The sequence below is a fragment of the Ideonella sp. genome (assembly GCF_036277275.1).
Taxonomy (GTDB): domain Bacteria; phylum Pseudomonadota; class Gammaproteobacteria; order Burkholderiales; family Burkholderiaceae_C; genus Ideonella.
Map to the genome: position 1 here is coordinate 1 of NZ_DASUNH010000141.1, position 57671 is coordinate 57671.

Annotated in this window: 48 protein-coding genes (1 of these 48 running past the window's edge); 16 read left to right on the top strand and 32 right to left on the bottom strand. The window is 67.7% G+C overall.

Annotated features, from left to right (window positions below):
- From cysC to VFY73_RS24510, 8 genes are all read left to right on the top strand, one after another.
- Positions 1 to 1320 (top strand): adenylyl-sulfate kinase (cysC, locus tag VFY73_RS24475; RefSeq protein ID WP_329723768.1); only part of this gene is annotated, 1320 nt, incomplete at its 5' end.
- A gap of 149 nt (positions 1321 to 1469) precedes the next feature.
- Positions 1470 to 3353: a DUF1800 domain-containing protein gene (locus VFY73_RS24480; protein WP_329723770.1), complete on the top strand. Its 1884-nt coding sequence runs from the start codon at positions 1470 to 1472 to the stop codon at positions 3351 to 3353.
- A 26-nt stretch (positions 3354 to 3379) separates the two neighbouring features.
- Positions 3380 to 4915, top strand: coding sequence for a DUF1501 domain-containing protein (locus VFY73_RS24485; RefSeq protein WP_329723771.1), 1536 nt, complete (start codon positions 3380 to 3382; stop codon positions 4913 to 4915).
- A gap of 75 nt (positions 4916 to 4990) precedes the next feature.
- Positions 4991 to 7915 carry a glycosyltransferase 61 family protein gene (locus VFY73_RS24490; RefSeq protein ID WP_329723773.1) on the top strand — a complete coding sequence of 975 codons (2925 nt, stop codon included), beginning with the start codon at positions 4991 to 4993 and terminating at the stop codon, positions 7913 to 7915.
- On the top strand, positions 7912 to 10809 hold the full coding sequence (locus VFY73_RS24495) for a glycosyltransferase family 61 protein (RefSeq protein WP_329723775.1): 2898 nt from the start codon (positions 7912 to 7914) through the stop codon (positions 10807 to 10809). The genes VFY73_RS24490 and VFY73_RS24495 overlap by 4 nt, the downstream gene beginning before the upstream one ends.
- Complete coding sequence (locus VFY73_RS24500) at positions 10806 to 11921, top strand: DegT/DnrJ/EryC1/StrS family aminotransferase (RefSeq protein WP_329723777.1); 1116 nt, start codon at positions 10806 to 10808, stop codon at positions 11919 to 11921. Before VFY73_RS24495 ends, VFY73_RS24500 begins: the two co-directional genes overlap by 4 nt.
- Complete coding sequence (locus VFY73_RS24505; protein WP_329723779.1) at positions 11918 to 12712, top strand: class I SAM-dependent methyltransferase; 795 nt, start codon at positions 11918 to 11920, stop codon at positions 12710 to 12712. The genes VFY73_RS24500 and VFY73_RS24505 overlap by 4 nt, the downstream gene beginning before the upstream one ends.
- Complete coding sequence (locus tag VFY73_RS24510) at positions 12709 to 13365, top strand: HAD family hydrolase (protein ID WP_329723781.1); 657 nt, start codon at positions 12709 to 12711, stop codon at positions 13363 to 13365. The genes VFY73_RS24505 and VFY73_RS24510 overlap by 4 nt, the downstream gene beginning before the upstream one ends.
- On the opposite strand, the gene VFY73_RS24515 is transcribed toward VFY73_RS24510, so the two are convergent.
- Together VFY73_RS24515 and VFY73_RS24520 are read right to left on the bottom strand one after the other, a co-directional pair.
- Positions 13366 to 14817, bottom strand: coding sequence for a PLP-dependent aminotransferase family protein (locus tag VFY73_RS24515; RefSeq protein ID WP_329723783.1), 1452 nt, complete (start codon positions 14815 to 14817; stop codon positions 13366 to 13368). It lies immediately after the preceding gene.
- A 13-nt stretch (positions 14818 to 14830) separates the two neighbouring features.
- Positions 14831 to 15415 carry a LysE family translocator gene (locus tag VFY73_RS24520; RefSeq protein ID WP_329723785.1) on the bottom strand — a complete coding sequence of 195 codons (585 nt, stop codon included), beginning with the start codon at positions 15413 to 15415 and terminating at the stop codon, positions 14831 to 14833.
- Between the two features lie 143 nt (positions 15416 to 15558).
- Here VFY73_RS24520 and VFY73_RS24525 point away from each other — a divergent pair, with 143 nt between their 5' ends.
- Complete coding sequence (locus VFY73_RS24525) at positions 15559 to 16524, top strand: threo-3-hydroxy-L-aspartate ammonia-lyase (RefSeq protein WP_329723787.1); 966 nt, start codon at positions 15559 to 15561, stop codon at positions 16522 to 16524.
- A gap of 417 nt (positions 16525 to 16941) precedes the next feature.
- On the opposite strand, the gene VFY73_RS24530 is transcribed toward VFY73_RS24525, so the two are convergent.
- From VFY73_RS24530 to rfbC, 8 genes are all read right to left on the bottom strand, one after another.
- Positions 16942 to 17361, bottom strand: a complete 420-nt coding sequence (locus VFY73_RS24530; RefSeq protein ID WP_329723789.1) for an FdtA/QdtA family cupin domain-containing protein — start codon at positions 17359 to 17361, stop codon at positions 16942 to 16944.
- A 30-nt stretch (positions 17362 to 17391) separates the two neighbouring features.
- Positions 17392 to 18363, bottom strand: a complete 972-nt coding sequence (locus VFY73_RS24535; protein WP_329723791.1) for a GNAT family N-acetyltransferase — start codon at positions 18361 to 18363, stop codon at positions 17392 to 17394.
- A gap of 20 nt (positions 18364 to 18383) precedes the next feature.
- Positions 18384 to 19169 carry an acyl-ACP--UDP-N-acetylglucosamine O-acyltransferase gene (lpxA, locus tag VFY73_RS24540; RefSeq protein WP_329723793.1) on the bottom strand — a complete coding sequence of 262 codons (786 nt, stop codon included), beginning with the start codon at positions 19167 to 19169 and terminating at the stop codon, positions 18384 to 18386.
- 23 nt (positions 19170 to 19192) lie between these two features.
- A complete protein-coding gene (locus VFY73_RS24545; RefSeq protein WP_329723795.1) occupies positions 19193 to 20455 on the bottom strand; it encodes a hypothetical protein in 1263 nt (420 codons plus the stop codon).
- Positions 20456 to 20578: 123 nt separating this feature from the next.
- Positions 20579 to 21973: an undecaprenyl-phosphate glucose phosphotransferase gene (locus tag VFY73_RS24550; protein ID WP_329723797.1), complete on the bottom strand. Its 1395-nt coding sequence runs from the start codon at positions 21971 to 21973 to the stop codon at positions 20579 to 20581.
- A 117-nt stretch (positions 21974 to 22090) separates the two neighbouring features.
- Positions 22091 to 23545 carry a mannose-1-phosphate guanylyltransferase/mannose-6-phosphate isomerase gene (locus tag VFY73_RS24555; protein WP_329723799.1) on the bottom strand — a complete coding sequence of 485 codons (1455 nt, stop codon included), beginning with the start codon at positions 23543 to 23545 and terminating at the stop codon, positions 22091 to 22093.
- A gap of 171 nt (positions 23546 to 23716) precedes the next feature.
- Complete coding sequence (locus tag VFY73_RS24560) at positions 23717 to 25060, bottom strand: UDP-glucose/GDP-mannose dehydrogenase family protein (protein WP_329723801.1); 1344 nt, start codon at positions 25058 to 25060, stop codon at positions 23717 to 23719.
- 16 nt (positions 25061 to 25076) lie between these two features.
- On the bottom strand, positions 25077 to 25622 hold the full coding sequence (rfbC, locus tag VFY73_RS24565; protein WP_329723803.1) for a dTDP-4-dehydrorhamnose 3,5-epimerase: 546 nt from the start codon (positions 25620 to 25622) through the stop codon (positions 25077 to 25079).
- 124 nt (positions 25623 to 25746) lie between these two features.
- On the opposite strand from rfbC, the gene VFY73_RS24570 reads away from it, so the two are divergent.
- Positions 25747 to 26454 carry a helix-turn-helix transcriptional regulator gene (locus VFY73_RS24570; RefSeq protein WP_329723805.1) on the top strand — a complete coding sequence of 236 codons (708 nt, stop codon included), beginning with the start codon at positions 25747 to 25749 and terminating at the stop codon, positions 26452 to 26454.
- Between the two features lie 28 nt (positions 26455 to 26482).
- Here VFY73_RS24570 and rfbA read toward each other — a convergent pair whose 3' ends face one another.
- The 7 genes from rfbA to VFY73_RS24605 form a co-directional block, all read right to left on the bottom strand.
- Positions 26483 to 27379 (bottom strand): glucose-1-phosphate thymidylyltransferase RfbA, encoded by an 897-nt coding sequence (rfbA, locus tag VFY73_RS24575; protein ID WP_329723807.1) that lies wholly within the window; start codon positions 27377 to 27379, stop codon positions 26483 to 26485.
- On the bottom strand, positions 27376 to 28257 hold the full coding sequence (locus tag VFY73_RS24580) for a WecB/TagA/CpsF family glycosyltransferase (protein WP_329723809.1): 882 nt from the start codon (positions 28255 to 28257) through the stop codon (positions 27376 to 27378). Before VFY73_RS24580 ends, rfbA begins: the two co-directional genes overlap by 4 nt.
- 24 nt (positions 28258 to 28281) lie before the next feature.
- The gene (locus VFY73_RS24585; protein WP_329723811.1) at positions 28282 to 29466 is read right to left on the bottom strand and encodes a glycosyltransferase family 2 protein; all 1185 of its coding nucleotides are present in this window, start codon (positions 29464 to 29466) and stop codon (positions 28282 to 28284) included.
- The gene (locus VFY73_RS24590) at positions 29463 to 30683 is read right to left on the bottom strand and encodes a glycosyltransferase (RefSeq protein WP_329723813.1); all 1221 of its coding nucleotides are present in this window, start codon (positions 30681 to 30683) and stop codon (positions 29463 to 29465) included. The genes VFY73_RS24585 and VFY73_RS24590 overlap by 4 nt, the downstream gene beginning before the upstream one ends.
- Positions 30684 to 30696: 13 nt before the next feature.
- On the bottom strand, positions 30697 to 32820 hold the full coding sequence (locus VFY73_RS24595; RefSeq protein ID WP_329723815.1) for an NAD-dependent epimerase/dehydratase family protein: 2124 nt from the start codon (positions 32818 to 32820) through the stop codon (positions 30697 to 30699).
- A 21-nt stretch (positions 32821 to 32841) separates the two neighbouring features.
- Positions 32842 to 33855, bottom strand: coding sequence for a glycosyltransferase family A protein (locus VFY73_RS24600; RefSeq protein ID WP_329723817.1), 1014 nt, complete (start codon positions 33853 to 33855; stop codon positions 32842 to 32844).
- A 117-nt stretch (positions 33856 to 33972) separates the two neighbouring features.
- Entirely contained in the window at positions 33973 to 35505 is a 1533-nt protein-coding gene (locus VFY73_RS24605; RefSeq protein ID WP_329723819.1) for an O-antigen ligase family protein, read from the bottom strand.
- A 216-nt stretch (positions 35506 to 35721) separates the two neighbouring features.
- Here VFY73_RS24605 and VFY73_RS24610 point away from each other — a divergent pair, with 216 nt between their 5' ends.
- Together VFY73_RS24610 and VFY73_RS24615 are read left to right on the top strand one after the other, a co-directional pair.
- Positions 35722 to 37086: an oligosaccharide flippase family protein gene (locus VFY73_RS24610; RefSeq protein WP_329723821.1), complete on the top strand. Its 1365-nt coding sequence runs from the start codon at positions 35722 to 35724 to the stop codon at positions 37084 to 37086.
- A 13-nt stretch (positions 37087 to 37099) separates the two neighbouring features.
- Entirely contained in the window at positions 37100 to 38047 is a 948-nt protein-coding gene (locus VFY73_RS24615; protein WP_329723823.1) for a glycosyltransferase family 2 protein, read from the top strand.
- Positions 38048 to 38083: 36 nt separating this feature from the next.
- Here the strand turns inward: VFY73_RS24615 and VFY73_RS24620 are convergent, their stop codons facing one another.
- Positions 38084 to 39337: a glycosyltransferase family 4 protein gene (locus tag VFY73_RS24620; RefSeq protein ID WP_329723825.1), complete on the bottom strand. Its 1254-nt coding sequence runs from the start codon at positions 39335 to 39337 to the stop codon at positions 38084 to 38086.
- Positions 39338 to 39523: 186 nt separating this feature from the next.
- Complete coding sequence (locus tag VFY73_RS24625; RefSeq protein WP_329723827.1) at positions 39524 to 41359, bottom strand: hypothetical protein; 1836 nt, start codon at positions 41357 to 41359, stop codon at positions 39524 to 39526.
- Here VFY73_RS24625 and VFY73_RS24630 point away from each other — a divergent pair.
- Positions 41358 to 41633 (top strand): hypothetical protein, encoded by a 276-nt coding sequence (locus VFY73_RS24630; protein WP_329723829.1) that lies wholly within the window; start codon positions 41358 to 41360, stop codon positions 41631 to 41633. The genes VFY73_RS24625 and VFY73_RS24630 overlap by 2 nt on opposite strands.
- Before the next feature lie 48 nt (positions 41634 to 41681).
- Here the strand turns inward: VFY73_RS24630 and VFY73_RS24635 are convergent, their stop codons facing one another.
- The 8 genes from VFY73_RS24635 to VFY73_RS24670 all read right to left on the bottom strand — a co-directional run bounded on the left by VFY73_RS24635 (position 41682) and on the right by VFY73_RS24670 (position 50609).
- Positions 41682 to 43496, bottom strand: a complete 1815-nt coding sequence (locus tag VFY73_RS24635) for a hypothetical protein (RefSeq protein ID WP_329723831.1) — start codon at positions 43494 to 43496, stop codon at positions 41682 to 41684.
- A 284-nt stretch (positions 43497 to 43780) separates the two neighbouring features.
- Positions 43781 to 44482, bottom strand: a complete 702-nt coding sequence (gene epsI, locus VFY73_RS24640; RefSeq protein ID WP_329723833.1) for an exosortase-associated protein EpsI, B-type — start codon at positions 44480 to 44482, stop codon at positions 43781 to 43783.
- Positions 44483 to 44484: 2 nt separating this feature from the next.
- Positions 44485 to 45372, bottom strand: coding sequence for an exosortase B (xrtB, locus tag VFY73_RS24645; RefSeq protein ID WP_329723835.1), 888 nt, complete (start codon positions 45370 to 45372; stop codon positions 44485 to 44487).
- An 18-nt stretch (positions 45373 to 45390) separates the two neighbouring features.
- Positions 45391 to 46302 (bottom strand): polysaccharide biosynthesis tyrosine autokinase, encoded by a 912-nt coding sequence (locus VFY73_RS24650; RefSeq protein WP_329723837.1) that lies wholly within the window; start codon positions 46300 to 46302, stop codon positions 45391 to 45393.
- Positions 46299 to 47723, bottom strand: coding sequence for a chain length determinant protein EpsF (gene epsF, locus VFY73_RS24655; protein ID WP_329723839.1), 1425 nt, complete (start codon positions 47721 to 47723; stop codon positions 46299 to 46301). The genes VFY73_RS24650 and epsF overlap by 4 nt, the downstream gene beginning before the upstream one ends.
- 21 nt (positions 47724 to 47744) lie before the next feature.
- Positions 47745 to 48608, bottom strand: coding sequence for a polysaccharide export protein EpsE (gene epsE / locus VFY73_RS24660; protein WP_329723841.1), 864 nt, complete (start codon positions 48606 to 48608; stop codon positions 47745 to 47747).
- Between the two features lie 8 nt (positions 48609 to 48616).
- Entirely contained in the window at positions 48617 to 49654 is a 1038-nt protein-coding gene (locus tag VFY73_RS24665) for an EpsD family peptidyl-prolyl cis-trans isomerase (RefSeq protein WP_329723843.1), read from the bottom strand.
- 121 nt (positions 49655 to 49775) lie between these two features.
- Positions 49776 to 50609 carry a hypothetical protein gene (locus VFY73_RS24670; RefSeq protein WP_329723845.1) on the bottom strand — a complete coding sequence of 278 codons (834 nt, stop codon included), beginning with the start codon at positions 50607 to 50609 and terminating at the stop codon, positions 49776 to 49778.
- Positions 50610 to 50891: 282 nt separating this feature from the next.
- On the opposite strand from VFY73_RS24670, the gene VFY73_RS24675 reads away from it, so the two are divergent.
- Positions 50892 to 51881 (top strand): hypothetical protein, encoded by a 990-nt coding sequence (locus VFY73_RS24675; protein ID WP_329723847.1) that lies wholly within the window; start codon positions 50892 to 50894, stop codon positions 51879 to 51881.
- Between the two features lie 96 nt (positions 51882 to 51977).
- Here VFY73_RS24675 and VFY73_RS24680 read toward each other — a convergent pair whose 3' ends face one another.
- Complete coding sequence (locus tag VFY73_RS24680) at positions 51978 to 52556, bottom strand: sulfotransferase family 2 domain-containing protein (RefSeq protein WP_329723849.1); 579 nt, start codon at positions 52554 to 52556, stop codon at positions 51978 to 51980.
- A gap of 3 nt (positions 52557 to 52559) precedes the next feature.
- Between VFY73_RS24680 and VFY73_RS24685 the strand changes: the two genes are divergently transcribed.
- Positions 52560 to 53888 carry a hypothetical protein gene (locus tag VFY73_RS24685; RefSeq protein WP_329723851.1) on the top strand — a complete coding sequence of 443 codons (1329 nt, stop codon included), beginning with the start codon at positions 52560 to 52562 and terminating at the stop codon, positions 53886 to 53888.
- A 78-nt stretch (positions 53889 to 53966) separates the two neighbouring features.
- On the opposite strand, the gene VFY73_RS24690 is transcribed toward VFY73_RS24685, so the two are convergent.
- Together VFY73_RS24690 and VFY73_RS24695 are read right to left on the bottom strand one after the other, a co-directional pair.
- The gene (locus tag VFY73_RS24690) at positions 53967 to 54896 is read right to left on the bottom strand and encodes a sulfotransferase (protein ID WP_329723853.1); all 930 of its coding nucleotides are present in this window, start codon (positions 54894 to 54896) and stop codon (positions 53967 to 53969) included.
- Positions 54897 to 55008: 112 nt separating this feature from the next.
- Positions 55009 to 55701, bottom strand: a complete 693-nt coding sequence (locus VFY73_RS24695) for a sulfotransferase family 2 domain-containing protein (RefSeq protein ID WP_329723855.1) — start codon at positions 55699 to 55701, stop codon at positions 55009 to 55011.
- Between the two features lie 74 nt (positions 55702 to 55775).
- On the opposite strand from VFY73_RS24695, the gene VFY73_RS24700 reads away from it, so the two are divergent.
- Complete coding sequence (locus tag VFY73_RS24700; protein WP_329723857.1) at positions 55776 to 56486, top strand: sulfotransferase family 2 domain-containing protein; 711 nt, start codon at positions 55776 to 55778, stop codon at positions 56484 to 56486.
- Positions 56487 to 56649: 163 nt separating this feature from the next.
- On the opposite strand, the gene VFY73_RS24705 is transcribed toward VFY73_RS24700, so the two are convergent.
- Both VFY73_RS24705 and VFY73_RS24710 read right to left on the bottom strand, forming a co-directional pair.
- On the bottom strand, positions 56650 to 57387 hold the full coding sequence (locus VFY73_RS24705; protein ID WP_329723859.1) for a sulfotransferase domain-containing protein: 738 nt from the start codon (positions 57385 to 57387) through the stop codon (positions 56650 to 56652).
- Between the two features lie 96 nt (positions 57388 to 57483).
- Positions 57484 to 57671, bottom strand: the 3' end of a protein-coding gene (locus tag VFY73_RS24710; protein ID WP_329723861.1) for a hypothetical protein. The gene runs 622 nt beyond the window's last position; 188 of the gene's 810 nt are visible here — the last part of the coding sequence; the start codon falls outside the window, past its right edge; its stop codon occupies positions 57484 to 57486.

Sequence of the window (57671 nt, forward strand, 5' to 3'; positions counted from 1 at the left end):
GACGTCACCAGCATCCCGCTGTCGGGCCTGAAGGGCGACAACATGCTGACGGCCAGCGAGAAGACGCCCTGGTACCACGGCCCGACACTGATGGGCTTCCTGGAAACCTGCGAGATCGACGAAGCCCGCCTGCAGAAGGAAGCCTTCCGCATGCCGGTGCAGTGGGTCAACCGCCCCAACCTCGACTTCCGCGGTTTCTGCGGTGTCATCACCGCCGGCATGATCAAGCCGGGCGATCGCATCCGCGCCCAGCCGTCGGGCCGCGAAAGCAAGGTCGCGCGCATCGTCACGCTGAACGGCGACCTGCCGCTGGCCGTGGCCGGGCAGTCGGTCACCATCACGCTCGAAGACGAGATCGACATCTCGCGCGGCGACGTGATCTCGGCTGCTGAATCGCCGGCCGAAGTGGCCGACCAGTTCGAAGCTGCGCTGGTCTGGATGCACGACGAGCCGATGATGCCGGGCCGCTCATTCCTGATGAAGGTCGGCACCCAGACCGTCACCGCCTCGATCACCGAGCCGAAATACAAGGTCAACGTCAACACGATGGAGCACCTGGCTGCCAAGCAGCTGGGCCTGAACGAAATCGGTGTCGTGAACCTGGCGCTGGACCGCCCGATCGCGTTCGACCCGTACACGGTCAACCGCGACACCGGTGGCTTCATCCTGATCAACCGCCTGACCAACAACACGGTCGGCGCGGGCATGCTGCACTTCGCGTTGCGCCGCTCGCACAACATCCACATGCAGCATGTGGACGTGGACAAGGCTGCCCGCGCCAAGGCCAAGGGCCAGCGCCCCGGCGTGCTGTGGTTCACCGGCCTGTCGGGCGCCGGCAAGTCGACGATCGCCAACCTGGTCGAGAAGAAGCTGCATGCGATGGGCCGCCACACCTACTTGCTGGACGGCGACAACATCCGCCATGGCCTGAACAAGGACCTGGGCTTCACCGAAGCCGACCGAGTGGAAAACATCCGCCGTGTCTCGGAAGTGGCACGCCTGATGGTCGACAGCGGCTTGATCGTGCTGACCGCGTTCATCTCGCCGTTCCGCTCGGAGCGCGCGATGGCTCGCGGCCTGCTCGGTGCGGGCGAGTTCGTCGAGATCCACGTCGACACGCCGCTGAACGTGGCCGAAGACCGTGACATCAAGGGCCTGTACAAGAAGGCCCGTCGCGGCGAGATCGCCAACTTCACCGGCATCTCCAGCCCCTACGAGGCACCGGAGGCACCTGAGTTGCGTTTGGATACCACTTCCATCAGCGCCGAACAGGCGGCCGACCAGGTCATCGCTCGCATCCGCGAGCTGGGCATGATCTGACGGGTAAACGGCAGGTAAAGGAGGGCCTTTTCGGCCCCTGCGGTAGCAGTTTGGCACGGCCCCCGGCTTAACCAGCCTCGGGGCCTGCCGATATCTCGCAACACAAGGGTGCATTCCTGCACCTTTTTGTTTGTCAAGTCGAGATACGCATGCCCGCATTCATCGCCCCGGTCCTGCCCCGGCGCACCCACATTGCTGCCCTGCTCGCGTCGTTGTGCCTTGCGGCCTGCGGCGGCGGTGGTGGCACCGAAACGGCAGCCTCTGAAACCACCGGCACCTCGGCGGACACCCCGCAGGGTGGCCAATCCGACCAGTCGAGCCCCGCTGGCGGCGGCACTCAGGCAGGCACGGACGGCACGCAAGCCGGCACCGAGACCGCCCAGGGTGTCAACGTCCCGACCGGCACCACCCGCGCCGATGCCTTTCGCCTGTTGACCCAAGCCAGCTTCGGCCCGACCGAGGCCGAGGTCAGCCGCACGATGACGCTGGGCGCGGCCGGCTGGGTCGACGAGCAACTGGCCAAGCCGGCCCGGGCCGTGCACCTGGCCCGCTGGAACAACGACGACGCAGCCGCAAAGCTGAAGGATCCGAAGGCCACGGCCGGCGCGCCGAGCGTCGTGTCGTCCTTCTACCAGCAGGCGCTGCAGGCCGACGACCAGTTGCGCCAGCGCGCGGTGTTCGCGCTGTCGGAAATCTTCGTCGTCTCGACCTACGACCTGGCCAGCGAGCGCGGCCAAGCCGTGGCCTCGTGGGTCGACATGCTGGGCCGCAACGCCTTCGGCAACTTCCGCACGCTGCTGCAGGACGTGGCCATGCATCCGGCGATGGGGCTGTACCTGTCGCACCTGAAGAACAAGAAGGAAGATCTGATTCTCGGCCGTGTGCCCGACCAGAACTTCGCACGCGAAATCATGCAGCTGTTCACCATCGGTCTGGTGCAGCTGAACAACGACGGCACGCCCAAGCGCGACGGCAACGGTGCGTTGATCGACACCTACGGCGCCGCCGACATCGAAGGCCTGTCGTCGGTCTTTACCGGCTTCTCGTGGGGCGGCCCGGACCAGTTGAACAGCCGCTTTGCCGGCTCGACCCAAGACCCGCAGCGCCTGGTGATCCCGATGCAAGGCTACCCGCAGTACCACTCGGTGCTGCCCAAGAGCTTCCTCGGCGCCACCGTGGCACCGCAAAGCCCGGCCGATCCGGCGGCCAGCCTGAAGATGGCGCTGGACACGCTGTTTGCGCATCCGAACGTCGGTCCGTTCATCAGCCGCCAGCTGATCCAGCGCCTGGTCACCAGTGCGCCGAGCCCGGCCTACGTGGCACGTGTGACGGCGGTGTTCAACAACAACGGCCTGGGCGTGCGCGGTGACATGAAGGCCGTCTTCCGCGCGATCCTGATGGACAACGAGGCCCGCTCGGCCACGCTGGCCGCTGGCCCGCAATACGGCAAGGTCAAGGAGCCGGTGCTGCGACTGACCGCCTTCCTGCGCGCCTTCGGCGCCAAGAGCGACAGCGGCAAGGTGCTGATGAACTTGACCGACGACGCTGGCCTGCAACTGGCGCAGACGCCGCTGCGTTCACCCAGCGTCTTCAACTTCTATCGCCCGGGCTACATCCCATCGGGTGGCGAAGCGGCATCGCTCGGCATGACGCTGCCCGAAATGCAGATCACCGACGAGAGCAGCGTCGCCGGCTACGCCAACTACATGATCATCGCGGTCAAGGCCGGCGTCGGCCCACGCGGCATCGACAACACCGGTCCGCGGCCCGACCTGCAGCCGAACTACACCGCCCTGCAACCGTTGGCGCTGGACCCAGCCGGGCTGGTCGACAAGGTCAACGCGCGCTACTTCGGCGCGCCGGTCGGCAGCGCGCTGCGCACCGAGCAGATCAATGCAGTGACGTCGATCTTCGTGCCAGCGCTGAAACCCGACGGCAGCAACAAGGCCTGGGTCGACAAGGCCAAAGCGAACCGTGTCTGGACCGCCGTGGCCATGCCGCTGGTGACCCCTGAATTCATCGTCCAGAAGTGACGCCTGACCGACCGAGCCCGATAGCCATGAACCGTCCGCTTTCAAACCCCACCCGCCGTGAACTGCTGCGTCGCGGCGCCGCCCTGGGCCTGGCCCAGCCGGCGATATCCGGCCTCGGCGGCCTGGGCCTGAGCCTGGCCGCGATGGGCCCGGCCGCTGCCGCCAACACCAGCGGCTACAAGGCCCTGGTCTGCATCTTCCTGACCGGCGGCAACGACGCCTACAACACCCTGCTGGCCACCGACAGCGCGTCCTGGTCGGCCTACAACGCCGCCCGCGAAACCAGCGTCGAAGGCATCGCGCTGGCCGCGCCCGGTACGCCGGCGCAGCAAAGCGGTTCGCTGCACGCCCGTCTGGGTGGCGTGTTGCCGATCAGCCCGATCAACTCACAAGGCCGCACGCTGGCGTTGCACCCGACGCTCGGCGCCGTGCGCGACCTGTTCGCGTCGCAACGCCTGGCCTGCATCAGCAATGTCGGCCCCTTGTGCGGCCCGACGACCAAGACTGCGTTCCTTGCCGGCACCGCGCCGAAGCCGCCGAAGCTGTTCTCGCACAACGACCAGCAGTCGGTCTGGCAATCGTTCTCGGCCGAAGGCACGACGCGCGGCTGGGGCGGCCTGATGGCCGACCATGTGTTGTCGGCCAACAGCAAGTCGATGTTCACATCGGTCAGCACCGGCGGCAACGCGGTCTGGCTGTCCGGCCAGGGCTCGCGTCCGTACCAGATGGCGCCCACCGGCGCGATCCACATCGGCGGCAGCGACGGCACCGTCTACGGCTCGGCCGCGGTGCGCCAGCGCATGGTCGCGCTGATGCGCACGACCCGCATGAACAGCGTCCTGCAACGTGAGCACAGCTCGGTGGTCAGCCGGTCGGTCGACGCCGATCTGCTGCTCTCGGGCGCTCTGCCGGGCGCCGGCGCCGGCCCCTGGGGCACCGGCGGCCTGGCCGTGGGTCAGCCGGATCCGATGCTGCAGTTCCGCGATCCGGAAACCAACACGCTGATGCCCAACCCGCTGGCGGCGCAGTTGCAGGCAGTCGCTCGCATGGTCGCCGCCCGCACGGCACTGGGCATGGCTCGCCAGACCTTTTTCGTCACGCTGAACGGCTTCGACACGCACGACCTGCAACCCTCACGCCACACCCGTCTGATGGCCCAGCTGGCGCATGGTCTGAAGTACTTCGACAGCGTGACCACCGCCATGGGTGTCGACGACCTCGTCACCACCTTCACCGCCAGCGATTTCGGCCGCACGCTGGCCGCCAACGGCGACGGCTCCGACCACGGTTGGGGCGGTCACCATTTCGTGATGGGCGGCGCGGTGCGGGGCGGCGACATCTACGGCAAGCTGCCGGCCTACGGCGTGTCCGACGGCAAAGGCGGCTTCAACAGCGCCGACCAGGTCCAAGGCGGCTCGATGCTGCCGACGACCAGCGTCGAGGCCTACGCCGCGACCTTGGGCAAGTGGTTCGGCCTGAGCGACAGCGAATTGCTGAGCGTGTTGCCGGGCCTGGCCGCGTGGAACTACGGCCAACGCAACCTGGGCTTCATGGCCGCTTGACCGACGGCGTGAATCGCGGGGCGAACGGCCACCGCCCTCCCCACGAGATGACGCCGCCTGTGGTGTACTTCGCGCGTGTCCCCGCACGCGCAAGAACATCCCCTCGACAACCCGCCGACGCCTGAGGCGCTGCTCGCGCGTCTGCGTGCGCTGGCGCAGGCGCCCGGCCGTTCGTGGCCGGGCGGCGACGCGCTGGCCAGCAAACTCGCCAAGCCAGCGGCACCGGCCGCGGCCTGGTCGCGCCTGGCCCATGCGATCCACACCGACTGGCTCAAGGGCCAGGAGCAGCCCGAACCTGAGCTGCAAGAGCTCTTCATCGACAGCGTCGCGCTGGCCTGGGAGGGCTTGGCAGAGGCGGATCGGTTGCGCAGCGGCCTGTATCCAGCCCTGATCCGCGCGCTCGGTGCACGCGGCCACCTCGATGCCTTGGCCACGCTGGCGGGCCGCCTGGCGCCTTTCGCCGCCGAAGACGACGCCGAGCCGGCCATCGCGGCGCTGCTGCGCCAGCTGCGACAACACCATCTGTTCGCCCCCTTGCACGCGCTGCTCGATGGGCTGCGCCCTGCGGCGCTGCCGAGCCGCGCGTGGAGCGCACCGCTGCTGGCCGGCGTGCTCGCACTGGCCCGCGAGGCCGATGATTTCGATGCGCTGCGCAGCGCCGCCACCTGGCTGCCCGAGCTGCTCGACGCCGCCGAGGCGCAAGCCCCGGTCGACGCCGGCCATTGGCGTGAACTCGGCAAGCTTGCGCTTCGCACCCTGCAGGTGCCGGCGATGCAGCGCGTGGTGCAGGCGCTGTTGAACGACGACGGCATGCAGCAGTCCGAGACCCAGCCGCTGCTGGTCCAGTTGCTGGGTTTGCTGGCCAGCTTCGCACCCGATGCGACGACGCGGGCCCAGCTGGTGCAGGCCGCCACGCAACAGCCCCGCCACCCGGCGATCCAGCTCGCCCGCGCCCGTATCGCCCACGGCGAAGGCGCCAGCCTGGCCGAGGTCGGCACCCTGCTCGACGGGCTCGACCCGGCGCAGCCGGCCTGGCCCCTTGCGATGAGCTGGTTGGCCGGCACCCGCTTCCATGGTGGCGATGACGCCGGCGCACTGATGATCTACCGCGAGCTGGCCGGGCGCCACCTGCTGAGCGCGGCCGACCGGCTGCGCATGAACCACCTGTCGGCGCGCGACGACCCGGCCGAACCCGGCGGCGCGCCAGACGCCAGCGCCAGCGCACCCACCACCGAGCCACCCGCCTGGTCGCCCGAGACGCTGGGGCCTTTCGCCGCAGCGCTGGCGCCGCTGATCGCGCTGCTGGACGAAGCACCGAACCACGACGCATCACGCAGTGTCGCGTCGCTGCAGGCCGCGGCCGACGCCGCCTGCGACTATTGGCGCAGCCAACTGCCGCAGTTGCCGGACATCAGCATGCAGGCCTGCCTACAACTGGCCCGCCACCTGGCCCAGCTCGAAGCCGGAGCCTTCGCCAGCCACAGCCAATGGTTGACCGCATTCCCGTTCGCGCTTGGCCCCGCTTACGGTCGTGTCGACGCCCGACGCTGCCGCGTGTTCGGTCGCGCGCTGCAGCAGCACGTGGTCGCGCTGTGCGACTTCGCGCTCGCGCGGCCACGTGCGCTGCAAGGCGCGCCGGGCCAGGCCAGCCTGCGCCAGGTGCTGGACCTGGCCGAGCAGCGCTGCGAAGCCCAGTGGGCGCTGGCGCAGGCGGACGAAGCCGCCGCCGCCTTGGCCCGGCTGCAGACACAGCTCGGCACGATGGGGGCGGCGCCCTTGCGTGAGCTGCGGGCCCGCGCCGCGTTGACGTTGGGCCGGCTGACGGAAGCCGCAGAGCTGATGGCTGGGGCGGCCGAGCCGCTGGCCCCGAACGACGTGCTGCCGCTGGCCGACTGGGACGACTGGCTCGCTGCCGAGCAGGTGCACCCGCAAACGCTGGTCGACGACCCGGCGCTGACCGGCTATTTCGACGCCGCGCAGCCTGACGGCGAAGTTCAGCGGCATGCACATCAGCTCGCACCGACCCGATTGACGGTGCTGCACCACACCGACCTGCGGGTACGCAACTCGCACCTGCTGATCGGCCCACGTGCCGGCATCCTGCGGCCCGGTGCCTGGCACCTCAGCATGGGCGACTACCCGTACGAGCACCGCCATGTGCGACTGCGCGGCGGCGGCCCGCGCGCCGGTGGAGCGGTGCTGCGGCCCGCGCACTGGCAGCGCATCGACACGCCGGTGCTGGTGCTCGCCAACATGGACGCCACCTACCACCGTAACTTCTATCACTGGATGTTGCTGCTGCTGGCGCGCATCGACGCGCTGCGTGCGCGTGGCCTGCTGCTGGGCGGGCGCAAGCTGTTGATGCCACGTGAACTGTCGGGCTGGATGCGATCTTCGCTGGCCGACATCGGCCTCACCGAGGAACAGATGCTGCTTTACGGCGGCGATGACGACCTGCTGCTCGGCGACGCCCTGCTCGTCTCGCCGATCGACTTCGCCAGCCCATCGCTGGTCGAGGGCTTGCGCCAGACCATGTGGCGCCACGCCGGGCTGGATCCGTCTTCGCCGCCGGAGGCCACGCGACTGCTCTACATTTCACGCCGTGGCGAAGGCCGTCGCCCGCTGGTCGAAGAGGCGCGCATCCAGCGCGCCGCCGAAGCGATGGGATTCGAGGCCGTCGCGCCCGAGACCCTGACGCTGGCCGAACAGGTACGCCTGTTCGCCACCGCGCGCGGCATCGCCGGCCCCCCCGGGGCCGCCTACACCAACCTGATCTGGGCTCAGCCCGGCACACGCGTGCTGTCGATATTCAAAGAGGAAGCCAATTTGCCGACCTTCATCGATCTGTCCATCATCCGCGGCCAATCGCACCGCTGGCTGCTGGGCCGCAACTTGGGCGGCTATGCGCTGATGTCCATCGTCAACGCACCGTTCAGCGTCGACCTTGCCCTGGCCGAGCGCGAGCTGGCCTGGGTGGCCGGCGGGAGTGAACAGGCATGAGCAGTACCCACGCGGTGGTGCCGGCGCTGGGCCGGCTGTGGTTCAACGAGCTGAGCGAACGCTGCGCCAAGGAAGGCGTCCCGCTGCCCGGGCCCGAGAACCTGCACCAGAAATTCAACCAACCCGAGGTGCCACCGGCCGCGCGCGGCAAGCTGGCCCAGGTCATGCACGTCGAGTGGGTCAAGGGCCGCGCCGACGTGCCCGCCTGGCAGCTGCAGGCCCTGGTCGAAGCGATCGAGGCCTGGTGGCACCTGCTGCCCGAGGGCAGCACGCCGCTGACCGCCGGCCTCGCACCGGCCTGGGTACGTGCCCAGGGCAGCCTCGGCCACATCGAGCCGCTGGCCGAAGCCGCGCTGCGCTGGCAAGAGCAACTCGCGTCGCCCGACCACGAAGCCGTCGCGCTGGGCCTGTTGCGCCAACTGCGCCGGCTCAAGGGCGAAGCCAGCATCGGGCCCAGCCTGGCGCTGATCGACGCGCTGGGCCAGCGCTGGCAGCCCGAGGCGAGCTGGACCCAGGAAATGGTCGGCACGCTGGCGATGGTCGCCCGGGCCGCTGAAACCCTGCCGCCGCTGCAGCGCGTGGCGGCCTGGCTGGACCGCCTGGCGCCGCACGCCAGCCGGCCCGACGCACGCGGCTGGCTGGCGCCGCTGACGGCGGCCGCGGTGCGCTGCGCCGCACTGCCGGTGCTGCGCCAGCTGGCCGAGACGATGCTCGACGACGAGGAGCCCGATCCGGGCGGCGGCTTCTCGCTCGCCGCCGCGTTGGAAACGCTCGGCGAGCTGGCGCCCAGCCCGTCGGTGCACGCCTTGGTCACGCGCGCGGCCAAACTGTGGCCCAAGCAGCCGTCGGTCCAGGTCGAGCTGGCCAAGCTCAAACGCGCCGAAGGCGCCACCGTGCAGCAACTGGCGGCACCGCTGCTGGCACTGGAAGCCACCCACCCGGCCACGCCGGCCGCCTGGCAACTGCTGGCCGAATACGCCTTCCACGACGGCGACATCGCGTTGGCCAAAGAGACCTATCAACGCCTGGCCGAGCTGGGCCAACTCGATGAACAGTCGCAGCTGCGGCTGGATCACCTGAGCCTGCACCAGGGCGGCACCGCCGCCGCTGCCAGCGCCGCCGGCACGCTGCCCGAAACCGGCACGCCGGTGCTGGACCCGGCGCAACTGGGCCCGCTGGCCGAGCCGCTGGCCGCGCTGGGGCTGGTGCTGGCGCAAGCGCCGCGCCACGACAGCCCCGTCAGCCTGGCCGATACCGAAGCGCGCTGCCGCCAGACGCTGGCCGCCTTCGAACACATGCTGCCCGCGCTGGACGGCCTGACGCTGGCCGAAGCCGGCCAAGCCGCCAGCCACCTGTGGGCCCTGGCCAACAGCGGGGCACTGGACCTGGCGCATTGGGAAGGCGTGTTCCCGTTCGAGATCGGCCCTGCCTTCGGCACGCTGGACGGCCACCGCTGCCGTGCCCAATGCCAGGGCGTGCTGCAACACCTCGTCGCCTTGTGCCGCCACGCGGTGCGGCGCGAACGCCCGCTGCTCGGCGCCCCCGGCGATGCCAGCCTCGCGATGCTGCTGGACCTGCTGCGCCAGCAGCTCGACGCCCAGTTGGCGATGAAACAGGCGGACGAAGCGCTGGCCGACCTGGACGACGCGGCTGCGCGACTCGGCGGCCTCGGCCACACCGCGCTGGCGGCGTTGCGTGAACGCGCGCTGCTGGCCGCCGGCCGGATCGACACGCTGCGCGCCGAGCTCGACGCCGCGCACAGCGGCGCCGACACCCAACGCGGCGCCGAAGCCTGGCCGATGCGCGAATGGGACGACTGGCTGCGCGCCGAAGGCCTCACCGCCCACCCGTTACTGCACGACGAGCCGCTGGTGGGCCAGTTCGATGTGGTCGACACGACCGGCCGCGTGCGCAGCCATGCCCACGAAATGGTCGGCACCACGCTGAGCCTGGCCCGCACGACCGACCTGCGGGTGCGCAACGTGCACCTGCTGATCGGCACGCAAGGCGGCGTGCTGAAACCGCACCCCTGGCATTTGCAGATGGGCGAATTCCCGTACCCGCACCCCAACGTTCTGGCGCGAGGCGCCGGCGGGACCGTGCTGCGCGGTGCCGGACTGTGGAAGCGGCTGGACGAGCCGCTGGTGGTGCTGGCCAACATGGACGCACCGTTCCACCGCAACTACTACCACTGGATGGTGCTGACGCTGGCGCGCATCCAGGCGCTGCTGTCGCGCGGCATCCTGAAGACCCGCAAGCTGCTGCTGCCGCGCGAGCTGACCGGCTGGATGCTCAGCTCGCTGCACGACATCGGCCTCGACGAGACCCGTGTGCGCTGGTACTCGGCCGAGGACGACCTTCGGCTGACCGATGCGGTGATCGCATCGCCATCCGAATTCGCCAGCGCGACAATGGTCGAGGGCCTGCGCCGCAGGCTGACGCAAGCCGCCGGGCTGGACCCGGACGCGGAGACCCCGGGTGACCGGCTGATCTACCTGGCCCGCCGCGGCGAGACGCGTCGGCCGATGGTCGAGGCCGAGCAGGTCATCAACATTGCCGAGGCGCTGGGCTTCGAGATCGTCGCCGCCGAGACCCTGAGCCTGCTCGACCAGGTGCGCCTGTTCGCCAGTGCACGCGGCATCGCCGGCCCGCCGGGCGCGGCCTTCACCAACCTGATGTGGGCGCCGCCCGGCGCGCGGGTGCTGACGATCTTCAAGCAGGACATCAACGGCCCGACCTTCTTCGACCTGTCGTTCCTGCGCGGCCAGCAGCACCGCTGGCTGCAGGCGCGCAGCATCGCCGGCTTCGAGTCGGTGTCGATCGTCACGTCACCGTTCTCGGTCGACGTGGACCTCGCCCGGCGCGAGCTGCAGTGGGTGCGGGACGGCGAATGAACGACGGCATCAAGTTCCTGGACCTGCAGGCGATCTACCGGCAGGATCAAACCGCCTACGACGCCGCCTACCGGCGCGTGATGGACAGCGGGCGCTGGATCCTCGGCCCCGAGCTGGAGGCCTTCGAGGCCGAATTCGCCGCGTACGGCGGCAGGCGTCACGCGATCGGTGTCGGCAACGGGCTGGATGCGCTGGCGCTGGCGCTGCAGGTGGCCGGCATCGGCCCGGGCGACGAGGTCATCGTGCCGGCGCACACCTTCATCGCGACCTGGCTGGCGGTGCGCCAGTGCGGCGCGGCACCGCGCGCGGTGGAACCAGCCGCGGGCTCGTACAACATCGACGCCGCAGGCGTCGCCGCAGCCCTCACGCCGGCCACCCGCGCGGTGATGCCGGTGCACCTGTACGGCGCGCCAGCCGACCCGGCGGCGATGCAGGCCCTGTGCGAATCGAAAGGCCTGCTGCTGCTCGAAGATGCCGCACAGGCCCACGGAGCGCGCCACCACGGTGTGCCGGTCGGTGGCTTCGGCCGCATGGCCGCCTACAGCTTCTACCCGGGCAAGAACCTCGGCGCGTTCGGCGATGCCGGCGCGCTGGTGACCGACGACGACGCGCTGGCCAGTGCGCTGCGCACACGCCGCAACTACGGCAGCGCCGTGCGTTACCAGCACGACAGCGAGGGCGTGAACAGCCGGCTCGACGAGCTGCAGGCCGCGTTCCTGCGCGTGCGGCTGGCGCGGCTGGACGAGCACAACGCTCAGCGACGCATGCAGGCAGCACGTTATGCCGCCCTGCTGGTCGATGCGCCGGGCCTGTCGCTGCCCACGGTGCCGGCCGGCGACGAACCGGTCTGGCACCTGTTCGTCATCCGCCACGCCCAGCGCGACGCGTTGCAGGCGGTGCTGAAAGACCAGGGCATCGAGACCTTGATCCACTATCCGAAGCCGGTCTATCGGTTCCCACCGTTCGCGGCGCATGCACCGGCCGGCCGCAGCGCCGGCGACGCGGTCTGCGACGAGTGCTTGAGCCTGCCGATCGGTCCGCACCTGACGTTGGACCAGATCGACCAGGTCGCCGACGCCGTGGCGGCGTTCTGCAAGGGGCGAGGCGCATGAAGACGTCAAGCCTGCCACCCATCGGCAAGCCGCTGGACGCCGACGAGTACGCGGCGCGCCACGATGCCGAGCTGGACTTCGAAACCGTCTGCCTGGCAGCGCGCCAACAACACAACCTGGCCCAGGTGCAGGCGCTGCAGCCGGCCATCGTGCTCGAGGTGGGCTGCGGCCCCGAGCTGCTGAGCCTGCAGGCCTTCGCGCAGCCGAACCGCATCACACGCTGGATCGCCGTCGAGCCGGCCCAGCGCTGGGCCGATGCTGCACGTGAGGTGGCCGCGTGCGAGACGCGGTTGGCGGTGGTGCATGACTACATCGAGCGCGCCGATGCCACGCTGGCCGCGCTGTGGCCGCAGGGCCCGGCGGTGGACCTGGTCATCGTCTCCGGCGTGATCCACGAGACCGCCGAGCCCGAGGCGCTGCTGCGCGCCGGCCTGCGCTGGCTCAGGCCCGGTGGCCATTTGCTGGTCAGCGTGCCAAACGCGCTGTCGTTCCACCGTCTGCTTGCCGTGCAGATGGGGCTGATGGATGCCCCCGAGGTCTTGAGCGAACGCAACCGCCTGCTCGGCCAGCCGCGCGTGTACCGCCCGCAAGACCTGCGCGACACGGTCACCGCACTCGGCCTGACCGAGGTCGCGTTCGATGGTTATCTGTTCAAGCCCTTCACCCATGCGCAGATGGCGCTGCTGTTGCCGTCGCTCGGCGAGCGCGGTGTGCAAGGGCTGATCGAACTGGGTCGCCAGTTCCCACAGCAGGCGGCCGAGATCGCGCTGCTGGCGCGGCGACCGGCATGAGCACACGAGAGATTCGGGGTCTGCTGCTCGACCTCGACGACACGTTGTTCGACGAGCGCTCGACGGCGCAGCGTGCCTTTGCCGCTTGGCAGCCGGTGCATGCCGGTCATCGCCTCGATGAAGACCTGGAACAGGCCTTCACTCGCTGGCGTCTCGTCACTGACAAGCACTGGAAGCGCCACAGCGCCGGCGAGATTTCGTTCCTGGACCAGCGCCGTGAGCGCCTGCGCGAGTTCGTGGGCCAGGCGCTGACCGATGCCCAGGCCGACACCTTGTTCGAGCCCTACATGCAGGCTTACCAAAGCAGCTGGTCGCTGGTGGACGATGCGGTCGAGTTCCTGCAGCGTTGTGCCCACCTGCCCAAGGTCATCGTGACCAACGGCCCGCGCCTGATGCAGGAGCGCAAGTTGTCGAGCTTGGGCTTGACTGGTCACTTCGTCGGCATGGTGACACCCGACGATTGCGGCCACGCCAAGCCGCGGCCCGAGATCTTCCACCGCGCGCTCGGCCTGATCGGCCTGCCCGCGGCGGCCTGCCTGATGGTCGGCGACGACCATGCCTGCGACATCGAGCCCGCGCATGCGCTGGGCATGGCGGCCTTCCACGTGCAACCGGGCGTCAACGAGCTTCTCGGCGCTTTGGCACTGCTGTAGTCAGCGGCTGCGTTCGGCGGCGCGGCGAATCAGTTGCTGCGCCTGGCTCGAAGCCTGCCAACGCTGCGACAGGAACTCAGCCAGCCGCGGGTGCTGGGCATGGACCACGTTGAAGCGCAGGTGCCGCTGGTCGGCATTGGCCACATCGAAGGCCGCGCCGGCCAACAGGATGTGCTGGCGGTAGGCGTCCTTGACCAGCGTGTCGGCGTCAACGCCGGCCGGCAGCTCACCCCAGAGGAACAGACCCCCTTCGGCCGGCCGGTCCAGCAGCAGGCCGGCCCCGCGCAGCGCGCGCGTGCTGACCTGGCGCGCGGCGGCGAGCTTTTGTTGCAGCCGATCCAGATGCTTGCGAAAGCGCCCGCTGGCCAACAGCTCCAGCAGCACGTTCTCGTTCAACGTCGCGGTCGTCAGCACCGATTGGATCTTGGCCCGCAGCAATGCCTTCAGCAGCGTCGGCTCGGCCGCCATGTAGCCCACCCGCAGCGCAGGGCTGAGCGCCTTGCAGAAGCTCGAGTAGTAGACGACCCCGCGCAGCTCGGCCAGCTGCGCCAGCCGCGTCACGCTACCGGCGTGTGGGCCGCCAAGAAAGTGCCCATGCACGTCGTCTTCGGCCAGCAGCAGGTGATGGCGCTCGGCCAGCATCAGCACCCGGTGCAGGTTGGCGGCGCTGCTGCCCCAGCCGGTCGGGTTGTGCAGCACGCTCTGGATGAACAGCAGGCGCGGGCGATGCTCGATGCACGCGGCTTCGAGCTGGTCGAGGTCGATGCCGTCATGGCGGCGCGCGATGCCGATCATCTTGACGCCCGCCTCGCGCAAGCGGTCGAACAGCAGGTGATAGCCCGGTGTCTCGACCAGCACCGCGTCACCGGGTTTCAGGAACGCACGGCAGATCAGGTCGATCGCGTGGGTGCCGCCGTAGCAGCTGAGCACGCGGCTCGCATCCACCGCGATGCCCTGGCCGCGCATCAGCATGGCGATGCGCTCACGCAATTCGGGCATGCCTTGCGGGGGGCAACGCGCCGCCATGCCGCCGACACTGCGCGCCAGGCCACGTTGCACGACGGCGGCAGGGATCGCATCCTCCAGCCAGCTCACCGGCAGCGCGCCGCTGCTGGCCGGCAACAGGCTGGCGCGCTGGTCATGGGCTTGCTGCGCCAGCCAGACGGCGTCATGCGCCTCGCCCGCCTCGAGCTGGCTGGGCAAGGCCTCGGGCGCGTTCGATTCGGCCACGAAGAAGCCGGCGGTGCCACGGGTCTCGACCAGGCCCCGCGCGACCAGCCGGTCGTAGGCGGTGACCACGGTGTTCGGACTGACCGACAGCTGCGACGCCAGCGCACGTATCGACGACAGCCTGGCGCCCGTCGGCAGCTGGCCCGACGCGATCAACGCGGCCAGGCGCGACTCGATCTGGTCGGCCAGCGGCACGTCGGATGAGCGGTCGAGCGGGGCCATCGTCACAGCGGTGTCAAAAAAGCAAGCCAATCGCCAGCACCACCAGCGAAGCCGCCATGATGGCATTGAAGGCGCGCTGCCGCCGCGGATCGGTCAGCAGGCGGCGGATCGCGACGCCGAACAGGGCCCACATCGACACGCACGGCACGCCGATCGCGACCGCAATCACGCTGACCAACGTCGCCGCGGGCAACACCGCCATGTCGGGCGGCATGAAGACAGTGGCCACGGTGATGGCCTTGACCCAGCTCTTCGGGTTGACGAGCTGAAAGGCTGCCGCCTGCCAGAAGCTCAACGGCCGCTGCATGTCTTTTTGGCCGATCGCGGAGCCGGCCAGGCGCCAGGCCAGGTAGACGAGGTACCCCGCACCCACCAGGCGCAGCAGCTGGTGCAGCACCGGAAAGGCCTGGAACAACGAGCCCAGGCCGAGACAAGTCACGAAGATCTGTGGCCCGTGGCCGGCGGCGATGCCCAGGATGTGCGGCACGGTACGCCGGTAGCCGAAGTTGGCGCCCGACGCGGTCAGCATCAGGTTGTTCGGACCGGGGGTGCTCGACATCACGAACGAGTAGGTCAGCAGGGGCAGCAGTTCGGTCATGGTGCGGTGGTGGTGGAGTGCTGCAAGCCTAGGGGCCGGTGCCCGGCCGGTGAAGCCACAACACACCCCGCCACGGCACGCACTGTGTCAGCGCAACCGGCCACACAGTTTCAAGCGCTGCACCGCGTGATAGCTTGTGGGCCATGACTTCACTGGCCATCTCCTACGACGACGTCGCGCAGGCCCATGAGCGCCTGGCCGGCATTGCCCACCGCACCCCCGTGATGCGCTCGGCAACCGCCGATGCCCGCACCGGCGCGACACTGTTCTTCAAGTGCGAGAACCTGCAGCGCATCGGTGCCTTCAAGATCCGCGGCGCCTACAACGCCGTCGCCCAGTTCACGCCGACCCAGCGGGCCGGCGGCGTGGTGACCTTCTCGTCCGGCAACCACGGCCAGGCGATTGCCCGCGCGGCCCAGTTGCTGGGCATTCGCGCCCTGGTGGTGATGCCCAAGGACGCGCCGGCGATGAAGGTTGCGGCGACCGAAGGTTACGGCGGCGAGGTGGTCCGCTACGACCGCTACGCCGAAGACCCGTCGCTGATCGTCGAGCGCATCGTCGCCGAACGGGGCATGACCTTCATCCCGCCGTTCGACCATCCGCACGTGATGGCCGGCCAAGGCACCGCGGCGAAGGAGTTGTTCGAAGAGGTCGGTGAACTCGACATGATCGTCACGCCGCTGGGTGGTGGGGGCTTGTTGTCCGGCACCGCGACGGTGGCGCGTCACCTCTCACCGCACTGCGAGATCGTCGGTGTCGAGCCCGAGGCCGGCAACGACGGCCAGCAAAGCCTGGCCCAGGGCAAGATCGTGCGAATCGAGACGCCGAAGACGATCGCCGACGCGGCGCAGAGCCGCTCGCTCGGCCAGCACACCTTTCCAGTGCTGCAGCAGCTGGGTGCGCGGGTGGTCACGGCCACCGACGATCAACTGGTCGAGACGATGAAGTTCTTCGCGGTGCGGATGAAGCTCATCGTCGAGCCGACCGGTTGCCTGGGTGCGGCGGCGGTCTTCAACGGCCAGTTCGATGTGCGCGGCAAGCGGGTTGGTGTTGTGCTCTCTGGCGGCAATATCGACCTGGCGCGGTTTGCGGCGCTGGTGGGGGCTTAGGTCGGAGGGGTTGCCTGCCTAGGTCGAGCTTGGGCAGGCGACTCGGGGCACGTTTTCCGGCCTGGCTCGCGGGGAACCGGGGTGCGCTGGCCAAGGTGTCTCGATCGGCTGCGTTTTCATGGGACGTCGGTTGGGGCGACCGCGAATGAAGGCCTGTAAACGCACCCCGAGTCCCCTGCCTCACCACCGACCGTGGCATGCCACGCCGTGCCCTGCCACGGTCGGTGCCACAGGGTGGCGGTGGTGCCCCCGGGCGCCGGCCTTCATTCGCGGTCGCCCCAACGTGTCTAGGGCACGACGGCATTGATGGGCAGCCCGCCGATCACCTCACACAGTGGCCCGCGAGCGGGCCGGAGACCGCGGGCACCGCCGCCGCCCTGCGCGCAAACCGGTGCAGTACGCGAGCCGAACGAAGACCTATGCCTTCGACGACTGCACCCACTTCATGAAGTTCGCATGCTCGCGGATGTAGTCGGCCTCATCGAACAGCTCGGACGCCAGCACCAGCAGGCAGGCGTTGGACGAGAAGCCATGCAGTTCGCGCCAGATGCCCGGCACCATCAGCAGCCCTTCGCTGGGGTGGCTCAGCGTGACGACACGCTGGTTCACACCATCGTCCATGTGGACCTGGAACGAGCCCGAGATCGCAACGTACAGCTGGCGCAGCGCCAAGTGCGCATGACCTGCACGCGACGCGCGCGAGGGCACGTCGTAGGTCCAGTAGGCGCGCTTGATCGGGAACTCGAAATCGACCCCCGATTCGACGAAGGAAATGGAGCCGCGGTGGTCGTAGACCGAGCGCAGCTCGACGGGGCGGCAATCGTCAACGTGGGCCAAGGCAGGAATCCTTTCGCGTTCGCAGTCTGGTTAGCAGGGCAGCAGGTAATGGTCATGCACGACCGTGCTGGCGCCGAAGCTTTCCTTGTAGAAGGCCAGGCCGGCGTTCAGCGCCCGGCCGTGGTCTTCGTTCGAGTGGCCGAAGTCGAACCACTTCGCTTGCGCTTGAGCACCGGCAATGGCCCGCTCCAGCAGCAGATCCAGCGCGGCACAGCGGCGGCCCTGCTCGTCCGCGGCCATGTACTGCAGGTGGCAGACGGTGGGCGTGTCGAACAGCACCAGGCCGGCCACGATGCGGCCGGACCAGCGCGCAAGCCGCAGGCTGATTTGATCTGGGAACCGGTTGGCCAGCAGCTGGATCTCGTCAAGGTCATGGACCGGCCGGCTGTCATGCCGGGCTTGCAGTTCACGGTCGAGCAGTTGCCAGAACACGGCCCAGTCTTCGGCAGCTTCGGGCGCGGCACCGGCGCGAACCGACAGGCCCAGTTCTTCGCGCTGGCGGGTGGCCAGGGTGATCGCACGGCGGCGCTTCTTTGGCCAGTGCGCCGGTGTCGGGCCGATGACCGAGAGCGCATCTCGCCGCACCAATTGCGCGCCGCAACGCAGCAGCGCATAGCGGTCGTCCTCGCACGGCAGGCGGTGGTAGATCGACGGCATCGTCTTGTACAGCAGCTCGCGCACACCCTGTTCGCGCCAGTGCGCTTGCAGCGCCTGCATCAGGTCCCACGTGGCTTGCGCCCCCAGCGTGTCGGCCAGCACCAGGCCGCCGTAGCTCAAGCCACCGTGGCTGGCGACGCGCTCGCCTTGACGGTGCGCGGGCAACACCGCGACCAGTTTGCCGCGCCGCTCGATCATCAACGAAACGTCGTCGAACCGATCGGCGTGGTAGCCCATGAAGCGCCGGTCGAACAGGAAGGTGCCGTTCGGGCTCGCCGCGACCAGCGCATTCCACGCGGCCTCATCGCCGTCGCAGTAGGGGCGGAAGCTGAAGTCGTCGGCCATGGGCCCGACCACCGGCCGGCTCAGCGCAGCACGCCGTGTTGCGACGGCGCGTGCGCGAAGTCGAGCAGACGGCGCACCATCGGGTGGGTCGGATCGAATTCGGCTTCGATCTCGGCCAGCACCTGCGCAAACGGCCGCTCGGTGCCCTGCAGCTTGGCCAGCACCTGGCGGACGATGTCGATGTCTTCACGCGAGAAGCCCTGCCGCCTCAAGCCGATCAGGTTCGCGCCGCGCAGATGCGCCGGGCCCTCGGTGCCGTAGGCGATCGAGTAAGGCAGCACGTCCTGCGTCATCGCCGACATGCCGGAGATGAACGAGTAGGCCCCGACGCGCACATATTGCTGCATGCCGACCATGCCCGCGATGACCGCATGGTCCTCGATCGTGCACAGGCCGGCGATGCCGGTGTAGCTGGTGATGCGGGTGTGGTTGCCCAGCACCACGTCGTGCGCCAGATGCACGTAAGCCATCACGAAGTTGTCGTTGCCCAACACGGTGCGGCCGTCCCTGCGCGAAGTGCCACGGTGGATGGTGACGAACTCGAAGACGTGGTTGCGGTCGCCGATCACGACCTCGGTCTCGTCTGCCTGTGTGTACTGCTGGTCCTGCGGTGCCCCGCCGATCACCGCATGGGCGCCGAACATGTTGTCGGCCCCGACAGTCACCCGCCCCTGCAGCGACACGCCGTTCATCAGCCGTGTGCGAGGGCCGACGGTGATGTCACCCTCCAGCACACACCAGGGCCCGATCTCGGCGGTGGGATCGATCTGGACGTTGCCGCTGATGACGGCGGTGGGGTGGATCATCGCGAGCGGCGCCTCAGGCGTGGTCAGCGGAACCAGAACTGCAAATTGCAGCCGGCGGTCATCGAGTCGTAGGGGCGCGTCACCAACAGCTCGGCGTCGGTCAGGGTGTTGGTCTCGCGCTTTTCGGTTGCCACGTCGCAGCCGAGGTCCAGCGAACGCGCAGGGCTGTAGCGCAGGCCGACGGCAAACGCCGTCGTGCGGTCCTCGATGCGCGAACCATCCGCGTTGAACTGATCGTCAAAACGCCGGCGCGACCATTGCGCGGTGCCGATCACATTGATCTTGGCCGAGGCCGCCCATTGGGCCGACCACAGGAACGCATCGCGCAACTGGTCGCCCGCCGGCGCGGCCGGCATCGTCGCGTCGGGCGTCATCACGTTGCCGCTGCTGCCTTCGGTGTCACGCAGCAGCTGGGTGCGAAAACGCAGCTTGGCGCTGGGCGCCCAATCCCAACCGATGCCGCCGGTCCAGAAGCTGCGATCGTCCATCACGCTGTGCTTTTCCTCGGCACGTGTCACCCGGGCGTCGAGGCGGCTGGCACCGGTGGCCTGCCAGACCACGCCCAGCTCCAGTTGCTTGCGGCCGACATCGTCACCGAAGCCCAGATCGGTGTCCGGCCGCGAGATGCGGGTGTAGCGGCCCAGCGCGGTGAAGCCGAGATCAGGGCTGGGCCGGTAGCCGATGCCGCCTTCGGCCCCCCACTGCGACAGGTCATTGAGCTTGGCGAAGTTGTCGGCCGAGTACTCGCGGTTCAACGCATTGAAGCCGGCCTGCAGGGCCCATTCGCCCATGCCGCCCAGCCGGCCCTGCGCGAAGGCGGACTGGGTGCTTTCGATGTTGCGACCGTCGAACGGCGTCGTACTGTCCAGCCCGTAGCGGTACTGGCGGCGTGTGGACTGCACCCCGAGCGCGCCCGACAGGTTGTAGACGGTTTCCCAATCGAGCTGAAGGCCGAGTTCGTGGCCGGTGTTGTTCAGCTCGTCATGCTCGCGGTAGCGGTTCATCTCCAGCATCGCGTTGCCGTGCAGGCGCTGGCGACCGATGGGTTGGTCGAGTGCGAAGTTCAGCGCAGTGATCGAGGTCCAGTCCTCCTCTTCGTCACGGCTGTCGCGAAACAGGTTGGACTCATGGGTCAGCGTCTGCGACAGGCCGAAGCTGAACGGCTGGGCCGGACCGCTGGGCTGGGTGCTGAGCGGAGGCGGCGGTGAAACCGGGGGCGGGGCATCGGCCTGCGCCTGCGCGGTACCGGCCATGACCCAGACGGCTGCCGTTGCCAGCAGCTGCATTGCGAAGCGGGGGCGAAAAGAAGGAGTGCCTGTCATGTGCGCCTCGTCGTGTCGTTGTCGTTTGCGTCGGCCCCAAAGCCGGTGCGATCGGGAGCGTGGGCGTGGGCTGCTGACGACCGGCCGTCAATACGCCTTGCGGTCGAAGAACATCAGCTTGGCGGTGCGGGCGATGATCAGCAGATCGAGCCCGAGCGACCAGTTGCGCAGGTATTCGAGATCGTACTCGACGCGCCGCGCCATCTTGTCCACCGTGTCGGTCTCGCCGCGCAGGCCGTTGACCTGGGCCCAGCCGGTGATGCCGGGTTTGACCTTGTGACGCGCCATGTAGGCCTTGACGATCTTGCGGTACTGCTCGTTGTGCGCCACGGCGTGCGGCCGCGGGCCAACGATGCTCATCTCGCCCTGCAGCACGTTGACGAACTGCGGCAACTCGTCGAGCGAGGTCTTGCGGATGAAAGCACCGAAGCGGGTGATGCGCGGGTCGTTGCGGGTCGCCTGCTGCACCACCGTGCCGTTGTCCTGCGTCGTCATCGAGCGGAATTTGAAGACCTCGATGATTTCGCCGTCCAGCCCCGTGCGACGCTGGCGGAAGATGACCGGGCCGGGCGAGCTGAGCTTGACACCGATCGCGACCATCAGCAGCACCGGCGAGATCAGGATCAGGATCAGCACCGCCAGCACGATGTCGCTGGCGCGCTTGAGCAGGCCGTTGATGCCGGTGAACGGTGTCACGTGCAGGCCGACGACAGGCACGCCGCCCATGTCCTCGAGCCGGCCCTGGATGATGCTGACGCCGAACACGTCGGGCACGAAGTGCACCGAGGCGGTCGAGTTCTGCAGCGTTTCCATCAGCTGCAGGATGCGCGGCTGCGAGGTCAGCGGCAGGGTGATGAAGACGTCCTTGACGCCGTGCCGCTCGATGAACTCCGGCAGCTCGTTCAAGCCGCCCAGCAGCGGGTCGGCGCCGGGCAGTTCCAGTCGTTCGGCCGAGCGGTCGTCGAAGAAGCCCAGCAGGTCATGGCCATAGCCCTTGCGGGCCTGCAGCATCTCGGCCACGCGCTGGCCCATGCGGTGCGCACCGACGATGACCGCCGGGCGGCGAAACTCGGGCAATGCCGCGCGGTGGCGCATGTAGGCGGTGCCCAATACCACGCACAGCCAGTGGACCAACGGTGTCGCGATCGCCCAGCCCAGCAGCAGCCGCGGCTCGAACTCGCCCAGCCCGCCGGTTGCGTAGCCGACCATCAGCAGCACCGCGAGCACGCCGATCCACGACAGGAAGATGTCGATGCCGACGCCGATGCCGGTCTTGCCGAAGCGGTTCAGCCCCGGGAACATCAGCACCAGCAACAAGATGGCGAGCGCCATCGCGGCGCCACCGAAGGGCTCGCCAAAAATACCGTGGAAGACCGCCAGGCTGACAGCCGCCAGCACCGGCTCGAGCACGGCCGCGACGGCCGATGGCACGCTCGGCGGCGCGTTCAGGAATTGTTTGCGGGCGGTTCGTTCTTCAAACATCGACTCAAGCGCAGCGGTTTCCGTGCAGGGCACTCAGTTGCCGCCGGGCCGTCATCGGGCAACGGGGCCCCGCTGTCGAGGCCGGGCCGTCGCCGAAGGTGACACAGGGGCCACAGGTCAGGCCGTGCGGCCGTAGGTGTCCTCGTAGCGAACGATGTCGTCCTCGCCCAGGTAGCTGCCGGACTGCACCTCGATGATCTCGAGGTCGACCTTGCCCGGGTTGGCCAGGCGGTGCACCTCGCCCAGGGGGATGTAGGTGCTCTGGTTCTCGGACAGCAGGATCTTGCGTTCGCCGCAGGTCACTTCGGCGGTGCCGGTGACGACGATCCAGTGCTCGGCGCGGTGGTGGTGCATCTGCAGGCTCAAGGACGCGCCCGGGCGCACCATGATGCGCTTGACCTGGAAGCGCGGGCCCGCGTCGATCGAGTCATACCAACCCCAGGGGCGGTGCACCTTGCGGTGCAGCAGGCCTTCGCCGCGGCCGTGGGCCGCCAGCTTGGTGACGATCTTCTTGACGTCCTGGCTGCGGCTGGCATCGGCCACCAGCACCGCATCGGCAGTCTCGATCACGACCAGGTTGTCGACACCGACGGTGCTGACCAGCCGGCCCGAGGCGTGCACCAGCGTGTTGCGGGTGTCTTCCATCATCACGTCGCCGACCGATGCGTTGCCGGCGCCGTCCTTGCTGGAAACCTGCAGCACCGCGTCCCAGGCACCGAGGTCATTCCAGCCGGCGGCCAGTGGGACCATGCGGATGTCGAAGGCGCTGCCGGGGCAGCGCTCCATCACGGCGTAGTCGACCGACTCGGCCGGCACCTGCTCGAATTCCTTCTTGCCCGGGCGCACGAACTTGGCGTCGGCGCGCTTGGCTTCCCACGAGGCTTTCGTCGCTTCGAGGATGTCCGGGCGGAAGGTCTGCAGCGCCTTCAGCCAGACCGAGGCCTTCAGCACGAACATGCCGCTGTTCCAGTAGTAGCCGCCTTCGGCCAGGTAGCGCTCGGCGGTCGACAGATTCGGCTTCTCGACGAACTGGGCGACGGTCGCCAGCTCATTGCCCATCGCGCCTGGCGCCACACGGATGTAGCCGTAGCCGGTCTCGGGCTTGTCGGGCGTGATGCCGAGGATGACGATCGAGCCATCGGCCGCGCCGCGCACGGCGTTCTGCAACGCATGGTTGAAGGCAGCGCTGTCAGCGACGGTCTGGTCGGCCGGGGTGACGACGAGCACCGGATCGGCGCCGCCCTCCTGGGCCTGCAAAGCCGCCAGCGTCAACGCCGGCGCGGTGTTGCGGCCGGACGGCTCCAGCACCACGGCGGTGCTGTCCATGCCCAGCTCGCGCAACTGCTCCAGCACCATGAAACGGTGCTCGGCATTGCCCACGACCACGGGCGGTTCGACGGTGATGTCGTCGCTGGCCAGCTGGGCCACGCGTTCGGCAGCCTGCTGGAACAGGCTCGAGTCGCCTGTCAGCACCAGGAACTGTTTGGGATAACCCGCGCGCGACAGCGGCCACAGCCGCGTGCCGCTGCCGCCGGCCATGATCACCGGCAACACGGAAATGGATCGGGACATGGACAACCTCTTTGGCAAATCGGAATAGGCACCGCGGCGAATCACCGTCGCAGTGCAAGTGCGGGCTATTGTGGCAAAGAACCCTTGCCCTCCCGGCCCCCTAGTAGGCAAGGATCGGGCCGTGTTATATGGGCAATCCGTCACGCCCGGCCGGGCCGGGACGACGGACGGTCAGGCGCGGCCGATCGAGCGGTAGTCGAGGCCGAAGCTGCGCACGAGGGCGGGATCGTAGAGGTTGCGGCCGTCGAAGATGCGGCGATCGGCCAGCGTCGACGCCAGCGCGTCGAAATCAGGTGTGCGGAATTCTTTCCATTCGGTAACGATGACGAGCGCATCGGCACCCGCCAGCGCCAACGGCGCAGAAGAAACAAAGCGCAACTGTTGGGCCAGCGCCTCATCGCCGAGGTCCAGCGCCAGCACGCGCCTGGCCTCGGCTGCAGCCACGGGGTCGTAGGCCTGGATCGTTGCGCCGCGCCGGATCAGCTCGGTCACGATGACGCGGCTGGGCGCCTCGCGCATGTCGTCGGTGTTGGGCTTGAAGGCCAGGCCCCACAGTGCAAAGGTCCTGCCGCGCAGGTCGTCGCCGTACTGAGCGACGATCTTGTCGACCAGCACCTGCTTCTGCTCTTCGTTGACCGCCTCGACCGCAGCCATCATCTTGCTCGGCAGGCCGGCGTCGGCCGCGCTGCGGGCCAATGCCTTCACATCCTTCGGGAAACAGCTGCCGCCGTAGCCGGCACCGGCATAGAGAAAGTGGGTGCCGATGCGCGGGTCCGAGCCGATGCCGACGCGCACCTGCTCGATGTCGGCGCCAACGGCTTCCGCCAGCCGTGACAGCTCGTTCATGAAGCTGATGCGGGTGGCCAACATCGCGTTGGCGGCGTACTTCGAAAACTCGGCGCTCTTGATGTCCATCACCAGCAACCGGTCGTGGTTGCGCACGAACGGCGCATACAAGGCCCGCAGCAGCAGCGTCGCGCGCTCGTCGTCGGTGCCGATGATGATCCGGTCGGGCCGCATGAAGTCTTCGACCGCCGCGCCCTCCTTCAGGAACTCGGGGTTCGACGCGACCGAGAACGCGAGGTCGACGCCGCGCTTGGCCAACTCGTCGGCGACCGCGGCACGCACCTTGTCGGCCGTGCCGACCGGCACCGTGCTCTTGTCGACGATGACCTTGTGGTCGGTCATCAGGCGGCCGATGTTGCGGGCCGCGGCGGTCACGTACTGCAGATCCGCCGAACCATCTTCGTCGGGCGGCGTCCCGACCGCGATGAACTGCAGCGTGCCATGACCGACGGCGCGGGCCACGTCGGTGGTGAATTCCAACCGGCCGGCAGCGGCGTTGCGGTGCACGATCTCCTGCAAGCCGGGCTCGTGAATCGGGATGCCACCGGCATTCAGGATCTCGATCTTGCGCGCGTCCACATCGAGGCAGACGACGTGGTTGCCCATTTCGGACAGGCAGGCGCCGGTGACCAGGCCCACGTAGCCGGTGCCGATGACGGTGATTTTCATGGTGCGGGTGAGGAGGTCAGGGGGTGAGCTCGCGCAGCAACGGTGCAGCCGCATCCTTGGGCGACAGCACCGGCACGACGCCGACGTCCGGCCAGTCGATCGCCAGGTCGGGGTCGTCCCAGCGCAGCGAGCCTTCGGCCTGCGGGGCGTAGTAGTCGGTGGTCTTGTAGAGGAAGTCGGCCGAGTCGCTCAACACCAGAAAGCCGTGGGCCAGGCCCGGCGGGATCCACAGCTGGCGGTGATTGTCGGCGCTCAACTCGACTCCGACCCACTGGCCATGGGTGGCGCTGCCGGGCCGGATGTCCACCGCAACGTCGAACACCGCACCGGCGGCCACGCGCACCAGCTTGCCCTGGGCATGCGGGGCGCGCTGGAAATGCAGGCCCCGCAACACGCCACGGGCAGAGCGGGAATGGTTGTCCTGCACGAAGGCTACGGGCGCGCCGACCGCATCGTCGAACAGGCGCTGGTTGAAGCTTTCCATGAAAAAGCCGCGTTCGTCACCGAACAACTTCGGCTCGAACACCAGCACGCCGTCGATGGCGGTTTTCTCGATCCTCATGGGGCGGGATTGTCCCATGCAGGCCACGCGAGCCGGGCTCGTAACCACTTGTTCACGCTTTGGTCGGCGTGGCCCGCTCCAGTCCGGGCGCCACGGGCCGAAGATCAGGTGGCCAGGAATCCGCATGCCCGCCTCCCGCAAGACCACCACCATGAACATCGAGTTGGCCGCCCTTGAATCCGAGCTCGCTTACCGGGGGCCCGAGCGCCGTGGCGGCGAAAACGCCGGCCTGGTGCGGCTGATGGCCTGCGTGCTGGACGAGGTCGACTACGGCCTGATGCTGTTGTCAGCCAACGCGCTGGTGGTGCACGCCAACCACGCCGCCTTGCGCGAGCTGGGCTCGAACCATCCGCTCGAACTGCGCAGCCGCCGCCTGCGCGCGCGCGACAACCACGAACAGCAAGCCTTGGGTGACGCACTCGACGCGGCCCGCCACCGCGGTGTTCGTTGCCTGCTGAACCTGGGCACCGCACCGGCGCGCGTGGGCCTGTCGATCGTGCCGCTGCCGCTGCCGCTGTCGAACAGCGCCAGCGGCAACGCGGTGCTGCTGACCTTGCAGCGCGCGCAACTGGTCGAAAAACTATCGGTCGGCGCCTTCGCCCGTGAACGCGGCCTGTCGCAGCGCGAGGAGGAAGTGCTGACCGCGCTGTGCGAGGGCCTGCGGCCGACGCAGATCGCCGAACGCATGGGGGTGGCGGTGGCCACGGTGCGCAGCCACGTGCACAACCTCAAAGAGAAGACGCACTGCAACAGCATGGTCGAGCTGGTCAAACAGGTGGCCCTGCTGCCGCCGCTGGTGACCGCGCTGAAGAACAGCCCGATGATGAGCTGATGCGCCGGGGGCGCCCCGCGACGGGTGCTCAGAACACCCGGTCGCGCAACACCTGCTGCAGATAGCGCCCGTAGCCGCTCTTGGCCAACGGCGCCGCGAGCCCGGCGAGCTGCTCGTCGTTGATCCAGCCCTGGCGCCAGCAGATTTCTTCCGGGCAACAGACCTTCAGGCCCTGCCGCTTTTCCAGCGTCTGCACGAACGCCCCCGCCTCCAGCAGGCTGTCGTGGGTGCCGGTGTCGAGCCAGGCGTCGCCACGGCCGAAGATCTGCACGTCGAGCTGGCCGGCATCCAGGTAGCGCCGGTTCAGGTCGGTGATCTCCAGCTCGCCGCGCGGGCTGGGTGTCAGCGCCTTGGCGTGGTCCACCACCTGCTCGTCGTAGAAGTACAGCCCGGTGACCGCATAGCGGCTCTTCGGCGTGGCCGGCTTCTCTTCCAGGCTGACCGCGCGCCCGGCGGCGTCGAACTCGACCACACCGTAGCGCTCGGGGTCGGTCACCGGGTAGGCGAACACGGTCGCGCCGCTCGGCCGCGAAGCCGCGGCCTGCAGCCGGCGACCCAGGTCGTGGCCGTAGAAGATGTTGTCGCCCAGCACCAGCGCGCTCGGCGCGCCGTTCAAGAATTGTTCACCGATCAGGAAGGCCTGCGCCAGGCCATCGGGACTCGGCTGCACGGCATACCGCAGCGAGATGCCCCAGCGTTCGCCGTCGCCCAGCAGTTGCTCGAAGCGCGGCGTGTCCTGCGGCGTGCTGATCAGCAGGATGTCGCGGACGCCGGCGAGCAGCAGCGCCGACAGCGGGTAATACACCATCGGCTTGTCGTAGACCGGGATCAACTGCTTGCTGATCGACAGCGTGGCCGGGTGCAGCCGGGTGCCCGAGCCGCCGGCCAGGATGATGCCCTTGCGGGCGACGGGTGCGGTGCTCATGAATGGTCTCCGGCTTGGGGCCGCGGCGCGGGGCCCGCGTGCGGGAAGGGATCTTGGTACTGGCCGGCGCGTGCCTGCGCCATCCACCACAGGAAACGGGCGTTGCGCAGGTAGCGCATGCCGTAACGGCGCGGCTCACTCAGCACGCGATAGGCCCATTCGAGGCCCATTCGGCGCATCCAGACCGGCGCGCGCCTGACTTCGCCGGCTTCGTAGTCGATCGTCGCGCCGACGCCCATCAGCACGCGCACACCGGGCAGCGCCTGGCGGTAGCGGGCCAGCCAGATCTCCTGCTTCGGCGCACCCAGGCCCAGCATCAGCGCGGTGGCGCCGCTGGCGCGCACCATCGCCAGCACGCTGTCGATTTCGGCCTCGTCGTCGACGAACTGCATCGATGGGCCGTGCGCGCCGACGACCAGCTCGCGCCCGGCCATCGCGTTCAACGACTGGCGCGCGCGCTCGGCCACACCTGGCGCCGCGCCGAGCAGGAAGATGCGCACCGCCGGGTTGGCGGCGTGGCGGCGGCAGTAGGCCGGCATCAGGTCGGAGCCGGTGATCTTCTCGGTCACGCCCACACCCTGCCAGCGCAATGCCAGGTCGACATAGTGGCTGTCGACAGTGATGAAGTCCGCGCTGCGGTAGGCCGCGACGAAGGCCGCGTTGGTCTGCAGGTGGTACAGGTGGTCGGGGTTGATCGTGAAGACCAGGCCGCCGTCGGCATCGAGCCGGTCCAGCAGTTGCGCCATTGTCAGGTCGTCGGCCCAGACATTGAGCAGCGGCACGCGCGGCCACGCACGCGGCACGATCTGGAAGTTCGTCGGCGGCGCCACCGCAGCAGGCGGGCGGGGCGAGACGGGGGATGGAGGCTGGCGGCTCATCGGCGGGAAAATTCTGGCATGCCGCTATTCGCGGTCGGTGCGCACCCAGTCCTTCTGGCGGCGCGACCAGAAGCGCAGGTAGATCGCGAGTTTGGAGACGGCGTACCAAGGCGCGCGAATCAGGTCCCACGGCGCGAGCACCGCGCGGCCCCAGCCCGCCCAGGCCGCCATCACCCCGCTCGCGAGGATGGCCAACAGGCCACTGGCGCCCCACAGCGGGCCAGACCCGGCGCCGAACCAGCCCATCACCAGGGCCAGCGCCCACAGCGCCGTCACCAGCATCACGAGCAACGCCAGCGGCGGCACCGCCAGATCCAGCGCCAGCCCCAGCAAGCGCCAATCGGCGCGCTGCACGCCCTGCTGCAGCATCGGCAGTGCGTGGTCGGCCAACATGCCCAGGTGACCGTGTTCCCAACGCGTGCGCTGGCTGGCGATGGCCGCGGCACCGGTCGGGAAGGTACTGCGGACGCCCGCCGCTTCGCAGAACTGCGGGGCATCGCCGGCGCGGGCCAGCACCAGGCCGAGTTGCATGTCTTCGACGATGCTGCCGTTGGCCAGCGGGGCCGATTCGATCAGCGCCCACGGGAAGGCCATGCCGCTGCCGGTCAGCTGGCAGGGCCAGCCGAGCCTGGCAGCGCCGCGCGGTCGGACCCAGTTCTTGACCCGCCAGGCGAACTCGGCGACGCGGCCGTTCAGGCCGACGGCGCCTTCGTGGGTCATCAGGTACCTGGCCTGGATCGGCGCACCGCTGCGCGCGCTGGCCGCCGCCAGTGCATCCAGCGCACCGGCGTCGAGCTGACAATCCGCGTCGACGATCACCACCACGGGCGGCGGCGCCTGGCGCAGGTGCTCGACACCAAACGCCAACGCATAGCCCTTGCCGCGCTGGGTGGCATGCCGGCGCTCGACGACCTCGACGCCCTCGGCCCGCGCACGCTCGGCGGTGTCGTCGCTGCAGTTGTCGGCGACAACGACGCAGCGGTCGCCCGGACGCATCTGCGCCCGCAGGTTGCGCAGCGTTGCAGCGATGCCCAGCGCCTCGTTGTGCGCCGGCACCAGCAGTGCCACCGCAGGCCGCGGCGCCGCTCCGACCCCGCGCCGCGCCGGCAGGCAGGCCGCCGCGATCTCCAACGTGAACACCAGCACCGGGACGGCCAGCAGCAGTACCGCCAGCCCCAACAGCACACCCACGAGAAGGGCAACGATCATCGCACCGGCTCCCGCTGCGCCTCGCGCCACGCCGCCAGCAGGCGCGCCGCTTCACTGTCGACCTGATGGCGCGCCAGCACCCGGGCACGGCCGGCCTCTCCCATCGCGCCCAGCGCCTCGGGCGATGCGGCCAGGCACGCCCGCATGGCGCGCGCCGCGGCATCGGGCGAGCCCGCTTCGAACAGCCAGCCTTCGACACCGTCGCGCACCAGCTCGGGTATGCCGGCCACATAGGTGCTGAGCACCGGCCGGCCGACGGCCATCGCCTCCATGATTACCACCGGCAGCCCTTCGGCAAAGCTCGGCAGTACCAGCGCCCGCGCGGCGGCCAGCTCGTCGCGAACCTGCGCGCTCGAGATCCAGCCGGTGATGCGCACCCGGTCGGCGATGCCATGGCGCCTGATCGCCGCTTCGACCTCGGGCCGCATCTCGCCGTCGCCGGCCAGCACCAGCTCAAATTTCAGGCTTTCGGCCGCCAATTGCGCCGCCGCCTCGACCAGCAGCAATTGGCCTTTCTGCTCGCACAAGCGCCCAACGCAGACCAGCCGCGGCGCCGCTGTCGGCGGCACCGCCGCGTCGCCGAAGAACGATGTTTCGAGCCCGCAATGCACGACACGCACTTTGGGCCAGTCGGCCAGCGCGGCCCAGCGCCACAGCTGGCTGCGACCGTAGGCGCTGATCGCGATGACGCAGTTGGACCGTTTGATCTTCTCGGCCAGCCCCAGGAACTGTGGCTTGTCGAACTCTTCCGGGCCGTGCACGGTGAAGCTGAACGGCGGGCCGCCCAGCGCCTGGGCCAGCATCGCGACCTCGGCCGCATTGGTGCCGAAGTGCGCGTGCAGTTGCTCGGCCCCGCCCTGCTGCTTCAGCGCCCGCACCAGCGCGCAGGCTTCGGCCAGGTAGATCAGGTGAAACGGCCACGGCCGGTCGGCGCGGCGTGACATGCGCAGCGCCAATGCCAGCGCCGCGAAGAAGCGGGCCGGCGCCGCCAGCGCCTGGGCCAGCATCGCAGCCAACAAACGCCCCACACCGCCTTGCAGCAGGTAGTGCGTGCGGCCGCGCTCGGCCTGGTCATCCGGGTCGACGACGTCGGCATCCCAGCCCCTCACGGCAAAACGCAGCACGCTGGCGCCGTGGCGTTCGAGCGCCGCAATCTCGCGCCGGATGAAGGTGTGGCTCACCTTCGGGTACTGGTTGACCAAGTAGGCCACACGCATGCCGGAGCCCCGATCAGCGCAGGTAGTGCCGCACCGACGCGGCGATGCCGCGTTCGATCAGCCCCTCGCGCGTGCCCACCGGCTGCCAGCCCAGCACCTGGCGGCTGTGGCTGTTGTCGAAGCGCGCCGCCAGCTGGCGGCAGGCCCAGTCGTGGTGACTCGGGGTCTTGCGGTTCGGGTGACGGATCGCGTTCTTGACCAGCTCCTTCGCGACATCGAGCAGGAAGAACCTCCAGATCGGCGTCGGCGTCGCGCGCAGCTTCGTCTGCGTCAGCGTCGACACTGCGTCGACATACTCGCGCGCACTCAGCAGCGGCGCATCGGTCAGCAGGAACGACTGGCCCTCGATGCCCGGCTTGTCCAGCCCCAGCACCAGCGCATCGGCGACATCGTCGACCAGCACCAGCGGCAGCTTGTTCTGGCCGTCGCCCCAGTACTGCACCCGCGTGTCGCTGTGGAACATGCCGACACCCCAGTGCGCGGGCGGGCAACCTTCGCCGATCACGACCGCCGGGCGGAAGATCACCAGCGGCAGGCCCTTGCTGCGGTGCATCTCGAGCAGCAGCGCCTCGCAGGCCGCCTTCGAGCGCGCATAGAGGTTGCGCGAAGCGATCGCCGGGTCCAGCGCGGTGCTGCCGCTGATCACAGTCGACGGGCTGGCCGAGTCGTACGAATCGATGGTGCCGGTGTAGATGAAGCGCTTGACCTTGGCGGCCAGCGCTGCCTCGGCCAGCACCCGCGTCGGCTTCTGGTCGTTGTCGACATAGTCCTGCCAGCGCTGGCCAACCGCCTTGGCCAGGTGGTAGACGACCTCGATGCCCTGCAAGGCGCGGCCGACCGCCGCCACGTCGTCGAGCGCCCCTTCGGCCACTTCCACAGGCAGGCCCTCCAGCTCGTACAGCGCGCTGGCCTTGCTGCGCGACAACACGCGCACGCCGTGGCCTTTGGCCAGCAGCGCACGCACCAGGCGCTTGCCGATGAAGCCGGTGCCGCCGATGACCAGCACGGTTGCCGGCTTGGCAGGCGCGGCGGAGGCCGCGGGCTGCGTCCGCGGTGTCAGCGTCACGCCGGCGCTCGCGGCGATGTGCTCACAGGTGCGGATGACCGCAGCGCCGAAGCGGCCATCGAGCCGCTCGTCCAGCTGGCCGGTGCGCACGCCGGCATAGAACGCGGCCACGCTGCGCGCGATGCTGTCGAGGAAGACGTTGGCCTGCGGGCCTTTTTTCAGCGTCGAGATGAATTGGCGCTGGAAGTTGCCCCAGGCCTGTGCGCGCAGCGAGGCGCTGCTGCGACGGCCCTGGCCCAGGCCGTCGAACAAGGCGCTGTTGGTGCGGGCTTCCTGCACCAACAGCAGGTCCCGGTCGAAATCCAGCTCGGCGCTGGCGGCATAACCACGCACGCGAACGCTGCGGTCGGCCTGGCCCGGCTGCACCGACAGCTCCAGGCTGACCCCCGTGCCACCCTTCTGCCCCGTCAGGCTCCAGTGGCGGAACACACGCTGCGCACCGGGCAGATCGATCGGCAACGAGGCGTGCGCCTGCAGCTCGTCCAGCGGGCCGACCAGGTCGAGCAGGAAGGCCACCAGGTGCGGCCCTAGTTCGTAGAACAGATTGGCCTCGGCGCGCAACATCCAGTTGTTGTACGGGCCGAACTGGATCAGCCCGAGCGGGTACAGCCAGCGCAGCGCGACATGGTCGAGCCGGCCGATCGTGCCGTCTTTCACCTGGGTGCGCAGGCGCTCGTACGACGACAGGAACAGGAAATTGTGGTTGACCCCGAGCTTGACGCCCTTGGCGGCGGCCAGGTCGGCCAACGATGCACAAGCGGCCGCATCCAACCCCATCGGCTTTTCGACGAAGGCGTGCACGCCGGCTTCGAGGATCTGCCGCGTCACGTCGATGTGCAGCTGCGGCGGCACCAACACGTGCACCGCGTCGATGCCGGACTTCAGCATCTCGGCCAGCGAGGTGAACACGCCCGGGATGCCGAAGCTGGCAGCCGCGGCTTCGGCGCGGCCGCGCGAGACATCGCAGACCGCGGCGATCTCGACCTCGGGCAGGGCCTGCAGGGCCTTGGCATGGGCTTGCAGGATGTAGCCGGCGCCGAGCAGGCCGACGCGCATTCGTGGGGTGGTCATGACAGTTGTTCTTCTTTCGATCTATTTGTATTCGATGATGCGGAAGCGCCCCCTCAGGCGGTTCCATTGAAAGCGCAGCAGCCCGCGGCCGTTGGCCAGCTTGGCCAGCAGGTTGAAGCGGGTGTAGAGCCAGGCATCAGCGCCGCTGTCGCCCCGCCCGCGGCGGAAACGAAAGATGCGCCAGCCCAGCAACGCGTAGCCGCCCAGCAGCAGCAGGCTCAGGCCGCGCGTGGGCCACGCCGTCAGCAGCACCAACAACGGCAGTGTCACGCCCCAGACCCAGGTGCTGCGGCGCTCGCGCGCGCAGTCGCGCAGCGGGCCATCGCCGTGCAGGAAGGCGCGCTGGCCGATCGCATGGCCGGCCCGCACCGAGCGCGTCCACCATTGTGAGAAGCGGTGGATGTCGGCGTCATGACGGGCCATCGCCACGTCGAGCTTGCGCACCTGCTGCCCCGCCTCACCGACCCGCACGCCGAATTCAGAGTCTTCACCGGCGATCACCTCGGGCCGGAAGCCGCCGAGCTGCTCGAACACCGCCAGCTTGACCATCATGATGCCGCCGAGCGCACCGAAGTTGTCGATCAACCCGGCCGGCGATTGCCATTCGAGCGCGCACAGCCGGTTGTAGACCGAGGCCTCGGGCTTCATCTCCTGCAGGTGGCCGATCACGACGGCCAGCTTCGGATCGGCGTCCAACGCGGCTTCGGCGGCGTCGAGCCAGCCCGGCTGCATCAGGCAGTCGCCGTCGATGAACTGCACGTGGCGCAGGTCCGGATGGCGTTGGCGCAGCAGCGCTGCACCTTCGTTACGGGCCCGGGCGGCGGAGAACGGCCGCGCGGGATCCAGCGGCAGCACGGCGTCGCACAGCGCGCGCGCGCGCTCCAGGCTGCCGTCCGACGAACCGGAATCGACGTAGATCACCGGCCGGGGCTGCACCCGCAAGGCTCGCAGGCAGGCCATCAGCCGCTCGCCCTCGTTGCGACCGATCACGACCACGCCGGCGGCCATCGACGCGACGGCCTCAGGCGGCGTCATGGCGGGCGGCAGCAGGCTGCGGGGAGCGGAGAGGACAAATAGCGGTGGCCATCAGAGGGTGACGCCCGGCCGCCAGCGCTGGCGAGCCGGCCGCGGGGCAAGAGCAGCGCGAACCCTCTATTGTTGCTGACGCACGGCCACCAGCCCCGCAGCCGGATGCAGCGTTTGCCGTTCGGGCCGGTACAGGCGCGTGCAGGACACCCCCAGGCCCGCCAGCATGTAGGTCAGTTGCAGCACCACGACGATGCTGCTGGTGGTGACCAACGTGAACATCAGCCCCAGCGTCGTCGCGATCAGGCAGGTGGCGATGTGGCGCCCTTCGGGCGGAACGTCCTTGTTGCGACGCACGCTCCACAGCCCGATCATCATCGATCCCAGAATACCGACGAAGCAGAACACGCCGACGACGCCTGTGGTCAGCGCCACCGCCAGGTACGAGTTGACGATGTCGATGATGCCCTGGCCCTGGCGCAGCTCCTCCATGTAGTTCAGGTACCCCGGCACCCCCAGCCACGGGCTCTGCCGGATCAGGCTGAGCGAAATCTCCAGCAGGCGCTGGCGGTACTCGACGTTCTCGCTGTCCACGTTGCCGACGAAGGGCAGCATGTCGATGACAAAACCCAGGCCCGGCACGACGGCGGCAATGCCGAGGAAGAACACCCCGCCCACCGCGAGCAACAGCAAGTGCTTGACCGGTGCGCGGCCCAACGCAAGCATCACGACGGTCAGGAAGGCCGCTCCCAGCCACGAGCCACGGGCCAGCGAAGCCGCCAGGCCGGCGATCAGCCCGAGTGTGCCGAGCCAGACCCAGGCCTTGCTCTTGAGTTCGGTCCGGACGATGCCCCACCAGCCCCAGGCCAACAGCAGCACGCAACCCAGCATCAGCGAGTGGCCGGCCGAGGCCTTGGCTCGCAGGAAGCCGGCGCGCTCGAGGAAGACGATCATGTCCCAGTCGATGCCCCAGTGCACCGAGACCGCGTCATACAGCGGCCAACGCCGCACCGACTCGAACATCGCCAGCACCGACAGGATCAGGGCCACCAGCACATAGGCGCGCATCGCACCGCTCAGTGCCTCGGGTCGGCTGAAGGCGCGGCTGAACACCCAGTACGGCAGCAACGTGTCGATGGACAGCACGAACGCCTGGCGGATCAGGTCGGTGGTCGACGCGTACGGCGCCATCACCGCAATCTGCACCGCGAAGTACGCGAGCACGAACCAGTCCGTGCCGACGCCCAGCAGGCCCGGGCGGCGCGGGCCCTTCTTCGGCATCATCACCATCGCCGGCACCAGCAGCGCAAAGCTGAGGGCCCGCGAGTGGGTCATCTCGAAGAAATTGCTGATGCTGCCCACACCGGGGATGTAGGCCCCGACGTTGGGCACCGCCATCAGCAGCAGCGCCCACAGGATGGCCGCACGTTCGGCCCGATCGCCGTCAGACGCCAGGAAGGCGGCCACGACGGCCGGCATCGCCACCGCATAGATCCAGATGCTGGGTGTGACGAAGGACAGGATGGTGACCAGCAGGAAGGCCCAGCGCCACCGGCGAATCTCGGGGCGGACCGTTGCCGGCCAGGCCACGCTGGCCATCCAGAACACAGGCAGCGCAACGGCCAGAATGATGACCAGCGCCTTGAGGTGAGAGGGCATGGAGCGGGGAAATGCCGCGACAGGCGGCGGCGCAAGCGTACCTCATGGCCCTCGCAACCGAATGCCAGGCGCGTGTCCAAGCGTGCGTCACTGTTGGCGCTCCGGCGCACGGCGTGACGCTTTCGCCTCGGAAGTGCCCCAAAAGGCGAGGCTCGGGGCCGTGGCGCGTGTTGTTCTTGGAGACAATAGGCGGCTTTTTTGCCCCCGCCTCGCCCCATGCCCGACGCATCCCCCGCCGACACGCCGGCCCCCAGCAGCCTGCGCCAGCGGGCCGGATCGGCGGCGCTGTGGATCGGCCTCGGCTTTGCGCTGACGCAAGCGGTCCGGCTGGGCAGCAGCATCGTGCTGACGCGCCTGCTCGCGCCCGAGATGTACGGCCTGATGACGATGGGCACCGTCGTGATCTCGGCCGTCGTGATGATGTCGGACTTCGGCTTCTCTCAAAGCGTGATCCACAACCCGCGCGGTGACGACCCCGAGTTCCTCAACACCATCTGGTCGCTGCAGATCGGCCGTGGCCTGGCGCTGTGCCTGCTGATGAACCTCGCGGCGCTGGCGATGGTCACCTCGCACACCTGGTGGCCAGGGCTGCTGCGCGGCAGCTATGCCGACCCGCACCTGCCCGGCGTGGTGGCCATCTTGTCGCTCGTGCCGATCGCGATGGGGCTGGAATCGACCAACCTGGCGCGAGCCCAGCGCGCGCTGGCGATGGGCCGGGTGGTGCGCAACGAGGTCATGGTGCAGCTGTGCGTGACCACGCTGATGATCGTGCTGTCGCTGCGTTGGCCGCAGTACTGGGTACTGCCGCTGGGCTGGGTGGTCTTCTCCAGCAGCATCGCGCTGCTGAGCCACTTCACGCTGCCCGGGCCGCGCAACCGCCTGGGCTGGGACCGCGCGGCCGCCAGCGCAGCGTGGCACTTCTCGAAGTGGATCTTGCTGTCGTCGTTGCTGACCTACTTGTTCCGCGAGGGGGATCGCATCCTGCTGGGCGGCATGCTGACGTCGGCCGAACTGGGCATCTATGCAGTCGGCGTGCTGCTGGTCAACGCCACGCGTGAGGTGATCTACCGCTTGGCGGCGTTCGTCGGCATGCCGGCGCTGGCCGAGGTGGCGCGCGAGCAGCCCGAGCGCCTGCGCCAGGCCTACAAGCAGTGTCGCCTGCCGATCGACGCGGTCTGCGTGTTTGGCGCCGGCTTCCTGTTCGCCGCATCCGACCGCATCATCGGCCTGGTCTACGATGGCCGCTACAGCGCGGCGGGCCATGTGCTGGCGGTGCTGTCGCTCGGGCTGATCGCCTTTCGCTACACGGTGATGGACCAGTACCTGATCGCCACCGGCGAGACCAACCAGCTGTTCAAGCGCGGCGTGCTGCAAAACGTGATGCTGTACAGCGCCGTGCCGCTGGGCTTTTCGCTGTGGGGCATGACCGGTGCGTTGGCCGGCATCTTGCTCGCGCAATCGGCCGTGGTGCCCTTCATGTTCAAGATCCAAAACGACCGCGGCCTGCTCGACTGGCGCTTCGAGTTCGGCACCCTCGCCATCTTCCCTTTGGGGTGGGGCGCAGGTTGGCTTGTGAGTTGAAACTCCTCTTCCGATGCAACTGACCACCATCATCGTCAGCTACAACACGCGCCATCTGCTGGACGAATGCCTGGCCGACCTGCACCGGGCTGAAGCAGCCATTGGCGGCGGCATCTGCGTGGTGGTCGACAACGCCTCGCGCGACGGCTCGGCCGAGCACCTCGTCGAGCACCACCCGGACGTGCAGTTGATCCGCCTGGAGCAGAACGTCGGCTTTGGCCGTGCCAACAACGCCGCGCTGCCCAAGGTGCACACCCCGTTCGTGCTGCTGCTGAACACCGACGCTTTCATGACGCCGGAGTCACTGCGGCTGTCGCTCGACTACATGCAGGCGAATCCTCGCTGCGGGGTGCTGGGCGCTCGGCTGCTGAACCGCGACGGCAGCCCGCAGCCCAGTGCGCGCCGCTTTCCGACACCGTGGAACGTGTTCCTGCTGCAGGCCGGGCTGGAGCGCTGGTTCACCGGCACGCCGCGGATCGACCCGTCCGACTTCGACGCCGAACGCGCGCAGGAATGCGACTGGGTGCCGGGCTGCTACTACCTGATCCGCAAGTCGGTGATCGACCAGGTCGGCCTGTTCGACCCGCTGTTCTTCCTCTACGCCGAAGAGGTGGACCTGTGCCGGCGGGTCAAGAACGCCGGCTGGCAGGTGCACTACTTCCCCGATGCCCGGGTGGTGCACCTGGGCGGCGAAAGCGCGAAGTCCGACGGCGAGGTCACGGCCAGCCGGCAGATCGACGCACTGTCGATCGAGAGCAACCTGCTGTACTTCCGCAAACACCATGGCCGCGCCGGCCTGGCCGCGCACGTGATGTTCGAAGGCCTGGCCGCCTTGCTGGTCGGCGCGCGCGAACTGGTGCGGCGCAGCAGCATCGTCCGGTTGAGCACCGGCCTGCACCGCTGGCGCGTGACGTTGGGCCTGCTCTGGCAGACCAAATTCGGCACGACGCCGACGCGGTAGATCAAGGCGCTGCGCAAGCGCCCTCGGGCGTGGGGGTCACACTTTCCGATAGAGCGCCAACCACTGCGCCATCACCTCGGGCCAGCACCATGCGCGGGCCTGTTCGCGGGCGGCGAGTGACATGCGTTCAGCCAGTGCCGGGTCTTCGGCCAAATGGTCGAGGCAGGCGGCGATGCCGTGGGTGATCGTCTGGACGCTGTCCGGCGCGACCAGAAAGCCCGATTCCCCGTCGCGCACCAGCAGCTGGGGCCCGCCCCAGTCGAGGCAGACCGGCGGCAGGCCGAGCGCCATCGCTTCTTGCACGACGATGCCGTTCGCATCTTCGAGGCTGGGCAGCACCATCCCGCGGTAGGCACCGAAGCTGGCGATCAGGTCTGCGTGCCGCTCGTACCAGTCGAGAAATCGCACGCGCTGCTGCAAGCCGAGCTCTTCGACCAGCGCGCGGCAGGCCGTGAGCTCCGGGCCGCGGCCAATCACGTCGAGCTCGATGGGCAGCCGGGTGTGCAACAGGCTGCAAACCGCCAATGACGTGCCCTTGTGGAACACCAGCCGGCCAAAGTGCACGAAACGCAGGTTGGTGCCCTCGTGCCGCAACCGCGGCCGTTCCAGCAGCGCCTGCGGCACACCGCAGTCCACGGTGTCGACCAATGTGTCCGGGTCGATGCCGGCGGCCAGCAGCGACACACGCGTGCGCTCGCCGCCAGCGACCAGGATCATCTCGGCCCGGCGCTTGAACAACGGTTGCCAGCGACGCAGCCATTGCAGCGGCATGTGCAGCCGGCGTCGCAACGACGCACTGAGACTTTCACGATGCCGGAACGGCGCGGGGTAGTAGATGTTGCCGTTCAGTGGCCCGAGCACGTTCGGGAAGCGCCGCGACAACCAGCGCGGCATCACCGGGGAGTTCGGCTCGACCTGGTGGATCACCACCTTCTGGCCCGGCCGGGCGTGCTCGACCGCCAGCCGTTCCGCCATGCGAACCGCCTTCCAGCAGAACCACGGATCGAGCAATGCACGCAGCACGACCGAGCGCCAGAGTGCCCGCGAGACCCAGGTGTCGGCCACGAAACTGACCCCGGCGAGATCCAACCGCTGCGTGACCTCGGCCCGGTTGCGGTCGTGGGTGATCTGCAGCGTGTTGGGCAGCACCCGGCGCAGCTCGCGCAGGATCTGCAGGGCCTTCATCGCTTCGCCGCCCATCTGCTCGGAGACGTTGGGCGCGATCAGGATCACGAGCAAGCCGGGCTCGGGCGCGGACGGGTTCAAGGTCGAGAAGCGGGCAACGGTCATCGCGGACGTTGGCTCGCAGCATAAGCCCACAGTCCCCGGCCACGCGACACCACCGAACGGCACCGCAGCATGCCCCCGCGCGCACGCAAGAAACAGAGTCGCCGGGCCTGATGGCGCCGACGGCTCGCGCAAGTAAAAAGCCGCCGGGCTTTTCAGCGCCGGCGGCTTGCAGATCAGAGCTTCAGGTCAGCGGGTGCAACCAGCCCACCAGCATGGCTTGGTGTCGCGGTACGGCAGCACGGCTTGCCACTTGACGTTGCTGGTCTGGTTCACGGTTTCCTTCAGGCCCCAGACGCCGTACTTGCTGGGCTTGTACACGTGGTTGAACAGCGTGTAGGCCTGGCCACCAACCGCTTGCCAGTCGGCCAGCGTGCGGGTGTAAGCGGTGCCCATGCGGGGGTCACGGTTGGCAGCGGTCATCAGGTTCAGCCACTGCTGGTCGGTGTCGCCCGGGGCCATGATCAGGTGCTGGCCGCCTTCGTAAGCCATCAGCGGCAGGCCGCGGGCGGTGGCTTCGTTCTTGTTGGCGGTCATCCAGGTCTTGACTTGGGCCACGGCGCCGTCGATGTACGACTCGCGGGTCTTGCCATACAGCGGCGGGGTGACCTTGTTGCCGTTCGCGTCCTGGCCCAGGATTTCCTGGAACAGCTTGTTCAGGCCGCCATCCGGCTCGCTGTACCAGGTCCTGACCGTGCTGCGCACCGACATTTCACCGATGTAGCCACCGAAGTAAGGCGCCACCGACATCGCGTCCATGCCCTTGTAGCAGGCTTGGCCGATCTTCGACACCGCGTACGGGCAGTCCATCTGCTGCTTGCTCACCCAAGAGTTCGAAGCCTGGCCGTTGAACACGCACTTGACGCGCGCCGCATCGGCACCGAATTCGGTCTTGATGATCTTGCACAGCTGGGCCGAGCGCATGCCGTACCAGCTGGGCTGCAGGTCATAGACGCTGACACCCTTGGCGATCTGATCGGGCCAGGTCGCGGCGGCCTGGTCACGCATCCACAGCGCTTGGCTGAAACCGTAGTTCCAGGGCTCGTTGCTGTACTCGACGATCAGGTTCAGCTTCGGGGCCAACACTTGCTTCAGCTGGCGGGCAAAACGCAGCGCGTACTCGTCCGTGGCGTGGGTCGGCAGGTTGATCCAGGGATCGGCACCCACTTCGTTGGCCAGCGTCACCATCGCATTCACCGGCACGCCTGCGGGGCCGGTCCACAGCGCGTCGTTCCAGCGGGGACGGTCTTCCCAGTTCGCCAGCGGCGAGGTGTTGGTGCGGTTCCAGTCCAGGAAGCGCAGCGTGCGGAAACCCTTCAGGTCCTTGACGTAGTTCGGGTGCCACATGCGGCCGTCGAGGTTCTCGAAGGTGATCAGCGAGCCCAGGCCCTTGGCCGTGCAATCGGCCGAGGTCAGCGAGAACACGCTCTTGTCGCCGCTGCAGACACCGCCCGGGGGCAGCACGCGGATGTTGCGGATGTAGTTGCTCGGGTTGGTGGCGCGGATCGTCAACAGCATGCCTTCGCTGCCGCTGTTCGTGACGTTGACGATGTCGCGGTTCGGCTTCGACTCGGCGGCGACCTTGGTGCCAGCCATTGCGTATTCGATCGTGCCTTCGCCGTCGTACACCACGGTGTACTTGCCGGCGGCGTGGACGCGGGCGTCGTCCTGGAACATCAGCACCGACACAGCGCGGTACTTGACGGTGGTGTCGCCAGCAGCCGGCAGGCTCTTCGGCCAGCCGTTCGCGTCGACGTTCATCTTCGACTGTTCCAGCGTGTCCCAACCGCTCTGGCCGTTCGCAAAGTTCTTGCAGCTGGCGTCACGCGGGTAGGTGCACTGGGTGAACCAGCCACCGGCACGCTTGAATTGGTCGATCGTCGCCACATCGGGCGAGAAGTAGTCGAAGCCGTTCAGGTTGACGCCCACGCCACGATTCGACGGGGTGCCGGCGGCTTGCACGGAAACCGAAGCGGTCAGCGCCACCACCGCGGCGGCAGCCAGCGAGGCGGGGCGAGAGAGCATGTTGAATTTCATCGAGTGGACCTTTTGTGAACGTGGGGCCATGCAGGCGTTGGGTAGGGGTCTTTATCGCTACACCGAACATCTGCATGAGCGACGCGTTGTGATTCGTCCGGCCGGGGGCCTCACTAAGCCGCCATCCGCAAGAAAACCTACGGTTGTGCAACCAAAGGCAACCTGGGTCTTTTTCATGTTCTTTTCCACAGATCAAGCGTTCAAGCCAGCTGATAAGGCCAGCTCAGAAGGGCCAAAACTGCAGCCCGCGTACAAGTTGTGACGGGCTTTTGGCCCGTCGGCGGTGGCCCCAAATGGGCGCCGGCAGTGGTCATTGCAGGCACCCCGTCCACCAGCAGGGCTGGTGGTCGCGGGCCGTCTTGACCGCCTGCCACTTCGGGAAAGCATCGGAGAACTGAGCCTCTTTCAGGCCCCAGGCTCCCCATTTCGATGGCCGGCCGGCATGGTTGAACCAGACGAACAGTTGGCCGCCGGCTGCCTGCCAGTCGGCAAGGTGGCGCTGGTAGGCCTGCCCCATGCGGGCGTCCCGATTGGCTGCGGCCACCAGCGCGAGCCATGCCGGGTCGTCGCTCGGCGGCGTCAGGTGCTGGCCGCCTTCGTAGGCCCACAGCGGCAAGCCGTGGGTGTCGGCCAACCCCTTCGCGCTGCGCATCCAGCCGCGTGACTGGGCCAGGGCCCCGCCATTCGGCGCCTCGGGGTGGCGGCCCTGCAGCGGCGTCTTGGTCACGCCGCCCCGGCCGTCTTCGCCCAGCAGCTCTTGGAAGACCCGGTTCAGGCCACCATCGGCGTCGCGCAGCCAGCCGGCCACCAGCGGCTGCACCTCGGCGATGCCGAGGTAGCCGCCGAAATACGGCGCAATCGCCAGCGCGTCGACCCGTTTGGCACAAGGCGCGCCCAACGCAGACGCAGCCAGTGGGCAGGCCAGGGTTTCGCGGATCAGCGCCGGGTTGGCGGCTTGTGCGTTCAGCACGCAGCGCACCGGCGCAGCCTGGCCGGCCCATTCGGCCTTGATGGTCTGGCAGACCTGGGCCGCACGCCAGGCGTACCAGTTAACCGCCAGCGCAGCCTGGCTGTCAGCCTTGGCCTTTGGCCACTGGGCAAGCGCTTGCCGCAGCATCCAGCCTGCCACCGGGAACGCCTGGTTCCACGGCTCGTTGGCGTATTCGACGATTGCGGTGCGGCCCGGCGCGAGCTGCGTTTTCAGCAACTTGGCGAAGCCGCGCACATAGTCGTCGCTGGCCTGCATCGGCAGGTTCAACCAGGGGTCGGCCTGGACGAGGTTGGCGAGGTCCAGCATCGCCTCCACGGGCACCCCACCGGCCGACGACCAGGTGGCGGCGTCGAGCCGCGGCCGATCGGCCCAGCTGACCAGCGGCGAGCTGTTGGTCTTGCCCCAGTCCATGAAGCGCAGCACGCGGAAGCCGCGCAGGTCCTGCACGAAACGCGGGTGCCAGCGCCGCTCGGCCGGAAACTTCTCGAAGGGGACAAAGGCGCCGTCGGTCTTGGCGTTGCAGTCGCCCGCTGTTTCGGCATACCGCCCCGGTTCACGCTGGCAGGCGCCGCCGGGCGGGAAGACGCGGATGTTGCGCAGCGGGTCTTTCGGATCGGTCGCCTTGATCGAGATGCGCCAGCCACCGTCGGCCTGGGCGTCGACCTGCACCACGTCGCGGCCGCGACGCGATTCACGCTCGATCTTGCGGCCGGTCAGGTCGTGCGCGAGCACGCCCTTGCCGTCGTAGGTGACCACATACTTGCCCGCCGGGTGGGTGTGGCCGTTGTCGTTGAACAGCAGCACGGCGACGGAGCGGAAACGTGTCTGGGAATCGCCGGCGTCCGGCAGGCGCCGTGGCCACCCCTGCTCATCGAGGTCGAGCTTGGCCTGTTCGCCGGTGTCCCAGGCGCTGGCGTCCTTGGGGAAGCCGTGGCAGTTCTTGTCTTGCGATGGTTCGCACTGGGTCAACCAACCCGAGCTGCGCTTGAACTGGTCGACCAGCGGAAAGTCGGGGCTGAAGTAATCCCAGGTCGCCAGGTTCAGGCCGAGGCCGGAACGAAAGGGGCGCGCAGGGATGGTCGGGCCTTCGGCCGCCACCGCACCGGCAGCTCCGAGGCACAACAGGCTGGCCACGCCCGACCGTCGGCTGCGGGCGCTCAAGCGCCGCGTGCCGGATGGCCGCTGCCAGCGTATTCCCTCCACCGAGCCCTCGAACAAACCGCCAACTCCGTCACTGATTTGATGCTATCGCCTCCCCAACCTAGGGGGGCGAATCCAGCGGCGGATGATGCATGGGAGGCAGGCCGTTAGGCGTGACAGCCCGGCCCCAATTGGTAAGCGAATGCTGCAAATTCGGGGTTAGCCCCAACCGAGGTAACGATCGACACGTCGGGACACCCAGAAGTCGAGCCCCGACGTCAGGGCAGCGCAGTCAAGCGCCGCCGGTCCGCCGGCTGCAGGCTGATCAACAAATCGCGGATGAATTGGTCTTGCAGCGAGAAGGCGTTGGCGGTGTTGGCGTCGATCGAGGACACCCGCACCAGCATGCCGTCGACGATCTCGCCTTGCAGGCCGTGGCGGATCTCGGCCAGGCGCTTGTCCAGGCCGCTCATCGTCAGCTCGTCGCCGATCACCGTCCAGTAGGTCACCGGCTCATGGCGAACGGTCGAGAACACGGTTTCCAACCGCCGCACCGGCAAGCGCCCCATCGGCAGATCGAGCACGTCCTCGCGCCGGTTGTTGAGCTGAAAACCCTGCGCCGGGTAACAGACTTCGGGGTAGTGCATCTGCAGACTGACGTCGGACTGGTCGGCGCCATAGGCGATCGACAGCATGACGCGTTCGCCCGGACCGCGCAGGTAGGTGCGCTCCAACGTCTCGGTGTATAGGCGCCGAAGCATCGCCTCGGTCTGCGGGTTGACGACCATGCCGCGGGCCCGGTTGTCCAGCGTCCAGCCCCTGAAGCTGGCCGGCACCGCATCGGCGAGCTTGAACGGCCCGCGTCGATCGGCCATGCGGCGGGTCGGGATCATGGCCGTGCCGAGTGCAGAGGCCCCGGCCATCAACAGCGCCGCCAGCGCGGCGCGGCGAGTCAGCGACGGCGGGGCGTCGTGGGCCATCGCTACACGGCCGGCCGGTGCAACCACCGCAGCACCGAGTCACAGGCCACGATCAGCAGCAGCGCGGACAGAAACAGCACGATGCCGGCCAGGCCATGCAGAAAGCCCTGGCCGGCCGCATCCCCCAGGTGGTAGGTGATCAGTGTCAGCGCAATGACGCGGATCACGTTGGCGGCAAACGAGATCGGCACGATCAACACCGCCAGCATCAGGTTGCGCCACAGCGAAGCCGACCGCACCACATTCAAGTACAGCAGGCCCATGGCTTCGAGCGTGAACAGCGTGTACAGCCCGGCACAGGCATCGGCCACCAGCAGCTGGTACGGGCCGACTTGCAGGATCACGCCGCTGCGCGCGACCGGGTAGCCCACGCTGTACAAGAGGTTGGCGGCCACCGTCGACACCGCCAGCTTCATCGGCTGCGTCACCGTCTCGACCAGCGCCGCCGGCAGCGGCACCAGGAAGAGCATGAAGAACAGCGGAAACCACATGGCCCTCAGCGGCCTCGGCCCTCGCAGCAGCAGCAGCGTGCCTGCCAGCGCCGGCAAGGCCGAAAGGGCCTGCGCGCTGAGGATGCGCTGCGAGCGGCCGAACACATGCATCAGCAGCGCCAGGGCCAGCAGCGCCCAGCCCCAGCCCGCGCGCGTGGGGTCGGTGCCCGGCTGCCAGGCCAGCGCCTCGCGTTGGCGCCAGAACAGCCAGACGCACAGCAGCAGCACCACCGGGCCGTGTCCCTGCTCATCGGTGGACCAGATCGACGTCGCCAAGTCACGCAACGTCGGCGCATACAACGCCACGAAACCGGCCAGCACCAGCGTCCAAGGCACGCCACTGCGCGCGCCCGGATCGGGCATCAAGAAGGAGCCCGGGGTGGTGACGGGCTTCGACAAGGGGCGCCCCGGTCCGCCTCAGAACTCGTTCATCACCACGCCGGCCAGGCGTGACTGCCCGGCCTGCAGCGAAACCACGAGGTCCTGCAGCTTGGCCACCTTGCTGGCATTGCGCCGCGCGACCACCAGCGCCGCGCCGCAGCGGGCGGCAATGACCACGCCGTCACTGCCGAAGACGGCGGCCGGCGTGTCGATCAGCACGTGGTCGAACTTGGAGGTCAGCTCGCGCAGCAGCAAGCCGAACGCCGGCCCTTCGACCAGCTCCAGCGGGTTGGGCGGCTGCACGCCGACCGGGATGACCCACAGGTTGGGTACGTCGGTAACCGCCTTGACCACGTTCTTGCCACCGCGGCCCGCCAGCAGGTTCGACAGGCCGCGCGAGTTGTCGATACCGAAGATCTGGTGCATGCGTGCGCCACGCATGTCGGCATCGACCACCAGCACCTTGGCGCCCAGCTGGGCCAAAGCGACCGCAAGGTTGGCGCAGAAATAGGTCTTGCCGTCACCGGTATCGGGGCTGACGATTGCCAGCGCACGGCGCTGGGTCTCGTCTTCCGAATGGGTGCGCAGCAGGATCTGGCTGCGGATTGCGCGGAAGGCCTCGGCCTGGTGGCCGAAAGGCTGGGTCAGCGCGACCAGCTCGGGGTTGGCCCGCCGCCGGTCCTCATCACCGTAGGCGTACTGGAACTGCTGCGACAGCGCGAAAAGCACGTCTTCGGCGTTCGCCAGCCCCAGGGCGATCGCCGCCTCGCCAAAGCGCATCTTGTGCTCGCGCTGGTACTTGCTGATGCGCTCGACATCCTCGGCGCTGAGGTTGCGCGCGTCGCGGATCAGCTCGCCGATGGCGCGAACCTTTTGATCGCTCTGCTCGAGCGTCTGAACAGACTCGAGATCCGGCTCCTCGCTGGGCCCACCCTTCGGATTCATCATGTTCCCTTGCCCGGCGCAGGCAGGCGCCGGCCCGAGATCATGCGGTCCTGGGCCTGCGCCAGCTGCACGCGCATGCGCCGGCCGATGGTCGGCGTCGGCAGGATGCCGATCACCGGCAGGCCGAGCGCCGTCACCGCATCGGACGGCACGCGGATGCGCTTGTCGAGCTGCTCGAGCGTGAAGGCCACGCCCAGGCCGACGGCGATGCCGAAGAACACGCCGATCAGCAGGTTGGCCGCCACCTTGGGCGATGACGGCGCGCCCGGCGGCGTGGCACGCGCCAGCATCGAGGCGTTGCTCTGCCGGTTCTGGCTTTCCAGGTTGCTCTGGTTGAAGCGGTTCAGCAACAGGTCGTACGAGCGCTGGGCGTTCTCGACGTCGCGCGCCAGCACCGAGCCCTGGTCGCGCACTTCCTTCATCCGCAGCACCTTGGCCCTCTGCTCCTCCAGGCTGGCGCGGACTTGGCCCTCGCGCGCCCGGTCGATGCGTGCGCTGACCGACACGCTGCCCGTGACGTTGCGGGTCTCGGCGGCCAGACGGCTCTTCAGGTCATTCAGCGTGCTGCGTGCTTCGACCACCTGCGGGTGCTGGTCGCCATAGCGGGAATTCAGCTCCCGCAGCCTGGCCTCGGCCCGGCTCACGTCGGCCTTCAGCGGCGCCAGCACCGGGCTGTTCAGCACCTCGCTGAGGTTGTCGTTGGCCGCCAGGGCCCGGCTCGACGATTCGCCCGACACGGCTTGCATCGACACCAGTTGCTGGCTCAGCATGTTGAGCCGGTTCATCTCGACATCGAAGCGCTCGTCGGTGGCGATGATGCCCTGGGCCTGCTGGAACTTTGACAGGTGCTGCTGCGCGGATTCCAGCGCGGCGCGTGCCTCGTCGACCTGCTTGCTGAAGAAGCCGCTGTACTCACGCGCCGGATCGACCCGCAACTCGACCGCCGTCTCGAGGTAGGCCTGAACGAAGGCATTGGCCAGCGTCGCAACGAATTGCGGCTCGGTGCCGCGGTAGGCGACGTTGACCACGTTGCTGCCGGCGCGGGCCACCTGCACATCGAGGTTGCGCAGCATGAAATCCACCAGCCAGTCTTCGATCGTGCCGTCGCCCTTGCTGACCTTTTCCCACAGCTTGCGGATCTCGGGCACTTCCGTCAACTTGAGGTTGCGCACGACGCGCAAGGCCACGCGATCACTGCGCAGCACCTCGACCTGGGTGTTCATCATCGCCGGCGAGGCGGCGCCGCCGTACAGCATGGCGGCCACCGGGTCCGGCTTGATGTCGATCACCAGCGTGGCGGTGGCCGTGTACATCTTGGGCGCGAGCACCGTGTAGGCCACCGCAGCCCCCAGCACCAGCACGAAGGCCAGCACCGCCGGCAGCCAGCGGGCGCGCAAGACGGCGATGATGTTGGCGAGGTTCATGGCATCAGGCTCGGGTTCGGCTCAGAACAGGCTTTCGCGGACGAAGATCACATCGCCGGTTTGGAGCGCATCATCGAGCGACAGTTCAAGCGATTGCACCTGGCCGTTGGCCGCGCGCCGGCTGACGCGCAGGCCACGCTGGGTTCCGCGCTGCGTCAGGCCGCCGGCGCTGGCCAGCGCCTGCATCACCGTCATGCCGCGCTCCAGCCGCAGCTGGCCCGGACGCTGCACTTCGCCATAAAGGTAGACCACCGGGTAGCGGTCGACCCAAATCGCGTCGCCGGGCTGGATCACGATGTCCTCGTTGCGGCCGTTCGGCGCGAAGACGCGCGGCAGATCGACCTCGCGCCGGAACGGCTGGCCGTTGCGCATTCCGGTGACCACCACCGTGTCGGAGCCGGCACTGGCGGCAATGCCACCCGCCAAGGCAATCACATCGGTCAACCGCATGCCGGCCACGTCGAGCGGGATTCGGCCGGGCCGGCCCACCTGACCCAGCACGTTGACCTGATTGGCGCGCACCTGGGTCACCATCACGGTGATCTGTGGGTTCTTGACGAAGTCACCCTTCTTCAGCGCGTTGGCCAGGGCCGCTTCCGCTTCGTTGACGGTCAGCCCGCCCAGACGAATGGCACCGATCAACGGGTAGCTGATGACGCCGCCCTCTGTCAGGCGGGTCTCCAGCGACAGATCCGGACTTTGATAGACGGTGATCCGCACGGCATCGCCGACCCCGAGGCGGTACTGCTCCTGCTCGGCCTTCGACTCGGCCACCGGTTGGGCCACGGCCACCGCAGGGGCCAGGCCGACGCTCGCCAGCGCCCAGCTCACCGAGCAGGCGGCCAATATGGACGCCGCCGACAGCGGCCGGCGGGCAACAGACACTTGGTCACTCATTTCAATCCCATCCCTTTCTTGGCTATGTTCGGATCCATGCCGCTGCCGGCCGACGCGGGTGGCGGCGCCGCGTCTGGCACGGTCATCTGCACCGGCTCGGGCGAGGTTTCAGGCGGCGGAACCATCGACGGCAGGCCGGCCGCCGGTGCCGAGGCCGCCGGGCCCCCGGCCGCGCCCGGGCCGCCGACGAACTTGCCCTGGTAGCTGATCTGGGCCGCGGTGCGCAGCGCCTTCAGGTTGTCGTCGATCGCACGGCGCTTGGCCAGCGTGGCCAGGTACTGCTCGATCGCCGGGGCGGCACGCTCGAAACTGACCGGCTCGATGCGCGAAGCGGCAACGAACACGACCCGCAGGTTCGGCGCATCGGACAGCACGGCCGATTCACCGTCCTTCATCTGGGCGAAGCGATCGACCAGACCCATCGGCAACTGCTCGGCCGGCTTGACCGCGTGGCTGCCGGTGTAGCGCAGGCCCTCGGCCTTCAGCGCCTCGGCGAACTCGTCGGCCGTTTTGGCCTTGGCCAGCCGGTCGACGACCCACGCCTGCTTGGCCGCCGGCGCGTCGATCACCAGTTCCTGCAGCGAATAGACCCGGCGTTCCTTGAACAACGCAGGTGTCGTGTCGTAGAAGCTGCGCGCCTCCGCCGAGCCGGCGCGGGTCACGCCCTGGGTCACGCGCTCCTTGTAGGCTCGCGCCAGCACTTCGCGGCGCGCAGCTTCCAAGGCCTGGACCACCTGCGGGTCGCGATCGAGTTTGAGCTCGATCGATTTCTGCACCGCCAGCTCCTGGTCGATCAGGCTTTCGAGCACGCGCTTGCTGGCTGCGTCGAGCTGGTCCGGTCGCACGCTGTGATCCTGCTGCAGCATGAAGTTGACCTGATGGACGGTGATGTCGCTCTGGTTCACGCGCGCGGCCACTTGGGTGGCATCGACCTTGCGCTCGCCACAGCCGGCCATGCCGACCAACACGCCAACCGCGGCCGGCAGCAACAGCCATCGGGCCCCACGGGGCAGTTTCTTGTCTCGGCGCATCATGCGGGTTCGGCTCCCGGGCTCCGCGGCGCGGCGCCCATGATCGGGCCGGCAGCGCCGGCAACAGGCGGCGGTTGCCGACGATTCTACGAACGCCCGGCCCCCTCGGCCCGGCTGCGCTGCTTCAAACGTGGGGGCGCTGATAACCGAAGCGTTCAATGAAGAACTTCTCTCGGCGCGCGACCAGGTCCATCGACGCTTCGTCGTAGAAGCGCTCGATGCGGGCCGGCCGGCCGCTCGCCTTGGTGTCATAGATCATCTTGCGCTGTTCGTCGCTGAGGGCGATGCCCGAACGCTCCAGCGCCTTGACCAGATCCTCGGTCAGGCTGTCCTGCCGGATCACGTGCTGCACGATGCTGTTCTGGGCTTCGAAAGCGCGCAGGCCTTCTTGCGTGCCCACCGTCACGGGCATCTGTGCGGTGCCGCGCACATACAGGTTGAAGTAGCGGTAAGTCATCAGGCCGGCGATCTTGCCGATCGGGGACTTGCCCATGTTGGGATCCACCGTGCGCCGCGTCTGCAGCGAGCAGACCACACGCAGCCATTCGCGAAACGCGTCGACGTTCTCGGGGTCGGCGTACCAGAAGCTCTTGGCGCGCTCGGCGCTCAGGTCCTCGGGCAGCACCACGCGCTTGACATGGTCGACGGGCGACTGCTCGGAGCGGGCTTTCGCGTTGGCCTCCAGCTTTTCGGTCACCTTGACCCAGGCCTTGTCGCTGGTCAGCCGCTGGTACAGGTCCCCTTGCTGCGCACAGCCGGTTGACCACAATGACAGGTACCAGCCCCAGGGATCGCGCACCGAGCCGAAAATCGGCCGGCCGCTGGCGAGCACCGCTTCGGGCGGCGCCTTGTGCTTGTTGTCGACCTCGCCGCCGACGATCTTCAGCAGCAGCTTCTCGACATGCGATGCGCCGGTATTTCGAAACTCGACGAAGACCAGTCTGTCGGCAATAAGCATGCAAGCACGTCCCAGGAAAATCAACAACGATAAGCAGCCCAACGCCCGGCCATTGGGGCCGTGCAAAGGCGCTGCGATGATAGTCGAGACGTGAGAGCCGGCAGGCCTGCCCGAACGCGTGCGAAGCACCACACAATCGGGAGGTCACGGCATTGTTCTTGCGTAGACCCGCTGTGCTAGTATCAAAGTGCTACTTTTATGGCACTCGCGCTGTGCCGGAACCGAAGGCCGTAGAGCTAAGGTAAGGCGCCTCCCACCCCGCAACCTTACAAGCAGTGATCAATGTTTAATCTTGTGCCCGATGAGGGTTCCGACATTCCCTATCTGCCGGACAACAACGCCGAAATCACGCGCGAAGCCGCGACGACGGTGGATCTGAAAGGCGATTGGACGATCCCCGCCAAGGCCATCACCGTGATGCGCATCAAGACGGGCAAGTTCACTGTCAACGTCTCGATCAATACGCTGCGCCCGGCGCAGAAGCTGGTGGTGACCTTCCAGGGTGCACGCGCCGGCGGCAAGGAAACGACCAGCGCGATGCGCCCCATGTTCGCGCGCCGCAACTTCGAGGCGCTGTTCGAGGCGCCCATCCTGGCCATCAGCGATCCGATGACCGAGATCGACTGGAACTCCAACGTGCCACGCTGCGGCTTCTACATGGGCACGCTGGAAGACGACCTGGTGCCTGAGCTGAACGCGATGATCGACGTCTTCTGCGCGAAGCTGGGCGTGCCGGTCGACAACGTGACGATGTACGGCTCATCGGCCGGCGGCACCTCTGCCATCCTGGTGGGTAGCCGTCGCACCAGCAAGACAGGAATCGTGGCCGTCTGCCCGTTCCTGCGGCCCGACAAGTACCGCGAAGGCGTCGTCGCGGCCGGCATGCGCGCCATCGGCAAGACGATGGATGACTACGAAGAGATGATGCAGACGACTCCGTGGCGCTTCAACGCGCTGACGGCCCTCAAGGACGCACACACCAGCGGCCAGGACATCCGCCTGGTGGTGGGCCAGAACGTCAAGGACGTGACGACCATCAACCGTCATTTCCCGGGCCTGTGGCGCCGCTGGGACATCGATCCCGAAGGTGGCGTATCGCCGGACGGCCACGTGATGACGCTGATGTACAACTCAGCCGAGGCCGGCCACGGCCCCGAGCCGATCGAGCTGTCGGTTCCGCTATGGAAGCGCGCCGTCGAGTTCTTCGATGCCCCGATCAAGCGCACGCCGAAGAAGGCAGGCAAGAAGAAGGCCGAAGCCGACGCTGAATGAGCCGGCTGGTTTTCAGAAGCTGACAAGGCGCCCGCACGGGGCGCCTTTCTTCTTGTGTCGACCCGAGCCGCCGCCGAGGCGCCCGATGCCTCGGAATCAGCCGAACCGGTAGCCGAAGCGTTCGATGATCGGGGCGTAGACCCGGCCCACCAGCTCACGGCTGGCCTCATCGTAGAACTCGGTGTAGTGGCGCTTCTTGGCGCCCTCCTTGCGCTCGCTGGTGACGTTCTCGGCAACGACGGGGATCGGGTCATTGACACCCAATCGTTTGAGCACCTCGTTGAAGCCGGCCTGCAGGGCCTCGAAGCGGATGACGTAGTCCGCATGGTCCAGGTATTCGAGCGGCCCCTTGATGGTGCTGCCCTTCTCCTGGTGGCGCTTCAGCTGGCCGGCAATCCATTCGGCAAAGGGCTGCTCCTGCGCCGCATCCATGCTGGCCTTGATCTTCGGGTTCTCTTGCGCCCAGCGGTACTTCCTGGGCTCGTTGACGAAGCGCCCCCTGCGCTTGAGATAGCGACTGACCAGGAGGTCATAGGGGTTGCGCACGCTGGTGAACTTGAACAGCTCATCAAGCTGCTCGCGCGTCATCAGCCCGGCGTCCTGCAAGTCCTGCCAGGTGGCGTGGTGCTTCTTGATCTGCAGATCGCCGTCGCGGCGCAAGTCCCAATCGGGCATCGCATGCCCGTCGAGCGAGCGCTGCAGCGTCTTCGCGATGGCCTTGCTGGCGGTCTGAGGGTTGGCGAAGAAGATGTACTTGAAACGAGACGAGTAGACAGCCACAGCAACTCCTCGGTTTCTCTGCCGGAGCTGGCTTTGCACTGGACCTTGGCCCCCTATACTTCGCCGGCCACGACGAGGGAACCAGCGCACACCATGCTTACTTCCGACAAACTGATTCTCGTTGAACTTCACAAAACCGGCTCCTCCCGCTTGAAGAAACTTCTAGGGGATTTCGTGGGCGGAGAAACCAGCGGCAAGCACGCCGGCTACGCCGATGAGCTGGTGGCAACAGGCAAGCCGATCGTCGGTTATGTCTGCAACCCGCTGACCTGGTACCTGGCCCAATGGCAGTTGGGTTGTGCCGGCAAGGGCGACATCCACAAGCGCCTGACCGATCAGGAGCGTTGGGACCAGTTGCAGGCGCGGCGCGCCAATCGCCCGGTCAAAGAGGGCTCACGGCCCGGTGCGCTTGACATTCCCGACGGCTGGAACGCCGACCACGCCAGGAAGACCTGGTACGCCGATGCCGACAACCCGGAAGCGTTCCACGAGTGGCTGAAGGCCGTGTTGACCAGCCGCGCGATCCGCCGTCTGGTGGATCCGGGCTACGCCGGATCGCCGATCAGCAAGCTGGCCGGGCTGATGACCTATCACCTGTTCACGGGCTTCGTGCGTGGCGGCGAAAACATCGACAAGTCGATCGACAGCCTCGAAGCACTGGAGGCTTTGGGGGCGGCCAACGCCATCACCTCGCATTTCATTCGCGCCGAGTCGGTGGGTACGGACCTGCTTCAGGTGTTGACCACGCTGGGCATCCGGTTGACTGATGAGCAGCAGGCCGCCGTCGAGGCGCTGAAGGACCGCGGCGCGGCGGCCGCCAAGGCCATCCAGCGCTTTTACGACGTGCCCAGCCTGCGCATGGTGGCCAAGCGCGACGAACTGGTCAGCAAGCTGTTTGGCTATACCGCTCCGTCGACCGTGGCCGACGCCGAGACTTTCGGTCGCAAGCCCGGCAAGAACAAGACCAAGACGGAGCAGGCCGAAGGCACCAAGCTCACCAAGGCTGAGAAGGAACAAAAGCGCCTGGCGCGGGAAAAGCGGCAAGCCAAGAAGGCTGCGCTAGGTGAAGCGGGCGGCAAGACCACCGCGAAGCCCAACCCTGCCCGCGCCGAAGCCAAGGTGAAACCCACCAAGGCCAAAGCCGGCAAGGCGGGCACGGCCAAGTCGCCCAAGCCCGCGAAGGCGGCCAAGGCCAAGCCCGAAGACGACGACGATATCGACGAATAGGGCGCTCAGGCGCCGCCCCGCAAGCTCAGACGGCCGCTGCTCAGCGGCCGTTGTGCTGGCTCTGCGTGACCTGCCCGGTCAGCCGAGCACGCCAGGCGTGCTCCATTGAGTCAGCCAGGGCGCGCACGCCTTCTGGATCCGTTCGATCTCTTCGGCCGTCAGCACCTTGTGAGCGTCAGAGGCGCGCTTCTGGATGGCATGCGCCTTTTCCGATTTGCCCTCGGCCTTGCTGCCGGTGGCCTCCGACGCGATCATCGTCGGCACGAAATCCATCTCGGCAAACTGGCAGATCGTCTGGATGGACTCCTTCGGCGAATCGATCAGCCAGTCGTACGGCGCCATGAACATGTCCTTGCCGTGCGCGGGGATCGCGTCGTTGACGAGCTTGGTGAAACGCTCGAACACGCCGATCATCTCGTCGACGCCCTTGTCCAGCCAACCGGTCTTCTCGGGCGGCTCCCCGTCCGATTGGGCCTTGGCCAGGCGCTTGCGGTACGACGCCATCACGTCCACCGGATCTCGGCTGCAAACCAGGATCTTGGCCCGCGGGAAGATCTCGAAGATCAGTTCCAGCTTTCGCAGGTGGCCGGGCGTCTTTTCCAACGGATGGCGACCGGGGTAGACAGAGTTGCCGGCGAAGTAGAAGAACGCTCGAATCGAATCGGCTTCGGACAGCTCACCGAACTCTTCCTCGTACGGCTCGATCCATTCGCGCAGCGCCATCAGGTTGGGCCGCCCCTTGAGATAGGCCCGGGTCGGAAAGTGGATCGGGTCGACGTAAGGCTGTCGCGGGCGCAGGAAGATGAAGGTTTCGCGGCAGTTGGCGATGTCGAACATCGTCGGATGCTGTGCGAATGCCACCTGCAGCATCGAGGTGCCGGAACGGGCCAACCCGACGATGAAGATCGGCCGGCTTTGTTCGCACCAACGTCGCAGTTCGGCCAGATCAAACTTGGCGGCGGGCTCCGTGTGCGGCTTGCCCGACAGGCGTTGAAGCATGGTGCGCATGGCGTGCTACCAATTGTAGAAAGTTGAAAACAGTGGTGCCACCTTGCGGTGGCACCGTTCACCCGTCAGATGGGTGCAGAGCGCAGTGGGAACTGCGCCCTCGCGGCACCCCTCAAGGTTTGAATCGAGGGTATCCGAAGGTCTCGAAGTCGTCCTGGTAGGCCTCGTACAAGGCCTGCTCCACCTCGGGCTCATCGCGCAGCAGTTGCTGCAGCGCCTGATCGTCGGCGTCGCTCTTGTTCCGCTTTGGTGCGGACAGCGCTTGTTTGGGGCGCTCCGGCAGCCCCGGAATGGCCTGCTGAACACGCTCCAGATCATCGTCGAGTGACTCCAGGTGGCCGACTTGATCGACCAGCAGCTTGCCACTCTCGTCGCACAGCCATTGTGTCTGCGACCAAAGCAGCCGGTGGTACTGCTTGCGCTTGAGCTTGGGCGACACTGCAAAGCTGCGGAAGTCCGGCATGTTCTCGATGAACTTCAGGCGGTCCATCTCCTTGTTGCCGCGCCAGCGCTTCATGAAATGGAAGGTGCTTTGCGCGCGCGCATAGGGATTGCGAACGATGCCGAACGAGTAGAACGCGTTCCACAGTTCAGGCCCCACGATGGCGCGGATCTCGCCCGCCGTGGCGTGCTTGGTCAGGCCGAAGCGCTTCTTGAATTCGTTCTGCAAGGCCTCGCCCAACGCCGTGCCGCCGACCTCGAGGTCACGGTAGCTGCTGTACTGGCTGAAGAGCTCGGTGACCGAAGTACCCGCGGACTTGGGGACGTGAACGAAGATGAATTTGTGGGTATGGTTGACGATCACAGGTCTCGGCTCCAATGTGCAGTCGCAGATAATACCGACTGCATGGCGACGCGATGCGTGCGAAAGAAACATCGATGATCATTTCACTCAACAAGCGCTACGTTTTCGTTCACATCCACAAGTGCGCAGGCACCAGCATCGAAGTCGCACTGGCCAAGTCGCTGAAGCACAACGACATCGTTCTGGGGTCCACCAAGAGCGGCGAAAAATACCAGGAGTTCTTCAAGCGTTCGATCGGCTTGAACAAGCACAGCACGGCGCTTGAAGCGCGGGGCTTTCTGGGTGATCCGATGTACGCGAAGTTCTTCAAGTTCGCGTTCGTGCGGCACCCTGTCGACCGTCTGCATTCGCTCTACTCGTACGCCTTGAAGCTCGCGCATGATGCCGAGTTGACGGACGACGAGCGCCGCAATTTCGACGCAAACGGAAAGTGGCCGGACCGCCCGCCGTTTCGCTACAAGGCCGTGGCCGCCGCGCTCGAGTCCAAGTCGTTCAGCGACTTCGCGCTGCACCCCCTGACCTGGGCCGATGCCGGCGCCCAACCGCAGTGGCAAAGCGTCTGCAATGCACAAGGCGAGTTGATCGTCGATTTCGTCGGCAAGGTCGAGTCGATCGAGCAGGACTTCACCCACATTTGCGAGAAGCTCGAAGTCACCGTGCCTCTCGAGGTTCGCAACTCGAGCCACGAGAAGAAGTCATCGCACGAACTGTCGTCGCTCGCGCTGTCGACGGTGCAAGACCGATTCGCACGCGACTTCGCTTTGTTCGGCTACTCGGCAGAGTGAAGCCGAGCCTGCCCGCCGCGTTCGCGACGCCTGACACGGCAGCAGGGCGGCGCGGCAGCCAATCGAAGAGGCCGATCACCGGCCACGCCGAATGAAAACACGGCCGCTGTGAAGCGGCCGTTCTTGCATCAGACGGTCAGCGGCCGAAGCCGCCGGGCGGGCATCACCATTCGGTGCCGGCCTCGTAACCCAAGCGCTGCAGCGCATCAGGGAAGCGCTGCTTGAATGCGGCCTTCAGTTCGGGGGTGAAGACGTTGACCCATTGCCGACCCTCGCCGGAGCGGATGTGGTCGGCCGGATCGCTGCCCGCGGCGCCACCGAACAGCGACAGTTCACGCACGAACTTCAGCGCCGTCTCGAGCCGCTCACCCTCGTAGCCGAGGAACTCCATCATCGGCTTGAACAGCTTCAGTTCACGATCGACGATCAACTCTTCGTAGCGGGCTTCGAAGCAGACATCTTTCTGGTTGTAGTCCCAGCCCACCATTTCGCGAATGGTCTTGCCACCGGCATGGTCCATCTCGAACAGCAGCTTCTCGTGGTCACTGCCCAGCGCGCTGATCGCCTGGCGATAGGACTTGCCGCCGTATTCCTTCTTCGGATTGTTGGCCCACTTCTCGACTGTCTTCACGTGATAGAAGCAGCCCGAGATGATCACGTCGCGCGGGTCACGGATGACGTGCACGGCACGCACACCACGGCCTGCGAAGCGCGACTGCAACGCTTTCAGGTCCACCTTGCTGTGGTCTTGCAGAAAGATGTCGGTGTTGGGCGGCAGCTCAGCCTGCGCCTTCGAATGAAGGTGCAGCTTCTCATGGCGCTTGAGCGCACGGAAGATGTTGGCCATCCAGACCGAACCGGTCTTGTGATGGGTGCAGACGACGATCAGCGGTGGTTTCATCGGACAACGGTGGCGCGCCGCGCGCGCCTCAAGCAAGGCAGATGGACGGGACAAGCGACCGGTCGGCGGCTATGCGCCACCGCCGGTGCCCGGCTATCAGAGCGTCGCAGACTCCAGGTCGCGAATCTCCTCGTAGTTGGTGATCACCGCCGACAGCGGCTCGTCGATCACCTTCTTCAACGCCGGTTGGCGCTCGAACTGATTGTCGACGCCCAGGAAGGCGGCCAGGCGCTCGCACACGGCCGGCTGGAAGTCGCCGGCATCGTCGAAGACACCTTCATAGT

Coding starts and splice junctions, on each gene's coding strand:
- VFY73_RS24480 (WP_329723770.1), top strand. CDS start 1,470: ATGCCCGCATTCATCGCCCCGGTCCTGCCCCGGCGCACCCACATTGCT.
- VFY73_RS24485 (WP_329723771.1), top strand. CDS start 3,380: ATGAACCGTCCGCTTTCAAACCCCACCCGCCGTGAACTGCTGCGTCGC.
- VFY73_RS24495 (WP_329723775.1), top strand. CDS start 7,912: ATGAGCAGTACCCACGCGGTGGTGCCGGCGCTGGGCCGGCTGTGGTTC.
- VFY73_RS24500 (WP_329723777.1), top strand. CDS start 10,806: ATGAACGACGGCATCAAGTTCCTGGACCTGCAGGCGATCTACCGGCAG.
- VFY73_RS24505 (WP_329723779.1), top strand. CDS start 11,918: ATGAAGACGTCAAGCCTGCCACCCATCGGCAAGCCGCTGGACGCCGAC.
- VFY73_RS24510 (WP_329723781.1), top strand. CDS start 12,709: ATGAGCACACGAGAGATTCGGGGTCTGCTGCTCGACCTCGACGACACG.
- VFY73_RS24515 (WP_329723783.1), bottom strand. CDS start 14,817: ATGGCCCCGCTCGACCGCTCATCCGACGTGCCGCTGGCCGACCAGATC.
- VFY73_RS24520 (WP_329723785.1), bottom strand. CDS start 15,415: ATGACCGAACTGCTGCCCCTGCTGACCTACTCGTTCGTGATGTCGAGC.
- VFY73_RS24525 (WP_329723787.1), top strand. CDS start 15,559: ATGACTTCACTGGCCATCTCCTACGACGACGTCGCGCAGGCCCATGAG.
- VFY73_RS24535 (WP_329723791.1), bottom strand. CDS start 18,363: ATGGCCGACGACTTCAGCTTCCGCCCCTACTGCGACGGCGATGAGGCC.
- lpxA (WP_329723793.1), bottom strand. CDS start 19,169: ATGATCCACCCCACCGCCGTCATCAGCGGCAACGTCCAGATCGATCCC.
- VFY73_RS24545 (WP_329723795.1), bottom strand. CDS start 20,455: ATGCAGCTGCTGGCAACGGCAGCCGTCTGGGTCATGGCCGGTACCGCG.
- VFY73_RS24550 (WP_329723797.1), bottom strand. CDS start 21,973: ATGTTTGAAGAACGAACCGCCCGCAAACAATTCCTGAACGCGCCGCCG.
- VFY73_RS24555 (WP_329723799.1), bottom strand. CDS start 23,545: ATGTCCCGATCCATTTCCGTGTTGCCGGTGATCATGGCCGGCGGCAGC.
- VFY73_RS24560 (WP_329723801.1), bottom strand. CDS start 25,060: ATGAAAATCACCGTCATCGGCACCGGCTACGTGGGCCTGGTCACCGGC.
- rfbC (WP_329723803.1), bottom strand. CDS start 25,622: ATGAGGATCGAGAAAACCGCCATCGACGGCGTGCTGGTGTTCGAGCCG.
- VFY73_RS24570 (WP_329723805.1), top strand. CDS start 25,747: ATGCCCGCCTCCCGCAAGACCACCACCATGAACATCGAGTTGGCCGCC.
- rfbA (WP_329723807.1), bottom strand. CDS start 27,379: ATGAGCACCGCACCCGTCGCCCGCAAGGGCATCATCCTGGCCGGCGGC.
- VFY73_RS24580 (WP_329723809.1), bottom strand. CDS start 28,257: ATGAGCCGCCAGCCTCCATCCCCCGTCTCGCCCCGCCCGCCTGCTGCG.
- VFY73_RS24585 (WP_329723811.1), bottom strand. CDS start 29,466: ATGATCGTTGCCCTTCTCGTGGGTGTGCTGTTGGGGCTGGCGGTACTG.
- VFY73_RS24590 (WP_329723813.1), bottom strand. CDS start 30,683: ATGCGTGTGGCCTACTTGGTCAACCAGTACCCGAAGGTGAGCCACACC.
- VFY73_RS24595 (WP_329723815.1), bottom strand. CDS start 32,820: ATGACCACCCCACGAATGCGCGTCGGCCTGCTCGGCGCCGGCTACATC.
- VFY73_RS24600 (WP_329723817.1), bottom strand. CDS start 33,855: ATGACGCCGCCTGAGGCCGTCGCGTCGATGGCCGCCGGCGTGGTCGTG.
- VFY73_RS24605 (WP_329723819.1), bottom strand. CDS start 35,505: ATGCCCTCTCACCTCAAGGCGCTGGTCATCATTCTGGCCGTTGCGCTG.
- VFY73_RS24610 (WP_329723821.1), top strand. CDS start 35,722: ATGCCCGACGCATCCCCCGCCGACACGCCGGCCCCCAGCAGCCTGCGC.
- VFY73_RS24615 (WP_329723823.1), top strand. CDS start 37,100: ATGCAACTGACCACCATCATCGTCAGCTACAACACGCGCCATCTGCTG.
- VFY73_RS24620 (WP_329723825.1), bottom strand. CDS start 39,337: ATGACCGTTGCCCGCTTCTCGACCTTGAACCCGTCCGCGCCCGAGCCC.
- VFY73_RS24630 (WP_329723829.1), top strand. CDS start 41,358: ATGTTGAATTTCATCGAGTGGACCTTTTGTGAACGTGGGGCCATGCAG.
- VFY73_RS24625 (WP_329723827.1), bottom strand. CDS start 41,359: ATGCTCTCTCGCCCCGCCTCGCTGGCTGCCGCCGCGGTGGTGGCGCTG.
- epsI (WP_329723833.1), bottom strand. CDS start 44,482: ATGGCCCACGACGCCCCGCCGTCGCTGACTCGCCGCGCCGCGCTGGCG.
- VFY73_RS24650 (WP_329723837.1), bottom strand. CDS start 46,302: ATGATGAATCCGAAGGGTGGGCCCAGCGAGGAGCCGGATCTCGAGTCT.
- epsF (WP_329723839.1), bottom strand. CDS start 47,723: ATGAACCTCGCCAACATCATCGCCGTCTTGCGCGCCCGCTGGCTGCCG.
- VFY73_RS24665 (WP_329723843.1), bottom strand. CDS start 49,654: ATGATGCGCCGAGACAAGAAACTGCCCCGTGGGGCCCGATGGCTGTTG.
- VFY73_RS24670 (WP_329723845.1), bottom strand. CDS start 50,609: ATGCTTATTGCCGACAGACTGGTCTTCGTCGAGTTTCGAAATACCGGC.
- VFY73_RS24675 (WP_329723847.1), top strand. CDS start 50,892: ATGTTTAATCTTGTGCCCGATGAGGGTTCCGACATTCCCTATCTGCCG.
- VFY73_RS24680 (WP_329723849.1), bottom strand. CDS start 52,556: ATGCCCGATTGGGACTTGCGCCGCGACGGCGATCTGCAGATCAAGAAG.
- VFY73_RS24685 (WP_329723851.1), top strand. CDS start 52,560: ATGCCCGTCGAGCGAGCGCTGCAGCGTCTTCGCGATGGCCTTGCTGGC.
- VFY73_RS24690 (WP_329723853.1), bottom strand. CDS start 54,896: ATGCGCACCATGCTTCAACGCCTGTCGGGCAAGCCGCACACGGAGCCC.
- VFY73_RS24700 (WP_329723857.1), top strand. CDS start 55,776: ATGATCATTTCACTCAACAAGCGCTACGTTTTCGTTCACATCCACAAG.
- VFY73_RS24705 (WP_329723859.1), bottom strand. CDS start 57,387: ATGAAACCACCGCTGATCGTCGTCTGCACCCATCACAAGACCGGTTCG.